Source organism: Acetobacter fabarum (assembly GCF_029069195.1).
In the GTDB taxonomy this organism is placed as follows: Bacteria; Pseudomonadota; Alphaproteobacteria; order Acetobacterales; family Acetobacteraceae; genus Acetobacter; species Acetobacter fabarum_A.
The window spans coordinates 1-57671 of record NZ_JARDYK010000006.1 but is presented as its reverse complement, the minus strand read 5'-3'; the positions used below and the strand labels follow the sequence as shown (position 1 = coordinate 57671).

Annotated in this window: 46 protein-coding genes and 6 pseudogenes (1 of these 52 running past the window's edge); 20 read left to right on the top strand and 32 right to left on the bottom strand. The window is 52.2% G+C overall.

Annotation, left to right across the window (positions count from 1 at the left end):
- Positions 1-846, top strand: the 3' portion of a protein-coding gene (atpD, locus tag PY793_RS09060; RefSeq protein WP_275177770.1) for a F0F1 ATP synthase subunit beta. 627 nt of this gene lie to the left of the window's left edge; 846 of the gene's 1473 nt are visible here — the last part of the coding sequence; its start codon lies off the left edge, out of view; the stop codon is at positions 844-846.
- 28 nt (positions 847-874) lie between these two features.
- Positions 875-1282: an ATP synthase F1 subunit epsilon gene (atpC, locus tag PY793_RS09055; RefSeq protein WP_275177769.1), complete on the top strand. Its 408-nt coding sequence runs from the start codon at positions 875-877 to the stop codon at positions 1280-1282.
- 61 nt (positions 1283-1343) lie between these two features.
- Here the strand turns inward: atpC and queF are convergent, their stop codons facing one another.
- Positions 1344-1814 (bottom strand): preQ(1) synthase, encoded by a 471-nt coding sequence (gene queF / locus PY793_RS09050; RefSeq protein ID WP_166114034.1) that lies wholly within the window; start codon positions 1812-1814, stop codon positions 1344-1346.
- Positions 1815-1936: 122 nt separating this feature from the next.
- Between queF and rnd the strand changes: the two genes are divergently transcribed.
- On the top strand, positions 1937-3148 hold the full coding sequence (gene rnd / locus PY793_RS09045; RefSeq protein WP_275177768.1) for a ribonuclease D: 1212 nt from the start codon (positions 1937-1939) through the stop codon (positions 3146-3148).
- 36 nt (positions 3149-3184) lie between these two features.
- On the opposite strand, the gene PY793_RS09040 is transcribed toward rnd, so the two are convergent.
- Positions 3185-4183, bottom strand: a complete 999-nt coding sequence (locus tag PY793_RS09040) for an adenosine kinase (protein ID WP_275177767.1) — start codon at positions 4181-4183, stop codon at positions 3185-3187.
- A gap of 216 nt (positions 4184-4399) precedes the next feature.
- On the opposite strand from PY793_RS09040, the gene PY793_RS09035 reads away from it, so the two are divergent.
- On the top strand, positions 4400-5089 hold the full coding sequence (locus PY793_RS09035) for a bactofilin family protein (RefSeq protein WP_408744695.1): 690 nt from the start codon (positions 4400-4402) through the stop codon (positions 5087-5089).
- A 65-nt stretch (positions 5090-5154) separates the two neighbouring features.
- Here PY793_RS09035 and PY793_RS09030 read toward each other — a convergent pair whose 3' ends face one another.
- The 5 genes from PY793_RS09030 to PY793_RS09010 all read right to left on the bottom strand — a co-directional run bounded on the left by PY793_RS09030 (position 5155) and on the right by PY793_RS09010 (position 11148).
- Entirely contained in the window at positions 5155-5775 is a 621-nt protein-coding gene (locus PY793_RS09030; protein WP_275177765.1) for a GcrA family cell cycle regulator, read from the bottom strand.
- Between the two features lie 187 nt (positions 5776-5962).
- Positions 5963-6826: a carboxylating nicotinate-nucleotide diphosphorylase gene (gene nadC / locus PY793_RS09025; protein WP_275177764.1), complete on the bottom strand. Its 864-nt coding sequence runs from the start codon at positions 6824-6826 to the stop codon at positions 5963-5965.
- Positions 6827-6847: 21 nt separating this feature from the next.
- Complete coding sequence (gene nadA / locus PY793_RS09020) at positions 6848-7828, bottom strand: quinolinate synthase NadA (protein ID WP_275177763.1); 981 nt, start codon at positions 7826-7828, stop codon at positions 6848-6850.
- Between the two features lie 86 nt (positions 7829-7914).
- Entirely contained in the window at positions 7915-8832 is a 918-nt protein-coding gene (locus PY793_RS09015) for an NUDIX hydrolase (RefSeq protein ID WP_275177827.1), read from the bottom strand.
- Between the two features lie 111 nt (positions 8833-8943).
- A complete protein-coding gene (locus PY793_RS09010) occupies positions 8944-11148 on the bottom strand; it encodes an EAL domain-containing protein (protein WP_275177762.1) in 2205 nt (734 codons plus the stop codon).
- A 729-nt stretch (positions 11149-11877) separates the two neighbouring features.
- Here PY793_RS09010 and PY793_RS09005 point away from each other — a divergent pair.
- The 4 genes from PY793_RS09005 (at position 11878) to PY793_RS08990 (ending at position 17062) form a co-directional block, all read left to right on the top strand.
- Entirely contained in the window at positions 11878-12204 is a 327-nt protein-coding gene (locus tag PY793_RS09005; RefSeq protein WP_275177761.1) for a YnfA family protein, read from the top strand.
- 34 nt (positions 12205-12238) lie between these two features.
- A complete protein-coding gene (gene tmpT, locus PY793_RS09000) occupies positions 12239-12910 on the top strand; it encodes a thiopurine S-methyltransferase (RefSeq protein WP_275177760.1) in 672 nt (223 codons plus the stop codon).
- A 163-nt stretch (positions 12911-13073) separates the two neighbouring features.
- On the top strand, positions 13074-15944 hold the full coding sequence (locus PY793_RS08995) for a sensor domain-containing diguanylate cyclase (RefSeq protein WP_275177759.1): 2871 nt from the start codon (positions 13074-13076) through the stop codon (positions 15942-15944).
- Between the two features lie 176 nt (positions 15945-16120).
- Positions 16121-17062 (top strand): DMT family transporter, encoded by a 942-nt coding sequence (locus tag PY793_RS08990; protein WP_275177758.1) that lies wholly within the window; start codon positions 16121-16123, stop codon positions 17060-17062.
- Positions 17063-17093: 31 nt separating this feature from the next.
- Here PY793_RS08990 and PY793_RS08985 read toward each other — a convergent pair whose 3' ends face one another.
- Positions 17094-17831, bottom strand: coding sequence for a hypothetical protein (locus tag PY793_RS08985; RefSeq protein ID WP_275177757.1), 738 nt, complete (start codon positions 17829-17831; stop codon positions 17094-17096).
- Between the two features lie 377 nt (positions 17832-18208).
- Here PY793_RS08985 and PY793_RS08980 point away from each other — a divergent pair, with 377 nt between their 5' ends.
- Positions 18209-18415: a cold-shock protein gene (locus PY793_RS08980; RefSeq protein WP_166114071.1), complete on the top strand. Its 207-nt coding sequence runs from the start codon at positions 18209-18211 to the stop codon at positions 18413-18415.
- 72 nt (positions 18416-18487) lie between these two features.
- Here the strand turns inward: PY793_RS08980 and PY793_RS08975 are convergent, their stop codons facing one another.
- A complete protein-coding gene (locus PY793_RS08975) occupies positions 18488-19687 on the bottom strand; it encodes an MFS transporter (RefSeq protein WP_275177756.1) in 1200 nt (399 codons plus the stop codon).
- A gap of 203 nt (positions 19688-19890) precedes the next feature.
- Here PY793_RS08975 and PY793_RS08970 point away from each other — a divergent pair, with 203 nt between their 5' ends.
- The 3 genes from PY793_RS08970 (at position 19891) to PY793_RS08960 (ending at position 23752) form a co-directional block, all read left to right on the top strand.
- Positions 19891-20484 (top strand): TetR/AcrR family transcriptional regulator, encoded by a 594-nt coding sequence (locus tag PY793_RS08970; protein WP_275177755.1) that lies wholly within the window; start codon positions 19891-19893, stop codon positions 20482-20484.
- 398 nt (positions 20485-20882) lie between these two features.
- Positions 20883-22274: an NAD-dependent succinate-semialdehyde dehydrogenase gene (locus tag PY793_RS08965; protein WP_275177754.1), complete on the top strand. Its 1392-nt coding sequence runs from the start codon at positions 20883-20885 to the stop codon at positions 22272-22274.
- A gap of 185 nt (positions 22275-22459) precedes the next feature.
- Positions 22460-23752, top strand: coding sequence for an NAD(P)/FAD-dependent oxidoreductase (locus PY793_RS08960; protein WP_275177753.1), 1293 nt, complete (start codon positions 22460-22462; stop codon positions 23750-23752).
- A 340-nt stretch (positions 23753-24092) separates the two neighbouring features.
- Here the strand turns inward: PY793_RS08960 and PY793_RS08955 are convergent, their stop codons facing one another.
- On the bottom strand, positions 24093-24710 hold the full coding sequence (locus PY793_RS08955) for a Crp/Fnr family transcriptional regulator (RefSeq protein WP_275177752.1): 618 nt from the start codon (positions 24708-24710) through the stop codon (positions 24093-24095).
- A 280-nt stretch (positions 24711-24990) separates the two neighbouring features.
- Positions 24991-25578, bottom strand: a complete 588-nt coding sequence (locus PY793_RS08950) for a DedA family protein (RefSeq protein ID WP_342803918.1) — start codon at positions 25576-25578, stop codon at positions 24991-24993.
- Between the two features lie 652 nt (positions 25579-26230).
- Between PY793_RS08950 and PY793_RS08945 the strand changes: the two genes are divergently transcribed.
- Positions 26231-26797, top strand: coding sequence for a hypothetical protein (locus PY793_RS08945; protein WP_275177751.1), 567 nt, complete (start codon positions 26231-26233; stop codon positions 26795-26797).
- 332 nt (positions 26798-27129) lie between these two features.
- Positions 27130-30303, top strand: coding sequence for an EAL domain-containing protein (locus PY793_RS08940; RefSeq protein ID WP_275177750.1), 3174 nt, complete (start codon positions 27130-27132; stop codon positions 30301-30303).
- A 111-nt stretch (positions 30304-30414) separates the two neighbouring features.
- On the opposite strand, the gene PY793_RS08935 is transcribed toward PY793_RS08940, so the two are convergent.
- The 3 genes from PY793_RS08935 to modA are packed head-to-tail and all read right to left on the bottom strand — an operon-like array spanning position 30415 to position 32569.
- A complete protein-coding gene (locus PY793_RS08935) occupies positions 30415-31071 on the bottom strand; it encodes an ATP-binding cassette domain-containing protein (protein WP_275177749.1) in 657 nt (218 codons plus the stop codon).
- Positions 31071-31772, bottom strand: a complete 702-nt coding sequence (gene modB / locus PY793_RS08930; protein ID WP_275177748.1) for a molybdate ABC transporter permease subunit — start codon at positions 31770-31772, stop codon at positions 31071-31073. The genes PY793_RS08935 and modB overlap by 1 nt, the downstream gene beginning before the upstream one ends.
- Complete coding sequence (gene modA, locus PY793_RS08925; protein ID WP_275177747.1) at positions 31769-32569, bottom strand: molybdate ABC transporter substrate-binding protein; 801 nt, start codon at positions 32567-32569, stop codon at positions 31769-31771. Before modA ends, modB begins: the two co-directional genes overlap by 4 nt.
- Positions 32570-32768: 199 nt before the next feature.
- Between modA and PY793_RS08920 the strand changes: the two genes are divergently transcribed.
- Positions 32769-32978: a TOBE domain-containing protein gene (locus PY793_RS08920; RefSeq protein WP_275177746.1), complete on the top strand. Its 210-nt coding sequence runs from the start codon at positions 32769-32771 to the stop codon at positions 32976-32978.
- 219 nt (positions 32979-33197) lie between these two features.
- Here PY793_RS08920 and PY793_RS08915 read toward each other — a convergent pair whose 3' ends face one another.
- On the bottom strand, positions 33198-33719 hold the full coding sequence (locus PY793_RS08915; RefSeq protein WP_275177745.1) for a hypothetical protein: 522 nt from the start codon (positions 33717-33719) through the stop codon (positions 33198-33200).
- Between the two features lie 78 nt (positions 33720-33797).
- On the opposite strand from PY793_RS08915, the pseudogene PY793_RS08910 reads away from it, so the two are divergent.
- A pseudogene (locus PY793_RS08910) lies at positions 33798-35234 on the top strand (carbohydrate porin).
- Between the two features lie 322 nt (positions 35235-35556).
- Here the strand turns inward: PY793_RS08910 and PY793_RS08905 are convergent.
- Positions 35557-36927 carry an NAD-dependent succinate-semialdehyde dehydrogenase gene (locus tag PY793_RS08905; RefSeq protein WP_275177744.1) on the bottom strand — a complete coding sequence of 457 codons (1371 nt, stop codon included), beginning with the start codon at positions 36925-36927 and terminating at the stop codon, positions 35557-35559.
- Between the two features lie 816 nt (positions 36928-37743).
- Between PY793_RS08905 and PY793_RS08900 the strand changes: the two genes are divergently transcribed.
- From PY793_RS08900 to PY793_RS08885, 4 genes are all read left to right on the top strand, one after another.
- Positions 37744-38961, top strand: coding sequence for a glycosyltransferase (locus tag PY793_RS08900; RefSeq protein ID WP_275177743.1), 1218 nt, complete (start codon positions 37744-37746; stop codon positions 38959-38961).
- A 59-nt stretch (positions 38962-39020) separates the two neighbouring features.
- Entirely contained in the window at positions 39021-40472 is a 1452-nt protein-coding gene (locus PY793_RS08895) for a mannose-1-phosphate guanylyltransferase/mannose-6-phosphate isomerase (protein ID WP_275177742.1), read from the top strand.
- 74 nt (positions 40473-40546) lie between these two features.
- Positions 40547-41623 carry an acyltransferase family protein gene (locus tag PY793_RS08890; RefSeq protein WP_275177741.1) on the top strand — a complete coding sequence of 359 codons (1077 nt, stop codon included), beginning with the start codon at positions 40547-40549 and terminating at the stop codon, positions 41621-41623.
- The gene (locus PY793_RS08885) at positions 41596-42438 is read left to right on the top strand and encodes an SGNH/GDSL hydrolase family protein (RefSeq protein WP_275177740.1); all 843 of its coding nucleotides are present in this window, start codon (positions 41596-41598) and stop codon (positions 42436-42438) included. Before PY793_RS08890 ends, PY793_RS08885 begins: the two co-directional genes overlap by 28 nt.
- A gap of 337 nt (positions 42439-42775) precedes the next feature.
- On the opposite strand, the gene PY793_RS08880 is transcribed toward PY793_RS08885, so the two are convergent.
- The 16 genes and pseudogenes from PY793_RS08880 to PY793_RS08815 all read right to left on the bottom strand — a co-directional run.
- The gene (locus PY793_RS08880) at positions 42776-43552 is read right to left on the bottom strand and encodes a glycosyltransferase family 2 protein (RefSeq protein ID WP_275177739.1); all 777 of its coding nucleotides are present in this window, start codon (positions 43550-43552) and stop codon (positions 42776-42778) included.
- Positions 43540-44493: a GDP-L-fucose synthase family protein gene (locus tag PY793_RS08875; protein WP_275177738.1), complete on the bottom strand. Its 954-nt coding sequence runs from the start codon at positions 44491-44493 to the stop codon at positions 43540-43542. Before PY793_RS08875 ends, PY793_RS08880 begins: the two co-directional genes overlap by 13 nt.
- 4 nt (positions 44494-44497) lie before the next feature.
- Positions 44498-45580: a GDP-mannose 4,6-dehydratase gene (gmd, locus tag PY793_RS08870; protein ID WP_275177737.1), complete on the bottom strand. Its 1083-nt coding sequence runs from the start codon at positions 45578-45580 to the stop codon at positions 44498-44500.
- A gap of 27 nt (positions 45581-45607) precedes the next feature.
- Positions 45608-46552, bottom strand: a complete 945-nt coding sequence (locus tag PY793_RS08865; protein ID WP_275177736.1) for a glycosyltransferase family 2 protein — start codon at positions 46550-46552, stop codon at positions 45608-45610.
- Positions 46549-47928 (bottom strand): ABC transporter ATP-binding protein, encoded by a 1380-nt coding sequence (locus PY793_RS08860; protein ID WP_275177735.1) that lies wholly within the window; start codon positions 47926-47928, stop codon positions 46549-46551. The genes PY793_RS08865 and PY793_RS08860 overlap by 4 nt, the downstream gene beginning before the upstream one ends.
- Positions 47918-48745, bottom strand: coding sequence for an ABC transporter permease (locus tag PY793_RS08855; RefSeq protein WP_275177734.1), 828 nt, complete (start codon positions 48743-48745; stop codon positions 47918-47920). The genes PY793_RS08860 and PY793_RS08855 overlap by 11 nt, the downstream gene beginning before the upstream one ends.
- Before the next feature lie 7 nt (positions 48746-48752).
- Positions 48753-49898, bottom strand: coding sequence for a glycosyltransferase family 4 protein (locus tag PY793_RS08850; protein WP_275177733.1), 1146 nt, complete (start codon positions 49896-49898; stop codon positions 48753-48755).
- A complete protein-coding gene (locus PY793_RS08845) occupies positions 49877-50770 on the bottom strand; it encodes an NAD-dependent epimerase/dehydratase family protein (protein ID WP_275177732.1) in 894 nt (297 codons plus the stop codon). Before PY793_RS08845 ends, PY793_RS08850 begins: the two co-directional genes overlap by 22 nt.
- Positions 50767-51429: pseudogene (locus PY793_RS14155) on the bottom strand (class I SAM-dependent methyltransferase); the annotation flags it as partial. The pseudogene PY793_RS14155 and the gene PY793_RS08845, both read right to left, overlap by 4 nt.
- 132 nt (positions 51430-51561) lie before the next feature.
- Positions 51562-51696, bottom strand: a pseudogene (locus tag PY793_RS14150) (type B chloramphenicol O-acetyltransferase); the annotation flags it as partial.
- A 1149-nt stretch (positions 51697-52845) separates the two neighbouring features.
- Positions 52846-53229 (bottom strand): annotated as a pseudogene (locus tag PY793_RS14145) (glycosyltransferase family 2 protein); the annotation flags it as partial.
- The gene (locus PY793_RS08835) at positions 53226-54086 is read right to left on the bottom strand and encodes a glycosyltransferase (protein WP_408744694.1); all 861 of its coding nucleotides are present in this window, start codon (positions 54084-54086) and stop codon (positions 53226-53228) included. The pseudogene PY793_RS14145 and the gene PY793_RS08835, both read right to left, overlap by 4 nt.
- A gap of 264 nt (positions 54087-54350) precedes the next feature.
- A pseudogene (locus PY793_RS08830) lies at positions 54351-54620 on the bottom strand (IS481 family transposase); the annotation flags it as partial.
- Positions 54621-54639: 19 nt separating this feature from the next.
- Positions 54640-54781, bottom strand: a pseudogene (locus tag PY793_RS08825) (IS5/IS1182 family transposase); the annotation flags it as partial.
- Positions 54782-56566, bottom strand: coding sequence for a ShlB/FhaC/HecB family hemolysin secretion/activation protein (locus PY793_RS08820; RefSeq protein ID WP_275177729.1), 1785 nt, complete (start codon positions 56564-56566; stop codon positions 54782-54784).
- A partial coding sequence (locus PY793_RS08815) for an MBG domain-containing protein (RefSeq protein WP_275177728.1) occupies positions 56566-57671 on the bottom strand: 1106 nt, incomplete at its 5' end. The genes PY793_RS08820 and PY793_RS08815, both read right to left, overlap by 1 nt.

Sequence of the window (57671 nt, the reverse complement as noted above, 5' to 3'; positions counted from 1 at the left end):
CAGGACGCAGGCGTAATCAAGCTGGGCGAAAACGGTTCTACCGAAGGTTCCAAAGTGGCGCTGGTGTTCGGTCAGATGAACGAACCGCCGGGTGCCCGTGCCCGCGTGGCGCTGACTGGTCTGACCATGGCGGAATATTTCCGTGATGAAGAAAATCAGGACGTGCTGTTTTTCGTGGACAACATCTTCCGCTTTACGCAGGCGGGTTCGGAAGTGTCTGCACTGCTGGGCCGTATTCCTTCCGCCGTGGGCTACCAGCCGACACTGGCAACGGAAATGGGTGCCCTGCAGGAACGTATTACGTCCACCAAAAAGGGCTCCATTACGTCTGTTCAGGCCGTGTATGTCCCTGCTGACGACCTGACCGACCCTGCTCCGGCGGCAACTTTTGCCCATCTGGACGCCACGACCGTTCTGAACCGTTCCATCGCGGAAATGGGTATCTATCCGGCTGTGGATCCGCTGGATTCCACATCCCGCGCGCTGGACCCGCAGATTGTGGGTGAAGAACATTACGCAGTGGCAGGGGAAGTACAGCGTATTCTCCAGACCTATAAATCCTTGCAGGATATCATTGCTATTCTGGGTATGGATGAACTGTCTGAAGACGATAAGCTGATTGTGGCACGTGCTCGCCGTATTCAGCGCTTCCTGTCCCAGCCGTTCCATGTGGCGGAAGTGTTTACCGGCGCTCCCGGCAAGCTGGTATCCGTGACCGATACGGTTCGTTCCTTCAAGGCGATCTGTGCTGGTGAATATGACGATCTGCCAGAAGCGGCCTTCTATATGGTCGGGACGATCGAAGAAGCTGTTGCCAAGGCAGAAAAACTGAGGGAGTCGGCCTGACAGCCGGCTTCTGGAGGGAGCACCAGTCATGCCAATCCAGATTGAGATAATCAGCCCTGAAAAGGTTCTGGTGTCGCGTGAGGTAGATATGGCCGTAATTCCAGGCATGGAGGGTGATATTGCCGCCATGCCGGAACGTTCGCCCATGATGCTTCTTCTGCGTGGTGGCGTTGTTGCCCTTTACGAAGGGGACAAGGTGACCGATCGTTATTTTGTGGGGGGAGGTTTTGCCGACATCACCCCCGCACGATGCACGGTTCTGGCCGACAAGGCTGTCCCGGTAAGCGATATTTCCATTGATATGGCAACGGCGCAGCTTGAAGCCCTGTCTGAAGCATGGGACAAGGCTGATAAGACGGATATGTCACGCCTTGTTGTGTTGCAGGACCAGATACAGGCTGTACGGGCAGAAATTGAGGCAGGTAGCACCAGCTAGGGTTTTTGTTCAGCCAGATTTAAAAAAGCCACCTTTCCGGTGGCTTTTTTTGTGCCCGGATTCAGCCGCGCCCTCTGTAGGAAGGCACATCCTGGGCAGGAATCCATACGCCTGCGGGGGCGTCTCCCGTCTGCCAGAAAACATCAATGGGAATACCGCCACGCGGATACCAGTAGGCACCAATGCGCAACCAGATCGGGTTGAGCAGGTCAACCAGAGTGCTTGCGATCTGCACAGAGCACGCTTCGTGAAAAGCACCATGATTGCGAAAACTGGTAAGGAACAGCTTGAGGGATTTGCTCTCCACAATCCACTGATCCGGCACATAATCAAGCACGATGTGTGCAAAATCCGGCTGTCCGGTAATGGGGCATAGGGATGTAAATTCCGGCGCGGTAAACCGAACCATATAACGCTTGTCCGGGTTGGGGGCCGGTACACGCTCCAGCACGGCTTCTTCCGGGCTGTTGGGGGGGGCAATCTGGCGGCCAAGCTGGGTAAGCGCGTGGCGACCATCATCTGCTGTGTTCATTGTTTTCTCCATGCAGTTAGGGTTTGCTTCGGTGTCCGGCTTGTCGGCGTGTTCGTCAAGTTTCGTATGGGGTATATGGGTTCTGGCTGTCTCTTTCCGGTTGGCTGGTGTATGGAAGGAACATGGCCAAATTACCCACTCCCGTCTTTCCCCAGCCCCAGCTTGTGTCCTCCACTCAGGACTTGGCGGAAGCTCTTAAACCGTTTCATGCCGAGCGCTTTGTAACGGTTGATACAGAGTTCATGCGTGAACGTACGTACTGGCCGGAATTGTGTCTGGTGCAGGTGGGCAGCGGGCAGGCTGTTGTGCTGATTGATGCGCTGGCCGAAGGCATTGACCTGACCCCTCTGGCAGAGCTGATGGCTGATGCCTCGGTGCTAAAAGTGTTCCATGCCGCGCGTCAGGATCTGGAAATTTTCCTGCATGAGTTCGATGCCCTGCCAACGCCTGTGTTCGATACGCAGGTCGCCGCCATGGTGGCCGGTTTTGGCGATCAGGTCGGGTATGACAGTCTGGTGGGCTCCCTGACCGGTCATATGATTGACAAAAGCCATCGGTTTACCGACTGGTCCGCCCGCCCGCTCTCTGAAGCCCAGTTGGATTATGCTGCGGGTGATGTGACATGGTTGCGACTGGTTTATGAAAAGCTGGTACGTAAGCTTGAGCAGGATAAGCGGTTAAGCTGGGTTGCTGCCGAAATGGCGGAGTTGGAAGACCCGGCAACATTTCGCCCTGATCCGGAAAAGCAGTGGGAACGGCTTAAGGCGCGCACAGGCAACCGGCGTATGCTGGGTGTACTGCGTGCGGTTGCAGCCCTGCGGGAGCGCGAGGCCCAGCGTGTGAATGTGCCCCGTCAGCGTTTGCTGAAGGATGAAAGCCTGCTGGAAATAGCGGCAACAACGCCGGGCACGGTGGATGCGCTTGCCCGCGTGCGCGGTGTATCCCGTGGGCTGGCCGAAGGTCGCACGGGCATGGTGCTGCTGGAAGCGATCCGGCAGGCGCAGGCTTTGCCGGAGTCGGAACTGCCACGCCCTGCTCGGGGCAAGGGTAAGGATAACGCAAGGGCACCTGCATCTTTGGTGGCTCTGCTCAAGGTTCTGTTGACTGCCTGTTGCGAGGAGCACGATGTGGCGCCGCGTCTGGTCGCATCCATGGATGAGCTGGAAGCCTTGGCACTGGACCCGGCACAAGCCCCTGCATTGCTATCGGGCTGGCGGGGCAGAGTGTTTGGGGATGTCGCGCAGGCCCTGTGTGAAGGACGTGTGGCGCTTCAGGTCAAGGGTGGGCGGGTGATCAGCGTGCCCGGTGAAAACGCTGGCTCCCTGACGGAGTGACGCGCTTCCACCGGATGGAGTGCCTGCTTTAGAACTTTAGAAGCCCATTTCTTCCCATAGGTTGGAAAGCGGGCGCGCACCGTAGTGCGAGATGATTTCAGACGCGGCAACCGATGCAAGGCGGCCACATTCGGGCAGACTGCGGCCGGATGTCAGCCCCGCCAGAAAGCCTGCGGCGTAGGCGTCACCTGCACCCGTTGTATCCACAACCTGCGTTGGAACCGGGGCTACGGGTGTCAGTTGGCCATCATGCACAATAATACTGCCAAGGCCTGAGCGTGTCAGAGCGGCAAAGGTTGTGTCCTGCGCGGTGCGGCGGGCGGCTGTGTCAAAGTTTTCTGTTTCGTACAATGCACAGATTTCGTCTTCGTTGGCGAACAGGATATCGACATGGTTCTTGACCAGATCAAGGAATGCTGCACGGTGGCGGCCAACGCAGAATGGGTCGGAGAGGGAAAGAGCAACCTGACGGCCGTTCTTATGGGCCAGCGCTGCGGCCCGGCGGAAAGCCTCCTGCGCATGCGGAGGATCAAACAGATAACCTTCCAGATAGATAATGCTGGATGCGGCAATCATGTCCGGCAGCACGTCCTCAGGGGTAAAGCAGGTACAGGCTCCCAGGTAGGTTGCCATGGTGCGCTGCCCATCGGGTGTGACCATGACCACGCATCGTGCTGTGGGCAGGTTGTCAAATACCTGGGTATTCAGCGGAGCGGACGGGAACTGCACCCCGTTATTGAGCAGATCCTGCGTGAATTTTAACCCCGCATCATCGCGCGAGACCTTGCCAAGGTAGGCAACACGCGCGCCAAACTGTGCTGCAACAACGCAGGTATTGGCCGCAGAGCCACCACCCATGACCTGTTCGGGGGTCAGAGCGGCTTCCAGCGCGTTGGCCCGGTCCACGTTGATCAGCGTCATGCTGCCAGGCGTGAGTCCCTGACCCTGCAGGAAGGCCGCATCCGTGCGGGCGAGAATATCGGTGATGGCGTTCCCAATACCGAGAATGTCGTATTGTGTGTCCTGACCGGTCATGGCGATAAAAATTTTTCCTGAAAAAATGATCTGTGTGGTTGTTTGGCTAGCGCGCTGCCACAAAAAGGGCAACAGTAAGGCTTAAGCAACATGCGCTGCTTACCGGACGGCTTCCTGCATGAAAGTGCTGTGAAGGAAGGCGGATCGGTATTGGAGCAGCTTGTTAACGTGGACCGCTGCCTGAACACAGGCGGCCAGAAAGGCGGGGGGATTTTCTTGTTCAAAAGACGTAAGCCTGAAGATAGTCAGCCAAACACACAGGCACCCTCTACCGTGCAGCAGGGTTCTGCGCGTCCGGCAGAGGCATCTGGCACTGTTCTTCCGTCCAATGCCGCTGCTCAGGGTAGTTCTGTGGCTGGGGCTCCCGTATCGCATTCTGATCATTCAAAGGAAACTTCACCTATGGGTCGTGCACCTTTTCCGTCTGGTTCTTCTCTTCCCGCGGGTGCTGGCATTCCGCCCATGCCTGGAGTTGCCGCTGCTCGTGGCCTGCCCACGCAGATTCAGCCTAAAAAGGATGGGCCGGAGCAGCGTACTCTGGTTGTCGGGCGTGGCATTAGTGTGCAGGGCACGGTGCAGGATGCAGAGCGTCTGGTGGTTGAAGGTACGGTTGAATCCAGCATGATCACGGCCAAGGAACTGGTTGTTATGCCAGGTGGCCTGTTCCGCGGTGGTGTGGAAGTGGAAAATGCGGAAATCGCCGGTACGGTGGATGGGTCTTTGACCGCGCGCGGTAGCCTGACCGTCCGTGGCAGCGGCCGCCTGCTGGGGAAGGCTGCCTGTCATCGCCTGAAAGTGGAAGATGGTGGCCAGATTACAGGGCAGCTTGAAATGCTGGCCGAAGGCAGCGCCACAGCCAAAACGGCTGACAGCGCGGCTGAACCGGTCAAGGCGATTGAAGGCTGATTATCTGCCAGTTAGCCTGATGGTGGCGTTTGGGCCACCATCAGGCACCATGGTTTGGTAGTTGGTCAGGCGACACTATCGCGGCGGTCACGCAGACGCACGTAGGCGATTTGCGCGTGTTCCTCGCAATACGGTTTGCCCGGAATGGGCGTTGCTCCACAAAAATGAAAACCCGGTGTGCCAGGGTCGCCAATAGGCCAGCAGCAGGATGGGCCGCGGCGCTTTTGTGGTTCTGGGTCCGAAATGCTGCGTAGCAGTGTTTTGGGTTTGACGCTGGTGCGCGCAACAGGTGCGGCTTTTTCTTTTCTGGCGGCTTTATCATCCACCCCCCCCGGCTCGGCTGCCGTTGCAGGTGCTGGGGATTGTTCCACAACGGGGGCTGGCGCGGTTGTGGCAATGGGCTGCGCGGCATGCACGACCGGCGATGGAGAAGGAGCGGCAGCACGGCTTGCAGGGGTTTCTGTTGCCAGCGGCGTAGGCGTAAGCTGCTCGGCTTTGTCGGCCGCCACCTTGGGTTTACTTCCGTTCCGCCGGATGGGGGATGGACGGGGTGGCAGGCCCAGCCTGTGCGCCTTGCCGACCACTGCGTTTTTGGTAATGGAAAGACGCCTGCCGATTTCCGCGGTTGAAAGACCTTCCGCCCAGAGGTCCTTAAGCTGGGCGATTATTTCTTCGGACCACTCCATTAACAGGCACCTTTGAGCATTGCATGGCGGGCTGGCAAAATACCAGTGCTTCTACGTTCGGCATATTAGGAGGATGGCACTCGTATCTCAAGCGGAAAGCCCGTTGTCTGGGTGCTCTGTGGGTATTCATGTCCGCAAAATGTGGTTTTCCGGGTTTTGTGGTCGCCGGAAGGGCAGGAGCCGGTGCTCAGTCATGCACAATGTCCAGACCAATATCGAGGGCCTGCACACTATGGGTCAGCCAGCCGAGTGAGAGTACATCTACCCCGGTTCGGGCAATGGAGCGGGCGGTCTTGAGCGTAATACCGCCAGAGGCTTCGGCCAGTGCGCGTCCGTTAATCATGCGTACGGCCTGTTCGAGCTGGGGTACGGACATGTTATCCAGCAGATAGACGTCAGCCCCGGAGCCGGACAGGGCTTCTTCAAGCTGTGCGAGAGTATCGACTTCCAGTTCCACCTTCATCAGGTGTCCTGCGTACGCACGGGCGGAGAGCAGGGTTTTTTGTATGTTGCCACCGCAAAGGGCAATATGGTTGTCCTTGATCAGAATGGCGTCATCCAGCCGGAGCCTGTGGCTGCTGCCCCCCCCGGCGCGAACCGCGTATTTTTGCAGGCTCCTTAACCCTGGCAGGGTTTTGCGGGTGCAGGCTACCCGGGCTTTGGTGCCTGCCACGGCCTGCACAATGTGGTGCGTATGCGTGGCGATGCCGCTCAGATGCGACAGCAGATTCAGTGCCGTGCGCTCCCCTGCCAGCAGGGCAGTGGCGTTGCCTTCCACGGTGGCCAGAACATCACCTTGTGCAATCTGGTTGCCGTCTTGTTTGATCTGGTTGAAGCGTATGCTTGGGTCCAGTATGGCAAAAGCCTGACGGGCCCCTTCCAGCCCGCACAGAACACCATCCTGTCGGCTACGGAAGACGGCATGCAACTGCTGCCCCGGCTGGGCCAGGGCCTGTGTGGTAGCATCTCCCCCAATTCCCAGATCTTCCATGAGTGCGGTGCGCACGATGGGTTCCCACAAAAGAGAGGGAAGATGCAGGTTTGTGGTCATCCCAGACTCCGGTATGAGAGCTTAAATTGCCAGCATCCGCTCAACCGCCATGCGGGCGGGACGTTGCAGATGTTCAGGGATGGTGACTGCCGTCTGCATGCTTTCCAATGCCTGACGGATGTTGGACAGGGTAATCCGCTTCATGTGCGGGCACAGGTTGCACGGGCGCACAAACTGCGTTTGCGGGTAGAGTGCCGCCAGATTGTCGCTCATGGAACATTCTGTAACCAGCAGAACTTTTTGTGGTTTTGTCTGGTCGATAAAGCTGATCATCTGCGCGGTGGAACCTGCGTGGTCGGCCTCTGCCACCACCTCTGGTGGGCATTCGGGGTGGGCAATGACGCTCACACCAGGGTGCAGACGCCGGTACTGGCGGATTTCTTGGGGGGTAAAGCGTTCATGCACCTCGCAATGGGCTGGCCATGTCAGCATTTCTATGCCGGTTTCGGCTTCTATGTTGCGGGCCAGAAACTCGTCGGGGATCATAATCACGCGGGGGACACCCAGACTTTCCACAATGCGGCGGGCATTGCCCGATGTGCAGCAGACATCGCTCTCCGCTTTTACATCGGCTGTGCTGTTGACGTAGGTCACAACGGGTACACCGGGATAGTGCTTTTTGAGTGCTCTGACGTTGTCCGCGGTAATGCCTTCGGCCAGTGAACATCCTGCCGCAGAATCGGGGATAAGAACTGTTTTTTCCGGGTTCAGCAGTTTTGCGGTTTCGGCCATAAAATGCACGCCCGCCATAACCATGGTGGAGGCATCCACCGTTTGCGCGGCACGGGCCAGAGCCAGACTGTCGCCTCGGATATCCGCCACGCAATGGAAAATTTCTGGCGTCTGATAATTATGAGCCAGAATGACGGCATTTTTTTCCTGCTTCAGGCGCAGAATGGCTTCAATGTCTGTCGCATAATGGGTTTCCCATTGGTCCCGCAGCATAATGTGGGCAACAGGACGGTATAATTCATCCCTGTTGGGCATGAGAGAGGCAGACATGGTTGTGTTCCGTTTCCCGTGCTATATATGCTCTTATTGAGTATATATAGCATTCAAGAATTGCAAGGGTCGAACCCAACACTTTTTCAGGAGATGGCAGGTAAAGGAAGTTTGGTCCCCGCCAGATAGCAGTGTTCGGCTGTTTCGGGCGAGAATTGATAAAGCTGGGCTGGTCGGCCTTGAGGCGGAAAATCGTATTCCGCAGTGCGGCTGACCAGTTTTTGTTGTTGCACAAGTCGCCGGAAATTCTGCTTGTGCATGGCGCGCCCTGCCAGAGCCTCCATGGCCTGCTGAAGTTGCAGCAGAGTAAACTGTCGGGGCAGAAGGTCGAACACTGCTGGCGTGTAGCGGATTTTTGCCCGCATGCGAGAGAGGGCCGTGGCCAGAATACGCCGGTAGTCGCGGTGCATGCTCAGACCTGGCAGATGGGGGCCATTCTGCCATGAGGATTCGGGCACAAGTCCAGCCTCCCACAGTAACTCATACCGTGGGAGACTGAGTTCATCGTTCCATGCATGGTTATCAAGGCCAAAGACCGTGGCACATCTTTGCCAGCGCTGTGCGTTATCCGCCGCCCACTGCTTGAGGCGCGTGGCGATGACATGCAGTAGTGGACAGGATGCTGCATCCCGTCGGTCTTCCCATGGGAAGTAGTCGTAAATGGAGCGTTCGGCCAGACTATGTGCGGAGTTCTGGCGGATGAATGCCATATAGGAAATCTGCACCATCTGGTGGCCGTGCCCATGTGGCGGGTCGGCAAAGGTATAAAGCTGTTCCGTATGGCCAAGTTTGAGACCGGTCTGATGTTCAACCCAGTTGCGCATCCCTTTTTGCAAGGAACGATGCTCCACCATAAGCGGACCGGACGGGAAGGAGTTCCCATGCTCCAGCGTCAGAATGTGTGGCGTATTGTGGCTTATGCTGACCAGAACCGCCACCAGCTCGGCCTCACATAAGACCGGCTGTGCGTTTTGGGGTATGGGGGTGGTCAAATGGCTGATCATGGCGGGCAAAGTGTCTGAACGTTCGGTATCTGGCAAGTATCATAACATCAGGATGCATGGGGGGCGCGCCAGAATGGCCGGTTCTGCCCCTCTGCCAGAGAACAGGCAGGCTCAGGTTACAGAGGAGACTGCCCGCCTGGCGGGAAATGTGTCCAGCCAGAGAGATATGTCCTTTGCGGGCAGAGGTTTGCTGTAAAAATAGCCTTGCAGAATATCACAGCCCAGTTGCTGCAGTTTGGTCTCCTGCGCTTCGTGCTCAACACCTTCGGTGACAACCTTGATGCCAAGACGCTTGCCAATGTTGATTGCTGCTTCTGCAACAACAAGAGAACTGATGTTGTTTTCAAAATTCTCAATAAAACTCCGGTCTATCTTGATTTCTGTCAGGGGGAGTTGCGCAAGCCGCGACAGGGACGAAAATCCGGTGCCAAAATCATCCATGGACAGGCCAACGCCAATGTCGCGGATGGCCGTCAGGTTGGCGGCTGTCTCGGGGTCCTGTCGCATGGCCACACTTTCGGTAATTTCTATGGTCAGGCGTTGTGGAGCCAGATTGTACTTGTGCAACACGGACAGAATCTGGTTTGGCAGGTCCATGCTGCAAAAATGAACGGCAGACATATTCACGCTGACAATGGGAACATAAACGTCGTTCTCTTCCCATTCTATGACCTGTTGGCAGGATTTTTCCAGTGACCATAGACCTATGGCTTCGATCTGCCCGGTTTCCTCGGCGATGGGAATAAAGGTGGAGGGCGGAATAAAGCCAAGTGTGGGGTGCTGCCAGCGACTGAGTGCCTCAACCCCGCACAGGGTGCCTGTCAATGCGCAGATCTGGGGCTGATAAACCAGATGAAGCTGTGTTTTTTGCAGCGCTTCGCGCAGGGCGGAGCCAATAATAAGACGCTCGCGCACATTGCTGTTGCCAACTTTGCCAAAAAACCGGAACCCTCCCCGCGCCTGTTTTTTGGTCTGGCGCATGGCAATTTCTGACGCGCCCAGTATTTCCTCTATTTCCGTGCCATCATCGGGGTGGAGGCTGATGCCGATACTCAGAGAGGCAACCAGATCGCGGCCTTTTACCTCTATGGGTTCGCGGGATATGCAATTCAGGTCATGGGCCAGTTTGCAGGCCTTGTTGCGATCTGCATCGGGTATGACAACTACAAAATCATCTCCACCCAATCGCGCGACCAGATTTTGCCCCCGGCAAAAAGCGGCAATGCGGCGGGCAATGGTCTGGAGCAGGATGTCACCACTATTGTAACCCATGACGTTATTGACATCTTGCAAAAGATCAACGTCAAGCATCAGAATGGCAAAAGGAGCCTGCTCGGGCTGGGCTAACATCTGCCTCAGGCGGGTGGTCAGGGCTGTTCTGTTCAAAAGCCCGGTCAGAGAATCAATATTGTTGAAATTATTGATTTTATGAAGAGTTTTTTCATGCTCAATAATGGATGCGCAGGATGGAATACATCCGGTGACGATTTTTTGCGGCCAGTCGGTAATTTTTTCCTTGTTGCGTGAAAAAAGTGCAAAAATACCGATCAGTTCACCCATGCTGTTGCATACGGCCGATGCCCAGCAGTCATGCAGTTCGCTGTGCTGGTTCTGTCCCTGTTTTTGGGTCCAGATCAGGGCGCAGGCATGGTGCGGGTTTGCGCGCAGATCCCGGATATCAGAGGCGGTCAGAATCAGATTGTCCAGCTTGTTGATCTTGCTGCTGGGCAGACTTTTTCCCGAAAGGATGGAAAGCCCACCCTGTGCGGTAATGTGCAGGAGCGCGGCGATGCTGTTGGGAACAAGCTGTTCCACCTTGCTGCATAGCATATCCGCAACGTCATGGATGGTTGTGCAGTCTGTCAGGGCCGCAAAAACCTGCCCGTGTAGTTCCAGTAGTTTTCGGCGGTGGACCTCTTCGGTCACACCTTTGATAAAAGCCATATAATAACGTCTGTTATCTGCTCCGATCAGAGCTGTGGACAGCGAGAGTTCCGCGGCAACATAATCTCCGTTGCTCCGTACAAACGTAACCTCGCGCGAGGTGTTGACAACGCGGTGAATCCCCGTCTGACGATGATGTTCAATATAGTCGTCATGGTGCTTGCGATGTTCCATTGGAACAAGCTGGTCAACATCGTTCCCCAAAACATCAGAGGCCGAGCATCCCCACAAATACTCTGCTGCGGTATTGAAAAAAACAATTCTGTTCCGGTCATCAATGATGACGACACCATCAGTCGCCTGCTCGAGTATGGTTGCGTAAAATGTATCGGCGTAGTCTGAGAGTGTGAACGGGTTTGCAGGTTCTGGCATGGACTCAATCTTTAAGCAGAAGGCTAAACCAGAGTGGTGTCGACCCCATGACACTCATGCCAGATAAAAGAGCCGGAATGGGGAAGGCATGATTAATTATGGGGTGTCTTTTAAAATTTGGATATAGGGGCAATGGTAGAGTCAAATAAATTTTCTTGGAGGCCGGGGGCGATGTAAAATCATTTTTCAATAACTGATATGTCATAAAAAGAAAAACGAGATAAAAAAGATGTGTAATTTGTGGTTTGAAATTATTTTCAAAAATAATGTCAGAAGCATATAAACTCATTCTAAATATATTCCTCTGCAATGATATGCGTAATATTTTTATGTCTATTTCAAGGTATCAAAAAATATTTTAATATTTGTAGGCTCACGTTGGGGGAAAACCTTGTCGTCAAGCTTATCGTGATTCTCATATCATCATTGTCACATTGGCGTTACAGTGGTGGGGTGTCCATACATTTTTTAATATTTGGTAAAAAAAATCTAATTTTACAGTCTGTTAAAGGGTAATTTCCCATGCCTGTTTGGGGGATCATATTGGTTTTTGCCACAAGATTCCGGGGGTGAAGGTGCAGGAGTAAGAGATGTTCCGAATAGCCTTTAATGGCTGAATTTTAATGTCAGGTTTTTGCTCCAGGACGTGATATGCAGAACAACCCGTTATCCGGTTTTATTTTGTGTGGGCGTGAGTGGTCGTCAGATGAGTGTTTGCGACAAGAAGGCATGAAAACAGGTTTAATTTTTTTGGCTGCCGCAATGGCCGAAATCGGTGGGTGTTTTGCATTCTGGGGGTGGCTGCGTCTGGGAAAAACGCCTGTCTGGCTTGTGCCAGGGTGTTGTTGCCTGCTTTTGTTTGCGTATCTTTTAACCTTGATCGACACATCCGTGGCAGGGCGTGCTTATGCTGCGTATGGGGGTATCTATATTCTGGTTGCGGTGTTGTGGATGTGGCTTGCAGAAGGTGCGCAACCAGATCGGTGGGATTGTCTTGGTGCGGGTCTGTGTTTGTTAGGTGCGGCCGCCATTTTGCTGGCACCACACTCACAGTGAGTGACGATTTGTTCTGGCGGAGGCAGGGTTGTTCATGAATACAGAGTTCTGGCTTGCAAAGTGGCGTCACAACGAGATCGGGTTTCATACTCCGTGCCCACATCGTGCTCTTATGCAGTATTTTTCCATTCTTGGTCTGGCTCCGGGGGGACGGGTTTTTGTGCCGTTGTGTGGGAAAACGCTTGATATTCATTGGCTCATGGAGAAAGGATACAAAGTCGTTGGTGTGGAACTGAGCCACTTGGCTGTTGAACAGCTTTTTTCTGAATTGGGTATTGAGCCCGTTGTATTTTCCCTCTCGCCAGAAATTATGGTGTTTGAAGGGCCATGCATAAAAATTTTTGTAGCAGATATTTTTCTGCTGACACACTCCCTGCTCGGTCCGGTTGACGCGGTTTATGACCGGGCTGCCCTGGTGGCTTTGCCTGAAGATGTGCGCATACAATATACGCAGCATATTATAGAAATCTCCCGTTCATCACAGCAATTTTTGATTTGTGTTGAATATGATCAGTCACGTTTGTCCGGTCCGCCTTACGCTGTCATGGCGTATGATGTCGAGCGGTATTATGGGCAGGTTTATAATATTGCGAGCATTGATCGCCAGATTGTAACCGGAGGTATAAAAGGGAAAGTACCCGGATTTGAGCATATCTGGATTTTGCGTAGACTCAATGCAACACATGCCTGCGACCAGAAATCTTAATGTATATTTGGTTTGACTTTTTGCGAGTTTGTCTGGTCATTGGTTGTTATAAAGAATCTTGAAAATACTTGTATTTATTACTTCAAAAATATAGAATTTCTGATAAGCCATCGTATATATTGGCTGTGAGCCTGTTGTCGTATCCAGCATTATGGTCGTGCGCGTGAGTCCATTTTCATTCTTCTTTGCTGCTGTTTATCAGGCGTTCAAAGCCATAAAAAAACCGGCAGGTGTGGTGGTGGGTTACGGCCTTCCGGTTCTGGTTGTGGCCCTCTGTGGTACAGCCGTTGAATTTGACGAGTATCAGCACGCCATTGCAATAATTAATGACGCCGCGCGCCGGGATAGCCAGACTTATGCCAACCTGATTATGGAGCGGCTGGATACCCGGTTTACTGAACTGGACATGGCTCTGGCAACGCTGCGCGGCTCAAATAACAAGCTTGATCCTCCTCTTTCTCCCCAGGTTGAGCTATCGCTTCGACATTACCTGCTTTCACGTCCGACTTATTCGACATTCAGCGTGTTTGGGGCCGATGGTGAGAGCATACAATGGTCTACCTCGGGCCAGAAAAAAACTCTGGATGAATCTTTTCGGGATTTTTTGCCTGTTCCCAAAATGCCCCATCATTTTCTGGGACCTGTGCATTATTTGGAAAATCTGGGGACAGTCGTGCTGCCTATGCGGGTGCGCGAGAAGGATAGTGGGAATACAGGATATTTTTTAGGATCTCCTTACCGGTTGAGCAGATTTCTGGATACGCAGGAGCTGCCACCAGATTACCGGAACTGGGATTTTACGGTTATCGACACCCGGAGCGGGCAATCCCTGACACATGTGTTGCATATGCAGGCACAGGTCCCCCCCCTGTTGTCTGTCAAGCCAGAAATGGTCGTGCTGGCCCCTGTGCCTGGTTATCCGTTTGTGGTGCAAACACAGGTGTCTTCCTCGCGCGTGTGGCACGCCTATAGCCAGCAGGCCCCTGCGCGCTGGAGTGCGGAAGCTCTGCTGCTTGTCTTGCTGGTTCTTGTTGGTGAGTTTCTCATTCGTCGGCGTGATCGTGAGCGGATGACGCATTTACGCAGGCTGAGCGATTTTAACATGTTTATGGCGCAGGCCAGTCAATGTGCCAGTCAGGCAAATGATGAAGCAGGTCTTTTGCAGGAAATCTGTGATATGGCCATACGTTATACCCATTTTAAAATCGCCCTGATCACCCGGCCGGATGAAGCGCAGTGGTTTCAGATGCTCGCAATAAGTGGTGTTCGGGCATATCTGAATAATATTGCGATCTCCGCGCGCGGAGACCTGCCTGAAGGGCGAGGCACTATTGGGCAGGTCTGGCGTACAGGTTTGCCGCTTTTTAATGTATCTTTTTCAGATAATGCTATTCTTGCACCCTGGAAGGAACGTGCGCTCAAGTTGGGATTACGTTCCAATACTGCGTTACCGATTTACAGGGATGGCAAGGTCTGGGCTGTTTTTAGCGTTTATCATGAAAAATCAGATATTTTTGATGACCAGCTCCAGATTTTGCTCAAGGAAGTCTGTATTAATATTTCCATGGGATTGGATAGAATTTATAGCCAGCAGTTAAAAACGGCCTTGCTGGATAATTCCCTTGTTGGGATTTTACTTGTAAAAGACAGGGTTGTTCAGATGACCAACTCATATGCCACCCATATGCTTGGTTTGGAGCCGGATGCTCTTGTTGGTCAATCAACCCAAATTATCTATGCAGACAAAAGCGAGTTCGACCGTATAACCGAATGTTATGAGCAACTCGCACAAAATCGCACGGTACGGATAACCGGAGTGCGCCTTGCCCGTTCCGATGGTCAGATGCTGATCGCCGATTTTTCAGGCGTAAAACTGTCTGATTTACAGAATGATATTTCTGTCTGGACGTTAGAAGACGTGACCAGCAGGGATGTGGCAAGACGTTTGTACCACGCGCTGGTAAATGCCGCAGACGCCGTGCTGCTTGCCACGAATGAAAAAGAGATATGTAGTCGTGCCTGTCTGGATCTGGTGCGCGATACGCTGTTCCATGCGGTCTGGATTGGTCGTGTGAGCGAGGCAGGGCAACTGGAGGTTTTATCCCATGCAGGGGAGGGTACCGAAGGTATAGAGAAGATCAATAACTGTCTGGATGGATATTGTTCTTTGCCTCAGCCGCTTGTGATCATGCGCGCCTGGCAGGAAAAAGACCTTGCTTACAGTAACGATGAACTGGCCGAACAGGCTAATAGCCCATGTTTTGAGTTTATACATGCCAATAACTGGCGTGCGGTTTTGTCTACCCCTATCTGGCGTGATGGTCAGATATGGGCGATCATAACCTTTGTCTCCCCTCAGGTGCAGGTGTTTGATGCGTCAAGCATTGCCTTATGTAAACGGGTTGCCAGCCTTTTAGGGCATGCTTTGGATAAGCTCGATGTTAAGCAGCGTATTGAATGTTTGCAGGAACAGGAGGCAGCCCGTGCCCGACATGATGTGCTGACCGGCCTGCCCAACCGTCTGGCGCTTACGGAGTACCTGCCGCAAGCTCTTGCCCGTGCACAGCGCCAGGCCACCAGCGTTGCCGTTGGTATGATTGATCTGGATGGTTTTAAACTGGTGAATGACACATATGGGCACGAAGCTGGAGACAGGCTTTTGCAACAACTGGGTCAAAGCCTGCAATCCCGACTACGCCAGACGGATTACGTTGCCCGGTTGGGAGGCGACGAGTTTGTTGTGGTGTTTGAAGGACTGACAAGCACACAGGCGGTTGAGCAGGTGGAAGTTGTGTTGGCCGCGCTGCATGCTGCGATTGAAACACCTTTTCCGGTTACGGTGGGGGATACAGCAACAGTCGGTATGACTCTGGGAGTGGCTTTTTACCCGCAGGATGGTATGGACGCCGAATATTTGCTCCAACGGGCCGACAAGGCCATGTATCATGCAAAACAGAATAAAAAAATGCGTGAAAAATGGTGGTTTTTAGTGAAGGATCTTGAGGATGATGCACCAGATGCTCATCTGTCCTGAGAGGGACAGCCTTCTATCTGTCTGAATTTGCTTGTTGCGTAATCTGAGATTGATTGAAAAAACTGATACCAGAAATACAGCGCAAAAATTACCGTTTTACTTTGTGTCGGCGGGCTCTTATTGCTATCAAATATTGTTCTGAGTACAGGATTTTTCTCACAGATATAGCGGCTTCAATGGACACCAAGACTCTTTTTTCCGGTATGGTTCTGGCTTTTGGCGCTTATGCGTCTTTTTCGGTGAGTGACGCATTTTCCAAATTACTGGCTGGCCAGCTTGACCCATTTGAGGTGGCTTTTTCTGGCGGACTTTTTGGTTTCCTTATTCTGCCCTTTATCCGCAAGCCCGGTGAGTCCTATCTGGATATCGTCAGACCGCAGAAATGGGGCATGTGGTTGCTGCGTGCGGGGTGTGTGTTCGCAGCGACAGCTGCAAGTGTGGAAGCTTTTATGCTGCTTCCCATGCCTGAAGCTTTTTCGCTTATGTTTCTTATGCCGCTGTTCGTGACAGTTCTATCGGTGCTGCTGCTCAGGGAAAAAGTAACATTCTGGGCGTGGCTGGCGGTGGTGTTGGGGTTTGTCGGGGTTCTTATTGTCCTGCGTCCTGGGTTCAGGGCGTTGCACTGGGGGCATCTGTGCGCGCTGGTAGCGGCTTTTGCCAATGCGGGTAGTGTTATTGCCTATCGTCTGGCGGATCAGGAGCGTACGCGCCTGTCCCTGTTCGGTTCAAGCCTGATTGGTCCTCTGGTTGGCAACGGGTTGCTGATGGGGTTGCATGCCCAATGGCCTGCAACCATGACTGCGTGGATTTATCTGTTCGGCTATGGGTTTCTTGCGGCCTTGGGGCAGTTGATGATGATGATGGCGACAGCCCGAGCGCCAGCCAATCGTGTTGCGTTGCCGCAGTATAGCCAGATGGTATGGGGTGTGGCCCTGAGCTACCTTGTATTCCGCCAGCCGCTGGATGTCTGGACATTTGTGGGTATTATTGTGTTGATGTCTTCTGGTATTCTGAACTGGGTGCGTCAGAAAATCCGTTATGAACGGATGGCCTTGAAGGAGCGCTTTGCCCGCCGTGAAACCCGTAAGGCAGACAAGGACGGTCAACTCGCGCGTTGACCGTATTGACCGGTTTTTGGGGGCTGATGCTTCAGGTCTCGATGATTTTCGAACCAAAAATGGCAGATTGCAGGATAATCGTCAGGGCGGTGCGAACGTTCATGATCTTGAACATGGTATTGAACAGCATGGCAGTGGCCACTGCCATGGCGGAGCCCCAGAATTGTCTGGGGAGCGGGCCATAGGGGCCAGGTTGATCGGGGTAATCCTGCTGGAAAATGGGCTCTATGTAAGCCCACATGGCCTCGCGCAGGTTGTCCGTGGCAATCAGGGGGCGAAAACGGGCATCAACATCTGGTATACCTTCGTCTGCTGTGCCAAGTCGGCTGGCAACGCTTGCAAACTGGACGCTCAGATCCGGCAGATCCTGTGCGGAGCAGCCATGGTGTCGTGCGGCGCTGCTTAGACAGGGCCAGAGTCCGGGACTGTGCACACTGGCGTCACCTTCCATCAAAAGCTGGTTAAGCTGCTCGCCAAACAGGAAGGTCCGCCCATTGGCAAGTGTGTGGGCCACCATATCCTGCTCAGACCGTAATCCTGACTGTATGAGCGCAAGCAGGCTGGTCTGGGTGGCAAATCCACAGACACTTCCCAAGGCGGCAAACAGGGTGGGAGCATGTACATGCCGGTTATCATCTTGCAATGGACGCGGGAAGTTGCGCACGATTTCGGTTGTCACAAGATTAAGAAGAGCAGCCTGAGGAAAGTCTTTCCAGACAACACCATCAGAACCCGTTATCTGGTTTTGTTGCGAGGGGAAGAGGGGCATGCAAACAGGCCTTGGCATTGTGTGTGGAACAGAGCGTTCCATAACGTAACCCGCAGCCTTCATCCAGTGTGAGGGCGGAGTACATTGATATTTAGAAAATTATAAAATGGAGCATATGGAAAAATAAATCGGAATAATTTGTAAATGAATGTCACGATAAAAATTCAATAATGTGAGCAATTTTATTTACGGCAGAAAATAAAAATTTGACCATTTTAAAAATTATAACTTGCCTTCGGGTGAAGGGTATGAGAAAAGAGAAAAGTGGATGCTCTTATAAGGTCGGTTGGTGCGCGTTGTACCAGCACTGTCCTGTTAGAAGTTACGATTGCGCACGTGTTCTGTGCGCGACCACGACGTTAAAAAGGAGCCTAGTTATGACAACAGGCACCGTAAAATGGTTTAATTCGACCAAGGGTTTCGGTTTTATCCAGCCTGAGGATGGTGCGCAGGACGTGTTCGTTCACATTACTGCTCTCGAACGTGCAGGCATGGCTTCGCTTAGCGAAGGGCAGCAGATTTCTTACGAAATCGAAGCTGGCCGTAACGGCAAAAAGTCTGCTGTCAATCTCAAGGCAGTTTAAGACCAGATTAGCAGAAATGCTGTCTGAAGCCGCCTCTCGGGGCGGCTTTTTTTTGTGCGTGAGCCAAAGTTTTCAGGTGTGGTCTGGTGTACGTGCCAACAGGGAACAGATCACGACCCCGATCAGGCAGCAACTGGCACTGGTCAGGAACATGGCAGGATAGCCTTCAAGTTCGATAATAGGGCCAAGTGTAAAGCCCGAACACGCAATGGCCAGGTCCAGAAAGACGGAATAAGCGCTTAATGCAGCGCCGCGGTTATGAGGGCCAGCCTTGTTAACTGCTAAAACCCCCAATGCGGGGAACAGGAGAGAAAAACCTGCTCCTGTTAAAGCCGCCCCCAGTAATGCGCTGGTATGGGATGGAAAAACCCCAATGACAGCAAGCCCTGTGGCTTCGACCAGTAGGGAAGCAATGGCGACACATACACCCCCGCGTCGTTTAATCTGTGCCGCCAAGAAAAACCGGATGCATACAAACACCATGCCAAAAACAGCAAGTGCGTTAGCTGCTCCATTCCAGTGCTGTGCGGCATAATACAAAGCCAGAAAAGACGAGATGGCAGCAAACCCAATGGAACCTGCGGCAAGGGCCGCACCATGCCACAGCACCAGACGTAATGCGTTGCTGAAGGCAATGGGTATTTCTGTCGAGGGATGAGGTTGGGCACCACGGTAAAAGCCAATAAGGGCAAGCCCGAACAGCGGTAATGCAGCGGAAAGAGCGCCGACCGAGACAAGTCCCCCATACGGTGTGGGCAGAAGAGCCAGTGCGGCACCAGCCGGAGCTCCCAGAGCAATGCCCCCGTAAGAGCAGATGCCGTTCCATGATATGGCCAGTGCTGTATTTTCAGCCCCGACGCGGTGGATGTTCCATATGATGACTCCCGTTGCTGTCCAACTTTCTGCCCAACCCAGAAAAAGGCGGCTGATCAGCACAATACCAAGGGAGGCAGACGGAGTATTATACAGTAGTCCGGCCCACCCCAACAGCAGGCCGGAACAGACACAACTCAGTAATCCGCCAATAACGACAGGTTTGGGACCTATTCTGTCCACCAGGCGCCCGGCGGAGGAGCGGGCGGCAAAGGTCGCCAGATATTGCAAGGCAAAGGTTAGCCCGGCCAGAGTTGTGCTGTAGCCCAATGTTGTATGTACAAAAATTGTCAGGACCGCATTGGGCATGCCTATAACAATATAGACAAGCAGGTTGAACAGAACGACCGAAAGAACTTTCCTGATCGGGGATGCGGTGGATGTCTGTGCACTGGTCATGCCGGAATTGGAACAGATTTTGAGTATTTTGCACAGCAAGTAAGCGCGGGGGCAGCAATGTGAAGGGACGTGCCGTATGTGAAAGTGGAGAAGTTCCTTACCGTATGAATGGTGTAAAGAATTCGGCAGAATAAAGCGGAATTTTATAGACCAATCGGTCTGGTTGTATTGACTGAGCACTGTGGATACTCTATTTAATACGCATGAGTGTTGTAGAAAAGCATAATGCAGCCAAAAGGCGTATTGTAGAGGCCGCGCGCTCTATTATTGGAGAGCGCGGGTTTTCTGCTGTTGGTATTTCACAGATACTGGAAGTTGCAAGTATTCCCAAAGGATCATTTTACCATTATTTTGATTCGAAGGAAGCTTTTGGCGAAGAGCTGTTGCGGATTTACATGGATGATTATCTGCAAAAAATGGACACTCTGTTCTCACCCGATGTAGGCAACGCGGCGGACCAGTTGTTTGCGTATTTCCGCTTCTGGCAGGAAACGCATGTGGACGGAAAAACAGGCGATAAATGCCTTATTGTTAAACTGGCGGCTGAAGTATCTGACCTGTCCGAGCGCATGCGCAGAATTCTGGATACTGGTACAGCCAAAGCCATAGACCGCATTGCCCGCACCATTGCGGAAGGGCAGAGGGAAGGCTCGGTGCAGAGCGGTATGGAAGCTCAGGCATTGGCGGGTGCTTTATACCAGCTCTGGCTTGGCGCGACCCTGATGGTCAAGATTACGCACCGCTCCCAGCCATTTGAAAAAACATGGCAGGCATCCCAGCGGTTACTTCTGCCCTGATCAGGTAAGGGAGGAGCGTAAACCGACCAGATTTGGTCTATTTTAAAATGCTTTTGTTACAGGCATGTGCGTAGCGTGCAGAGCGGATATGAAGCGACCGGTCTACTTTATTCGTTGACCATATCTATATTCATAAATATATAGACAATATGAGGAGCACGAACCAGCAAGCTTCGGTTTTGGTGGGTTGCTGTTTGTGTGGAGTTGTAGTCGTGCACTGTTGTTACGAGTTGTGGGCGCAAGAAGCGGGTCGTGTCAGGCTGCTTTTCATGCGCCAACAATTAAATAGACTGGTCTATTTATAACCGTTTCTGACGTCATGCGCGCGCAGGCATCGGGGTGCGGGGTAGAAGGTGCACACTTCTGCTTTGGCGACTTTTAATTTTTGTGAGGAAAAAATGGCTTACGCGTCAACAAACCCCTATACGGGCGAAGTTCTAGCCACGTTCCCCGATGCAACGGATGCGGAGGTGCAGACAGCACTGGCACAGGCCCACGCCGCTTATGAAAGCTGGCGTGAAACGTCCTTTGCCGAACGTGCACGGGTCATGACCGCTGCCGCCGCTATTTTGCGCCGGGATGTGGATAAGTATGCCCTGCTTGGCACGCTGGAAATGGGCAAGCTGCTTGAAGAATCCAAAAAGGAAGTCATTCTTTCCGCCGAAATTTTTGAATATTATGCAAAATTTGCCGAAAAACTGCTCCAGCCTGAATCCCTGCCTGTTGCCGATCCTTCGGAAGGCAAGGCGGTTTTGGTGCATGAGCCGCTGGGTATTGTGTTGGCGATCGAGCCTTGGAATTTCCCCTTCTATCAGGTTGTTCGCATTATTGCGCCCCAGCTTTCCGCCGGGAACGCCGTGCTGCTCAAACATGCTTCCAACCTGCCGCAGTGTGCTGCGGCCTGCCAGAACCTGATGGAAGAAGCCGGTTTGCCCAAAGGGTTGTTCCGCAACCTGTATGCTGCGCGCCCTCATACAGCGATGATCCTGAATGACCCCCGTGTTTGTGGTGTGGCCCTGACCGGGTCCGAAGGTGCGGGTGTTATTATCGCGGGAACGGCAGGTAAAGCTCTTAAAAAGGCAACCATGGAACTTGGCGGGGCAGATGCCTTTATTGTTCTGGACGATGCCGATGTGGAAAAAGCAGCCAAATGGGCTGTGCTGGGTCGCCATTGGAATGCGGGGCAGGTATGCGTGTCTGCTAAACGCCTGATTGTGGCGGATGCAGTGTATGACCGCTTTCTGGAACTGTACAAAAAAGGTGTTGCCGAGCTCAGGGCGGGCGATCCCATGGACCCTGCCACCACACTGGCCCCACTCTCTTCCCAAGGAGCCAAGGATGACCTGCACGATCAGGTGACGCGGGCTATGAGTCATGGTGCAAAGGTAGAAGTTATTGGTGCTCCCGTGCCGGGTAAAGGTGCCTTCTTCCAGCCGCTGCTCATGACCGGTCTGGATGAGAGCAATGAAGCCCGACATTGGGAATTTTTTGGCCCTGTCACACAGCTTTACCGTGCGAAAGATGAAGATGATGCTGTGCGGATTGCCAACGATTCCCTTTATGGTCTTGGTGGCTCGGTCTTTACGCGGGATGAGGTGCGTGGCGCGCGTGTTGCGGCCAGGATCCGTACAGGCATGGTGTTTATCAATCATCCGCTGGCGCCAAAGGCAGATCTCCCGTTTGGGGGTATTGCACGCTCTGGTTATGGCCGCGAACTGATCGGGCTGGGGATTAAGGAGTTTGTTAATCACAAGCTGATCAATACTGTTGATATTGACGCACCGTTCTGATGCACATGACCCGGTGGAAGTTATATTCCACCGGGTTTTACAAAATATACTGCAAAAATCGGATAATTTTTTATCCAATAGCCAAAAAATTCCCAGACTAAAATAACCTTACTGTGTTTCCCATACGGGAAACCTCTTGGTCTGCTCTTCCATTCTGCGTGTTTTTTAAGAGATTGGTAAAACCGATGGCATCCAGGTCTGAAATTCTTATTGTTGGCGGTGGTGTGGCCGGGCTGGCTCTTGCAACGCGGCTGGGTAAAACGCTGGGCAGGCAGGGTAAGGCCCGTATTACGCTGGTGGATAAAAGCTTCTGCCATGTGTGGAAGCCGATGTTACATTGTTTTGCGGCGGGGACGGTCATGAATGAGAATGACCGGATCAGTTTTATGTCGCAGGCCAGTAGCAACCATTTTGAATTCTGGCCCGGTGAGGTCGTCTCTCTGGACCGGGAGAAACGGCAGGTCACTCTGAGCCCCTTTCATGCGTCAGATGGTACGCCCGTGCTTGAAAGCCGAATACTGACATACGATGCCATAGTGCTGGCGGTCGGCAGTTGCGCGAACGATTTTGGCACGCCAGGGGTCAAGGAAAACTGTCTGTTTATTGATAATCTGGTCGAAGCCAACTCTTTTAACGAGAAGTTCCGTATGGAATTGCTCAAGGCGTTCGCCAGCACATCCAGGTTGGATATTGCCATTGTTGGCGGGGGTGCTACTGGTACCCAGCTCGCGGCGGAACTGCATAAATCGCTCGAAATTGTGGACCCGGTCAGTCTGCATGCTTTTGGCAAGGAACCCCCCAAGCTCAGTATTACGTTACTGCAGTCTGGTGTGCGTATTCTACCGGCTTTTCCTGAATCCGTTTCGGTGGCGGCGCAGCAGGAGCTGGAGCGTATTGGGGTTACAGTGCGTACGTCAGCCAGAGTGGCGGGGGCGGATCGGAATGGTTTTATCCTCAAGGATGGCACGCATATACCTGCAATGCTGCGGGTCTGGGCGGCTGGGGTTAAAGCGCCGGAAGTCACCCGTGCGTATGGGGGGCTTTCGCTCAATCGTGCGGGGCAGATACAGGTTAAACCGAACCTGTGCTCGGTGGATGATGAACGGATTTTTGCAATGGGGGACTGTTCTTTTATTACGGACGATCCTTTACCTGCAACTGCACAGGTTGCCCGCCAGCAGGCTATTCATCTTGCCAGACACCTGCCCGCATGGATTGAGTATGGCAAAGAGGTTCCTTGCTGTATTTTCCATAACAAGGGGGCCATTGTTGCCTTGGGCAATTATAATGGCTGGGCGGCTCTGCCGGGTGGGCGTGTGTTAGGGGGCGGATTTATGCGCGGGCTTTCTGCCCGTATTGGCCATATTATGCTTTACAGAAAGCATCAGGTTGAACTGTACGGAGTACTACGTGGGATAGCCTCCATTTTTGCGGACAGGATTGAAACTTTTATTCGACCTCCCGTGCGGCTGGACTAATCCCCAGTCAGATACAGCGAGGGGAGTATCAGATATCTATATTTTCGGAAAAATCATATTTTATAAAATATTTTCCGGTTTTTACGAAAATCTGGTGTTGGGGGAGCCATAGCTGTAATAATTGCCCTCGGCTCTTTCACCTGAGCCCGAAGTTGCAGACCATGCTGCACGGCTGTGTGATTTCGGCACGATTATCCGCCAGAGTGGTGTGGAGGAAACACACCATATCGCCTGGAATGCAAGATCGCTTAGAATACCAGAATGTTCTGTAAAACCATGGACGGAAAGAACTGGCATATTATGCTGGACTGTAGCGGAACGGGTAGATTGTCCGTGCGGGTTATGGATCACGCAGCATGTGGATATTGAGCTGTATCTGTCGGTGGTTGATTTTTTTTATGTAATCTCTGGTTTCCAGATATTTGAAAATTCTGCTGGTTGTCTCAAATGTCATGCCCAGATAATCGGCAATGTCCTTGCGACTCATGACCAGTGTTAACACCTGTGTCCTTTGATCAAAATATTCTGGCCGTTTGCTGTAAGCGAGTAAAAAACCGATCAGTTTGCTGGTTGCGGTTGGGTGAGACATAAGAACAATATGGTTTTTGGCTGCCATAAGGGCGGCAGTTTTCTGTTTGAGCAGTAAATCTGTTATATCCGGATAATTCCGGGCGAGGGTTTGTACAGCACTCCGGCGCAGGCGCTTGAGATGCACGTCCACCAGTGTCATGGCCGACCAAGCGTAAACCTCGTCTTCCATAATGCCGAAAAACCTGCCAGGCCACAAAAAATCGAGTACCAGACTACGGCCATTTTCAAGCTGGCAATCCAGCCTGATTGCTCCGGATTGCAGGAAATAGATAAAATCGGCATTTTCACCTTGGCGGAACACAACACTTTTTGCAGGTTTTTTCAGATCGCAGCCAATGCGCTTCAGAGCCGTACAGGCTGCTGTCATACGTGCATGTGGGGAGTTTGGAGTGTGGTTGCCAGAATACTCCGGATTATGCAGTGGATGAGTGTACGGCACAGGATTGATTACCATTCAAGCGGTAGTAAGGTGCTTGGCCAGCGGGCTGGTTCATGATGTATTTCTCCCATGCCGGTCAATCCTTGCTGTCGTGATGATGAAGTTGCAGTCAGTTTCTAAATAAACGAAACGGAACCGTTTCGCAACATCGTCAGGCATGGACCATCACAACGGCAGGGATGTCTTTTTGTGCGGGGATAGTCATGTTTCATGACGGGGATTCGACGCACTTTGCTTCTACAAGTGCCAGTTGTGTCAGACGTTTTTCGTTCTTGCGTAAAAAAAGACCCGAGCCAAGCAGGCCGACCACGGTCAGCAGCCCTATGGCTATGCCGGTTGGGCCAGAAACTTCCGATATTTTACGTCCCAGCAGATAGGTGCCCATTGTATACCCTCCCGCCCAGCATGTGCCGCCCAGTGCATTAAAAAGCATGAACCGTTTCCAGTGCATGTTACATGCTCCAGCCAGCAGAGCTACAAAAACGCGCAGGACAGAAACAAACCGCCCCAGAAAGACAATGGTGCTGCCGTGATGACGAAACAGATACTGGCCAAGCACAAGCCGTTCGGAGGTCAGACCAATCTTGCTTCCATACTTCTGCAGGAGTGGAAGCCCAAAATGTCGCCCGATCAGATAGCCAAAATTATCTCCGATGATGGCCCCTGCAATGGCTGCCAGAGCAACACCCTGAATGGCCAGATGGTGGGTTTTGAGGCAGTACAGCGATGCGGTGATAATGCAGGTTTCGGCCGGAACAGGCAGACCCATGCTCTCCATCAGGACAAGCAGGGTCACGATACCGTAACCGTAATGCTGAAGCAGAGTATCCAGATGATGTAACAGGGGGAGCGTCCTTTTTGGTGTTTCTGTTTTCTGATGCAGTCAGAGTGTTGCGGATGGAAAGGTTTTCTGTTGCATGGCTGCGTTTCCTGATGGATGCAGGGTATTGCCAGAGCGCGTTCGTCCGTTTTGTCAGGTCTGCTTTTCAACCATATAGTGATGCTGCTTGGTGGATGGTATGCTGGATGTCCTGTCTGACGAAATCCATGCGTCCATGCGCACGGTTCTTCTGCAGGGTTCCTGGTATGTGCGGCAGGCTGTATCTGACCGGTTGACCGGAGCCAGGTGCAATAAAGCCCATAAAGCCTGCCCTGTGCTACGCTCCAATTATAGGAACTGGCGGGACGGAATGCTCTATGCGAAAATAGTATAAGAGGGTAATTGGAGGCGTATGATGCCATGCCTTGTCCGGCTCTGGTGTTAGGGTAAAGCTATCAGGGTCGGTTGTGTAGTCGTAAGGTTGCTTGCATGTTGCCGCCTCTCTGGGCGATATTGGGCGTTGGTGATTTTGGTTGGGGGTTATGAGCACGGGCAGCTTGTCAAAGCTGGCAGAATCGTAACAAGCTAGAATTATTTATTGTGTGGTCAGGTCTTTAGGAGATTTCCCATGTGGGAAAACCCAAAACATATTATTGTTCCCGTGTTCTTCAATTACCGTGGAACAGCCCTCTTTCATGAGGATCCTGTCAAGGTAAAGGCGAACCCCAACGGCCTGCAGAAATTTATGGGTCTGTTTAGCCAGAAGTACCTGCCCACAGACGAAATCCGTTATCAGAAGCATTTTTATTATGGTTTTGAGTTCAACCCGCGTGAGGTCAAGGCAACCCAGTGCCTTATGGGGGGTATTTTTGACTTTTTCCATGCACGTGGGCTGACCTTCAATTATCCTGATATTTCCAACCGTAAGGGAACGGAAATCTGGATTGGGGAGTATAAATGCCATCTGTTCGATATTATGGCAGATATCAGAAATCCACATTTATGCGATTTTGGGTATTTTGATCCCAAAACAGGCACCGTGATGCTGGATGACAATAAAAACAGGTCTGATGGTCAGCACAAACCTGCAGATGTATCCCGTCGTTTTGTGCGTGACAGTTTTTTGAACGGGAAAATTTTTGCCAGTTGCATCAAGGTTATGGAAATGCCGAAAGAAAAAGAACCAGTTGTCTGATGTTCTGGTTGTCTGCAAGGCCTGAGCTGCAAGAGGTCTGATCGGGTTTGAGGGGTGGGATGCTGGAGCGTGCTGCTCTGGCATGGACGTGAGCGTAGAATGATTTTTTGTATTTGAAAACGCACGGGGATCGGCCTGTTTGCACAGGAGAATGCGGTATTTGGTGCGAAAATGTATTTAATAATTAAATATATCATATATGAATAATAATGTTATTATTTTATGAATCCGTTTTATTCTGAGTTTTGTTGCGAATTACAAATATATCTTTTGCATTGTGTTTTTTATCTTTTACGTAATTTGTCAGTTTTTTGGAGGTTATGGTCTGCTTTATGGAGAATGCAACAAATCTGGATTTAGTGCAGAGACTTTATCGTGCGCTTCTCAACACGGCCGATGCCGTGTTGCAGGCTTCCACCGAAAGCGAGATGTGCGATAAAACATGTACTGATCTGGTATCTGATGCGCTTTTTCAGGCAGTCTGGATTGGTCGGAAGGATGAGTCCGACACGTTACATGTTCTCTCCTGCATGGGGGCAGGCACGCAGGGGATCACCAACCTGAAGTTCGGCTTCCATGAGCATTCACTCCAGTTCCCTGTCGCTGTGGAAGCTTGGGATAGTCAGGCGCTGGTTTACAGTAATGATGAACTGGAAGAGCAGAAAAACACGCCGTGGTACGATTTCCTGTATCGCAATCAGTGGCGCTCTGTGCTGGCAGTTCCGATCTGGCGGGGTGGGAAATGCTGGGCGGTTATTTCGTTTGTGTCAGCCAGAACGGATATGTTCGACGCGCAGTGCATTGGTTTGTGCCAAAAAGTGTCGGAACTGCTGGGTCATGCACTGGACAAGCTGGATGGCCAGAAAAGACTGGAAAAACTCCAGAATGAGGATGCAAGGCGCGCGCGGCATGATCCGTTAACAGGTCTGCCCAACCGGCTGGCACTGGAGGAATACATGCCGCAGGTCATGGCCCGTGCGGCCCGGCAGGGCAGTTCGGTTGCAGTGGGCGTGCTGGATCTGGACAATTTCAAGCAGGTGAATGACGGTTATGGGCATGAGGGCGGGGATCGCCTTTTGCAGGCTTTTGGACGACGTTTGCAAGAGCATGTCCGGCATACGGATTACGTCGCCCGTCTGGGTGGCGATGAGTTTGTGATTGTGCTGGACAATCTGGCCCCGCTGTTACAGGTGAGCCAGACAACAAAAATTCTGGATAATCTGCATAAGGCTGTAGAAACACCTTTCGCTATTGGGCAGAATGCGTTTGTTGTGGTTGGCATGACTCTGGGTCTGGCCGTGTACCCGGTCGATGGTGAAGACCCCGACACGCTTTTACGTCGCGCTGATGCGGCCATGTGTTTGTTCAAACAGAACAGGATCAACCGCCAGAACTGGTGGTGCATGGCTGGCGATGCCCGGCAGTTCCCCGCCCAGGAGGGCGTGGAACAGGCGACCTTTGACCCATATGGCCCAGAATCTGCGGAACTGCTGACACGCGCCAAAACATTTCTGGTTCGGATACAGCAGAATTTTATCGAATGTTTTTACGACAGTCTGGCAAAAATGAGCGAGGCGCAGGCCATTCTGTCTGTTCTGACGCCAGAGCAGCTTGAGCATCTGAAGCGGCAGCAGGCAGCACATCTGGATTTTTTGCTGGGGGCAGAAACGCAACGACAGGATATTCTGCAACAGGCAGAAAAGCTGGGTACCACTCATACGCTCTGTGGCATTCCTCCAGCCCTGTTGGGGGAAGTCTATAGTATTTACAGGCGTTTGCTGATTGATGGTCTGGATAACGCTCTGCTACGCGCATATGACAGGTACCATATTCTTCTGACAACCGAAATGCGCTTGCAAGATGATAAAGGCGCGCAGCTTGAAGCCGGGCAGAAGGTTGAGGAAAAATATTTTTCCCTTCTTTCCAGCCGTTTGCCTGCTGCCGGGTGTGTCTGGCCGGATGTGAGCGCACAGGGTGTAGAGGCTTTGGGTAGCCTGCCAGGTATTCAGGCCGTTCTGCTGTTCCGGATGAACCCGGCTGGTGAACTGGTTGTGGAGCATAGCGGGGGCAGAGCTGGTGCCAGACTGACCCAAAAACTGAAGGAGCGTATCAGCCAGCCGGTTGTGAACGTACAATCGGTATTTGGTAACACTGTTACCGGTCTGGCGTGGCGGACACGACAGAGGCAGAGCTGCGCCTCTTATTTCACAAACCCCAATGCTGCTCCATGGCGCGATATGATGCAGGCTCAGGGCATATGTTCGTCCATCAGCATCCCTGTTTCCGTGGAAGAGGAGCAGGTTGCGGTTGTGCTGACCCTGTTTGGGGTATGCCCCAACCAGTTTGAAACCCAGCGGATGCAGCAGTTTGCCCGCAGTCTGCAACATCGGTGGGAACAGATGTGGATGCGGTGCTGCTTTCCCCGAGGCTCTGCGGTGACGGAAGAACAGTCCTGCCACCTGAGGGACAGGTTGTTCAGTGATGGACTACGCATGTACGTGCAGCCGATTGTGAACCTGCGTACGGGAAAGTTACTGGAGGTTGAGGCACTTGTTCGTATCCAGGATATAAATGGCGCCATTATTGAACCTGGGAGTTTTTTGTCCCTGCTCGGGCAGAATGAACTCGACAGGTTGTTCCATATGGGGCTTGAGGAGTGCCTGAGCCTGTTGCAGCAGTGGCAGAATGACGGACAAATCATCAACCTTGCCGTGAATATGCCGCCTACTTACCTGTTGAATGAAGATGGTCCCTTGTGGGTGGAGAGCGCTTTGCAGCGCTATAACATCCGTCCTGAGCAATTAACGCTAGAACTGCTGGAAACGCAGATGGTCGACCCAGCCATACAGGATGTCGCGATCCAGAAATTCAAGGCGGTGGGGGTCAAGATTGCTATCGACGATCTGGGGTCAGGGTACAGTAACCTGCTCCGTCTTTCCTCCCTGCCATTTGATATTATCAAGGTTGATCAGGGAATTTTACGAAATATCCGTACAGCGCCTCTCCAGACATTCAGTATGGTTAAGTCCATTCTGGATATGGGCATTGATTTTCATGAACTGGTTATCGTGGAAGGTCTGGAAGATGAGGATGTGATCGAGGCCATCTACCATCTGGGCTGCCGTTATGGTCAGGGGTATGGTATTTCTCCCCCCATGTCCCCCGAACATTTTACAAAATGGTATGCCGATTACCGCGTAAAAACCCATTCTTGCAACTATGCCAGAGAACTGATGAGTGATCTGGGCGTGCTGGCTTACCACTGGATATCCACGCGGGGCGGGCAGAATGCAAGCCGACGTTCGTTGCGACATAGCCTTATAACGCATTGGCTGACCGCGCAGGGGTTGGAAGCGTCGGAAGCAGCACAATGGTACGAACAATGCCATTGCGGAGAAGACCCGACAGATGCCTCTCACAAATTTATAGACTGGTTGGTTAAAAGAATATCCGAGACTAATAAAGACCGTTTGTCTTTGTTGGAGCCTCCACAAACGAGCGGATAGACCAAGCACATATGCCGTATGGCTGTAATCCTATGCGGTCTTGTATGGCTGGATGGAAGGGTTTTCCTCTTCTGTCTGCAAGATATTCTATGTGCCGATCAGGTGGTTTTTTCACGATGGAGTGTTCTGGATTGATCGCCAGTCAAGGATATGGGTGGCAATCATATGCAGTTCTTCCGCATCATGCGAAACATAAAGCGTGCATATTTTACGTTTTTCTAAAAAATCTTTTAAATAAAAGAGAATATCAGTTTTCATATTCAGATCCAGAGCAGACAGAGGTTCGTCCATGAGCAGCAGTCTGGGTTGTGTCAGCAAGGCGCGGCCTATGGCTATGCGCTGGCGTTCCCCTCCAGAGAGGGCATGTGTATTGCGCTCAAGCAGGGGCCGGAGGTGAAGGGCGGCGACAATATCCGTAAAAAATGGTTCTCTGTCGGGGATAAGGCGCATACCGAAGAGCAGGTTTTTTTTCACGCTCAGGTGGGAAAATAACCCGCCATCTTGAGGTACGTAGCCGATCGGGCGTTTCCAAGGGGGCAGAAAAACAGTGTTGTCCTGCCAGATGTCATTGGCCAGACGGCAGTAGCCTTGTGGGAAATGATGCAGGCCCGCAATTGCGCGCAGCAGGCTGGTTTTTCCACACCCTGATGGGCCTTTAATCCCTGTTATGCCGGGTGTGGCAATATCGAAGCGGACGTTTATGGCAAGCTGATTGATTGGACCTTTAAAATGGACCGACAGCCCTGATTGTAAAACAGGGAGGGCCATCAGCAGGGACGTGCGGTCAGGCGTTTTTGTGTCAGACGCAGGATCAGGATGGTCATAAAGGCAAATGCCACCATGCCTCCCGCTATGGCATGGGCAGAGGCCCAGTCTCCGGTTTCCACATTATCGAAGAGCATGATGGATAAAAGGCGCGTCTGACCGGGTATATCTCCTCCAATCATCAATATCAGACCGAATTCGCCAATTGTATGGGCAAAGGCAATCACTGCTCCGGCTATAATGCCCGGAGCTGCCAGAGGGAGTGCAACACTCAGGAACGCCCGGAGCGGCGGAGTGCGCAGTGTATAGGCGATCTCAAGCGGCTTACGGCCTGTGGTTTCAAAAGCGGCCTGCGTGGATTGTACAATATAGGGCAGGGCGGCAATAACTGAGCCAACAGTTAAACCGGCAAAACTGAATGCAAAGGTTGGTCTGCCGGTTATGTGGACTGCCAGCGCGCCAAGCCCTGATGGCCCAAGGGCAAGGAGCAGATAAAAGCCCAGAACCGTTGGCGGCAACACCAGGGGAAGTGTGATGATGCTTGAACACACATCGCGCCACCAGTTGCGGCAGTTAGCCAGCCACCACGCCAGAGGAACGCCAATGCCGAGCGCAAGGATTGTTGTAACACAGGCAAGTGTGACACTCAGACGCAGTGCTGTAAAAATACTGTTGGGGTCAAACAGGGGGTTTGCTCCCATCATGGTATGTCATATCCATAGGTGGCAATAATGGCCTGTGCGGGTTTGCTTCGCAGGTAAGCCAGAAAAGCGCGCGCGGCATGGTTCTGCTCTCCCTGCTTGAGTAAAAGCGCATTCTGGCGAATGGGGGGATAAAGGGTGGATGGTACAACCCATACTGTACCCGAAGACTGGTTGTACAGTTGAGAAAGCGCGACAAACCCCAGTTCTGCATTGCCGCTCTGGACGAACTGGTAAGCCTGGGCAATGTCCATACCCATGACAATACGGGGTTGGAGAGACTGCTCCAGGTGCAACTGTACGAGTGTGGCCATGGCCGCTGCGCCATAAGGGGCAATATCGGGCTTGCAAAGGGCCAGATGGCCGTAACGGGCGGCGCGTAACGTGTTTTCGCTCGCCGGGTAGGCGGAGGTATTGCTCCAGAGCACCAGCTTTCCAATAGCGTAGGTGAACTGACTTTTATCAGCGCCAAAACCATCCTTGACCAGTTTTGCAGGTTTGGCTTCATCGGCTGATAAAAAAACATCGTAGTCCGCGCCCTGTTCAATCTGGAGCATGAACTGGCCGCTTGAGCCAAAACTGGGAATGATAACGTCTCCCGTTTTGTGCATGAAGTCCGCGATCAGCACTTTGGACGGGCCAATAAAATTTGCGGCAATGGCAATGCGGGCCTGTTCCGCCCGTGCCATGATGGGCTGGAAAAGCCACAGTATGGCACAGCAGCAGACCAGTCGAAGACGGGGAGGGGAGAATGTCAGGTTCGTACCATTTGTGCCGTTATAATAGTGCGGTGAGTTCATGACATTATTCCAGCAACAGCCTGTATCCATGATCACAGTAAAAAATGCCAAAAATATTCTGTTTGTGAACAAGAAATTTTTGTATGTCATTGTGCTCGGGAAATGGCATGATACGAAAAGGGAGTGGAAAGTCCCTTGAATACTATATCTATATCCGAATGGAAATAGATGTCCGGTAAAAATATTTGGAGAAAAGAGAATGAAAATCAGCGCACGCAACCAGATCAAAGGCATAGTCAGTAAAATTGAAAAAGGTGCGACCACGTCTCATGTTAGTATCGAAATTGCCGGGGGTGCCATTGTTATGGCAGCCATAACCAACGAAGCCGTGGCAGAACTTGGCCTGAAGGACGGTGAGTCTGTTTATGCCGTTATCAAGGCATCTGATGTCATGGTGGGTGTTGCCTGAATTAAACTCCACTGACAAAATTGTACCCTGTAAAGGGAAGGCTTATCCAATACTGTAAAATCTGACACGGTTTTTGCGTGGGTTTCATGAAATGTTTTTAGGCAAAACATTTCATGAAACAACGGGAGAAGCGCTTCTGCCCATGAGAAGATGTTTTCTCTACCAGACCCAAATGGCCGGACGCGTGCTGATGGTGCATGGTCAGGAAATACGGCAAAGTCAGGGCCTGTCCATAGCCAGCAGGATATGCGGATTGGTGTCTATCTGATCAAAGCCCAGGATGTCGCGGGCGGCCTTATGGACAGTGCGGATATGCTTGTGCAGCGCACAGGCAATTGGCAGAGGACATGGAGTGGGTGCGCGGAAAATGATATTTCGATTATAAAAATAATGAATTATTGAGTGATATCTTGTTGTTATTACAAATAAGCGACAAGAATGTGAATTGAAAATTTTTAAAATCCGATTTAGCTTGAAGAAAACAGCCAATAAGAAAAAGAAAAAATGTCTGATAAAATGATGCTCCGTGCTCCTCCGGACCTGAAAAAGCAGAGTAAAGCTATCATGCGCTTGTCTGTTGTAAACAAACTGTAAGCGCGTCCTTATTTCTTTAAATTTAGGAATGGTGTGCCTCGATTCCAATACAGATTGGAATGGATGCCTGCTGCTTTGGATAAAATCATGTCCACATTTCGGGATGAGAGCCGCAAAGCCTTTGTCTTGCGGTACAATATTTTCCATTTTATTTCAAAGTGTTATGTTGTATTTGGGTTTGTGCTACTGGGAGTGGCCATCCCTTGTGGTGTCAGAGCGCAAGACATTCAAAAATCACCTTTGTCTGCGGGTTCCGCGGCAAGTGGGGGAAGCCTTGCCTCTCCGCCGATCAAACATAAACGTCCTATTGCGGAAGAGCGTCTGGAAGCTTTGTTTAAGACGGAAAGTATTTCCTCATTACTGAACCACAATGAAGATGCCTTGCGGAGAGGAGATATTAGCGCTGGATATTATGTTTCCGAGCAGGCGTTTGGTAATCTTGTGCCTTCTCTTAAGCCTCTGCGGGATCGTCTGGCTAAGCATGGTTTTAGTTTTGAGATGACCTATAAGGGGGAAGGCATGGGGAATATGAGCGGTGGCCTTTCGAAAGGAATGGACTACACACACGAAGTGCGTATTGCCATGCTGTTTGATCTGGGCAGGTTAACAACATGGAAACCGCTGGAAGGCTGGTTCCTGCACGGCATTGTTATGAACCGGGAAGGGCGGCAGGTCGGGTGGGACCATGTTGGCGAGCGCAATGTTCTGCTGACCGAAGTCTGGAGTATTCATGGCCCTGCTGCGGCACGTCTGGCCGATCTGTATGTGGAAAAATCGTTTCTGCAAAACAGGATCAATATCAATATTGGGCGTATTGCACTCACGCATACCTATTCTACATCAGTGTTACTTTGTACGTTCATGACCATGTGTTCCGCGCCTATGGCCATTCGTGAACCCGCCGGCTGGAGCGTGTATCCTAAAACATCATGGGGTGGGACATTCCGCATACGTCCAACGCGAGATCTGATTTTACGAACAGGTGTGTATCGTATCGGGCCAAAAGCGGTTGATAATACAGGCTGGGCTTGGGGGAGTGAGCCATACACAGGTCTTTAGACCCCAGTGGAACTGACCTGGGAGCCCTTTTTTGGCGAGCGTAAACTGCCCGGCCATTACAAAATTGGATATGGGCATGATACGTCCCCTTATGCTGATATGATTGGGGTTATTCCACCTGCGTTTGCCGGGGCAGTACAAAAGCATAAGGAAAAACCCAGGGATACATTTTATATAGAGACGGATCAGATGGTTTATCGCAGTCATGGTCAGCACCAGATGGCGGGTGGCTATGTACTGGCCGGGTTTGTTCATAATACTCCGAGTAATTCTACATTTTCTAATGAATTCTACTTTGGAGCCTCTTTGCTGGGCCTTATTCCTGGGCGCCCGTTTGACCGGTTCGGGGTTATGTATTCCTACTATCAACTCAGTTCCCGTACAACTTATGGGCAGCGATTACGCCAGTGGGCTGGCATGTCCATGGGAGCTTATGTGAATGCGCCTCAAACCCATTCTGCTGTTCTGGAGGCGTATTATGGTATTCCCATCGTGCCGGGTTTGGTGGTGACCCCTGAGTTTGAATACATGATGCGACCGGGTGAGACTTCTGTCATTCCCAACGCCGTGTTGGCGGGGCTTAAAGTGATCAGTGCTTTGTAACTGGCGCCTGTGGGTTAATCAGACGACTTGCTCTGATGGAAGGCTAGAAGAACCGTTGACAGAAGCCATAGAGGAATTTTCCGGTGTCTGATCTCTGGGTACGCCGTTGAGATGCGGCTTCCTGTGAGGAGTCTTTGAGACAAAACATAAAAAACAGGCTGTTATGTCTTTCAAAATCAGCTAGGGGGTCCATATACGCGGTAATATATTCATTGGAGGAGTGGGTGTCTGCAATGACGTGTGGTGGGATATGGAGTGGTCGTCTCGCTGATACCCGTTATGTTGGGTATCAGCGCGCAAAAAGAAATCCTGGACAAATAGATCAGGGCTTGTGGATCAGCTTACGATTGAGAAACTCCTCAATGCCGAATTCTGAAAGTTCACGACCAAAACCGGAATTTTTAATACCACCAAATGGCAGATCTGGCGCCGTACCTGTTATGTCATTAATAAAGACCATACCCGTATCAATCTTTAAAGCCATCTGGTAACCGCGTTGCTCATCACGTGTATGAATGGAGCCGCCGAGTCCGTAAGGTGAATCGTTGGCAAGTGCAATGGCCTCTTCATCATTATTTACAGAATGAATGACTGCAACTGGCCCGAAAATTTCCTCATAATAAATCGGATTATCTTTTTTCACATCGGTCAGGATTGCAGCTCTCATGAAAAATCCGTCCCGATCAATCTGCTTGCCACCGCAAACAAGTTTTGCGCCATTGGCTACGGCTTTTTCAACCTGTGATATCGCATGTTTCATGGCTATTTCGCTGCTCATGGGGCCATGTGTCACACCTTGCTCCAACGGGTCACCATATTCGAAGGCTTCGGTGGCGGCCTTCAGTCTGGACGTAAAGTCCTTCACCAACGCATGATGCACAATCATGCGTTTGGCAGCGGTGCAGACCTGTCCATTATTCCCCATTCTTGCTGCTGCTGCACGAGGTACCACCACATCCAAATCAGCATCATCCAGCACAATGAAAGCGTCTGATCCTCCTAGCTCCATTGTGCTTTTCTTGAGGTTATGACCAGCCTGCGCCGCCACGGCACTGCCTGCGCGTTCGCTGCCGGTAAGAGCTACGCCACGCACTTCCGGACGGCCAATTAAAGCTTCCGACTGATCATTGGTAATAAATAGATTCGTATACGCTCCTTCAGGTATTCCAGCAGCCTGAAACAGGGCTTCAAAAGCAAGCGCACACTGCGGTACTCCAGGTGCGTGCTTAACCATCACAACATTGCCAGCCATAAGATTAGGAGCCGCAACGCGTGCCAGTTGATAGTATGGGAAGTTCCATGGCTCAACGCAGTAAATTACACCCAGAGGTTCGCTCAGAACCTGAGCTTTGCCTTGCGTAACGGGCAACTCCCGTGGCTGCAGGAATGTTTCTGCCATATTGGCGTAATAGGTAAGGATATCTGCCGAGAGCTCGATTTCCCAAATGGCTTCAGATAGAACTTTGCCCATTTCTGTGGAAATAAGGCGGGCATGGTGGTCCTTGTTGGCACGCAGAATATCCGCAGCTTTATTAAGCAGGACACTTCGTTCTGCTATGGAGCGATGACGCCAGTCATGCTGCCAAAAACGATGAGCGTGTTCGAGCTTTTTTACCATGTCATCCGTGGCATGCAGGTCAAAAACTTTTTCTGTTTGACCTGTAGCAGGATTAACCGTGCGATATGGGCTCATGACTTACGTCCTTCGGTAGGTTCCAAGATATGGCAAGGCTATCTGTATACATATAAATATAGATATGTTGGCCGAATTTAGACCATTCTTTTAGAGTGGGCGATATTAACCGTGCCGCTGTCACGAATATGTGTTCCATTCAGACTGCTCTATAAGAATAGATGCAATTGTCGCAACCATGTGCAAATCGAACGCGGTCGACGGGTTCTAAGAGGAATTGTTTATGTAACCCGTAACGGATTTCACGCATTGTTCTCAGGCATCCAGTGGGTAGGGGAGGGGATGACAAAACTGCCGATCTTCTGGTGGGACTGGCACGGGCTCACAGGATATGGGGATTTGGTCTGTGCTTCCTGTATCTGCGTAATGTGCAGCATCGCCCGCGGGTAGCCATGACTTCAGATCAGGAGGTAGACAATACGGCTGGGATCGGCCGAATAGGGGGAAGCTGCCCATCCTGACAATACACGGCAAATCGTCAAAACTGGTACCCCAGTCCGACAGTCTGTTAAAACGTAAATTCGGTTGATCCGAAAATAGTAAAGTTGCCGATGCTATTGTCAGTGGTCATATCAGTTGGAGATAAAGCGTTAGGGCGGATCAATGTAGCATTCGATCTCTGATTGGGTTAGAGAAATTTTGACAATATTGACAGGATAACGTTGACACAATCGGGACGACGATGATCTTCGCGACAGAGCAGATTATATTTGATAGAACTACCAAAAATTATCTATGGTTACAGGGAATTTGCAACTCTAGGTTAATGACGGGCTGTGGGAATTGACACCTAATGCTCCTCCATGGAAATCGTGCATGATACGCATTTTGGCCAAGCATTCAGCCTCACCTCCTGTCAGGAAGCGTTTACGTGTTTTACATGCGTATAAAGTTTATCTTCCTGATGTGGAGGGGGGCGTCCCTTCAGCGATCCATGCACTGACCGTCAGAATGATGGAGCGCTGCCAATCCGCTATCCTGACCACGCGGCGGTGGCGTACGCCCAGAACCCTTAAAGTTGACAATGTACCTGTTACGCGCACGCTCGCCCTGATGACACTACGTTCTCTACCATTGGCTCCGTTTTACCCACTCTGTCTGTTTCTTCGCTCCCGCATGGTGGATGTAGTCGCACTACATACCCCTTTTCCATTAGCGGACATTTTGACGGCTCTGTATTTTCGACGGCGCTGCGCCCTAATTGTTCACTGGCATTCGGATGTTGTTCGCCAGAAGCGGTTATTGCATCTGGTGGCTCCGCTGATGCGCCGGACCTTACGACGCGCAGACCGTATTATTGTTTCCAATGCATCCATGATTACGCAGTCGCCTTTTTTACGCTCGTTTGCGGATAAGTGCGAGGTCGTACCCTTCGGTACAGATTTAACTTACTGGCCCAAGCTCAATGCAGAGGAAGAACAAAAGGTTGCTTCCTTGCGCAGGACGTATCCACATCTGGTAGTTACCGCGGGGCGTCTGGTATCTTACAAAGGATTCGACATTCTTATCAAAGCATTCTCCTCTGTGAACGGCCAGTGTGTAATTGTGGGGGAAGGCCCCTTGGATAAACAGTTGCAACAGCAGATTGCCACACTGGGCCTGCAGGATCGGGTGCATTTGGTGGGACGACTGGAGCGGGACGCGTTGAAGTGCATGCTCCATGCCGCCCAAGTTTTTGTCCTGCCCTCAGTCAGCTCGGCGGAAACTTTCGGTATTGCCCAGATAGAAGCTATGGCTTGTGGCCTGCCGGTGGTGAATACCGATGTGCCTACGGGCGTGCCATGGGTTGCCCGCCACGAACAGGAAAGTCTGACCGTGGCGGCGGGGCAGGCTGCCCCGCTGGCCCAAGCGCTTGCTTTGCTGCTTGAGAATGCGGCCCTGCGCCAGCGCTTGGGCAAAGCGGGTGCTGCCCGCGCCTTTGATCTGTTCGATGAGCAACAGTTTATTGAGAAAACATTCCGTATTTATGAAGCAGAGGCATTACGGGCGCAAAAAACAGGTGCGGCTCAGGAGGCATTTTTGGGGAGTGATTGACACTAAAGCGCAAAAACGTCATTAATTCACAAGCTATACTGCCACGCAGAAGGGATAACATGTCTACTGCTACTCAAGTTTTTCTGCAGTCACAGAAATCCGTCATTCCAGTTATTCTTTCTGGTGGGACAGGTAGTCGACTGTGGCCGGTTTCCCGTAGTAGTTATCCCAAGCAGTTCTGGCCACTCCTGACGCAGCATACCTTGCTACAGGAAACAGCATTGCGTGCCCAAAGGGCGCAATGTGGTTCTCCGATTGTCATCTGTAATGCGGAGCATCGTTTTATTATTGCAGAACAATTGCGTGAAATCGGCATTTCTGATGCCCGCATTGTTCTGGAGCCGGTCGGCCGGAACTCAGCACCTGCCATTGCGGCGGCGGCTTTTCTGGTTGCGGAAACCACACCCGATGCCGTGTTGTGGGTCATGGCGGCAGATGCGGCCATAACGGACGACAAGCCGTTGCAGGATGCTCTGGCCAAGGCAGAGGTTGCGGCACAGGCAGGGCGGATCGTCACGTTTGGTATAAAGCCGCGCCGGGCCGAAACCGGTTATGGATATATTGAATGCGGTCAGCCGCTTGGCGATATCCCCGGCGTTTTCGATGTTTCCAGATTTATTGAAAAACCGCAGGAGCAGGATGTCCGGGCACTCGTGGCGGATAGCCGGTATTTGTGGAACTCGGGTATGTTCGTTGCCCAGGCCAAGACGTTCCTGACGGAAACAGAACAATACGCGCCCGAGGTCTATCAGTGCGTGAAGCAGGCCGTTCAGGCCCGCAAGCAGGATATTGATTTTGAGCGGTTGGATGTGGATACATTTTCCAGTTCGCCGGATATCTCGGTTGATTACGCGTTAATAGAGCACACTGATCGTATTGCCGTTGTTCCAGGGGATTTCGGCTGGTCTGATATTGGAAGCTGGGACGCTCTGTGGGAAATCAGTGCCAAGGACGATGATAACAACGTGGCTGTTGGCGATGTCTTTCTGGACAAGAGCCGGAATTGCTATGTCCGCTCTGATGGCGTGCTGACTACCGTGGTTGGTGTCGAGGATCTTGTTGTGGTTGTTACGCGCGATGCGGTGATGGTTGTTCACCGGGACAGGACGCAGGATGTCAAAAAGATCGTCAACCGCCTGAATGAAGCGGGACGCCCCGAGGCGGTCTCGCATAACCGTAGCTACCGGCCCTGGGGATTTTACGAAGGACTTATTCAGGGCGATCGTTTTCAGGTTAAGCGCATTGTCGTGAAGCCGGGACACAAATTGTCCTTGCAGAAACATTTCCACCGTGCGGAACACTGGATTGTGGTGGGTGGCACGGCCCTCGTCACGCGCGATGAGGAACAGATGATGGTGCGGGAAAACGAGAGCGTTTACCTGCCGCTTGGCTCTGTCCACCGGCTGGAAAACCCGGGCCGCATTCCCCTGACACTCATCGAGGTTCAGTCCGGTCCTTATCTGGGAGAAGATGACATCGTGCGGATGGAAGATGTGTACAGCCGGGTATAGAAGAATTTGCGAACATCAACACAGTAAATCAATATTTGTTTTGAAACAGTATTCAGAATTTCGGGAAAATTAAATTGCACCGTTTTGTATGGCTAGACTTTATGCGCTGGATACTGGCATTAATGGTCGCATCAGGGCATTTGCATGGATATGGAACACCGCACAAAGCCTATCTTGCAGTAGATTTTTTCTTTATTCTTTCTGGATTCGTTCTGACAGGTTCAAAATGTCGTTCTGCTGGAAATCGAGACTTTGTGTCCAAGTTCATAACAGATAGAATTGCCAGACTGTATCCTCTTCATATTGCGACATTATTGCTATTAGTGTTTATAAATCTTCTGTTTTGGGTTACAACTAGAGGGCAATTGCTGGAAAATGGTTGGTCATATAAAGATGGTCGTATATATACTTTTATTTTAAATATTCTTCTACTTCAGAATGTTGGACTTACGGAAAATACATCATGGAATGCGCCTAGTTGGTCAATATCGGTGGAGTTTATAACGAATATAGCCTTGTGTTACTACCTTATTGCAAAAAATAAATACAACATAAAAGTATTTTTATATTTTATCCCTATTATCTCATACTCAATTTTGTTTAACCAATATAAAACTCTTGGCGTTTTTTCTGAAACTACAAGTTATATAAATAGCGGTATGCTTCGTGGTCTTGGTGGTATCAGCCTAGGCATTCTAGCTTGGTACACCTTTGAAGCGATCAACAAGCAGATAAAAAAGCTTCCTTTGATCTTGCCGATCTGTTGCATTGCTGTGTTTCTCTACATGATAAGCTTTGGTGATAAAGTCGAAAATGTTGACTTTGCCGCTATCCCGGTTATGTTTGTTTCAGTAATTCTTCTTGCGGTAGCGGAGAATTGTCGGCCACATTCTAATAATATATTCACCCGCGTAGCAGTTATTCTTGGGTCCAGTTCTTATGCCGTTTACCTTATACACTGGCCAATTATAACATTTGCGAGATATCAGTTGATTTATGCTTGGGGTGTGAATATTAATTTAACGAGTCCGTTAACAACAGTAATTATTCTTGGCTCTGTATGCATAGCGGCCATTCCGGTATATTTCTATTTCGAATTGCCGATGAAACAAAGGGCAAAAACATGCTTCGCAAACTGGTTGCCGCGCTAACATTTGCGGTATTCTGTACTAATGCACACGCTAAACCTTCCATTCAACCACTTGAGGATGTGGTCATGCATCCTCAACGCTACATAGACAGCGTGAATATTAGCGGAAAGGAACAGATAGACTGTAATTATATTAAAAATAGAAATCATTTTGTAATATTTGCCAGTGGTCAGTCTCTTATTGCAAATACAAATGGTAATTTTCCTTGGGAAAGAACGATACCACGTAATGTTTATGAACAATGGGGCGCTTTGTGCTATAAAGCTAATGCACCATTATACGGTGCATCTGACACGATGCAGTCTTTCGTTCTTTTGTTGGCAGAATATATAGCACGTGCAACCACGAAAGACGTTGTTATTAACATGGCCGCAATCGGTGGGACTCCAGTTGGAGAATTTATACACGGTACTGCTAACTCACTACTTATCACGCAACTCCACAACATGAAGCAGGCAGGTTTTTTACCTGACCTTGTGATCTGGGAACATGGTCAGGCAGATATTGGACGACAGTCAGGCCAATATGCAGCAGATGTAAAGACAGTAATCGGAATTTTCAGGCAAAACGGAGTTACTGCTCCTATATTTGTTCCTACAGACACAACAGTGAACTGGAGTGCTGATGAAGCGTTGCGTCAAGAGCAGCAATCTATTCAAGGGTTTGAAAATGTCTTTCCTGGCCCTGATATCGATCTTGTGAGATATAGATACGATGGAACGCATTTGGATCAGAAAGGGCTGGAAATTCAGGCGGCTATGTGGTTTCAGGCACTTGACCAGCATTTCCATTGGCATTCTCGGCCCGCAAAATAAACCCTCATAAAATAATGCCAATATTGTAATATCGACTACCTTGTTGAAGAATAGTCTCCAGTTGAATAAGCATCATTATATGATGCTTATTCTGTAATTACGATGGAAGGGCGACAGGTAGATCCGACGGGGAGGCTTGAAGACTCTCTGATTGATGTTGGTGTACGATGATTTTGAACCCAACGCGCGGATATGGATCGTTCTCTGTGGGGATTGTTCCTGTGTCTGGGGCAGAGCGACACTCCTCAGAAAGAAACCAAAATCATCATCCAATACGCTCTCAATCAAGTCACAGGGACTCCCTGCACTCAATTACGTTTCGATCTTCCCACTTAACTTAATGATTTTTAGATCGTTCCATTTTGCGCTTAAGTGCTTTCCACCATACTGCATAAGGCTGATAAATCCACCATTTCAAAGGGACTGAATGATGGTAACGTCTCACTACATTGATTGCTTCATGATAGTGCCTTGAGCGAAAACTGCTGGTCTTAGTATCACTGTGTTCGCGATTGATGGCTACAAATGCGTTAACGAAAGTAAAAGGGCCAATCTGCTTATAAAGTTTCCACCAGAGATCGTAATCCATTGCCATTTTTAATTTATCGTCAAGACCTGAGACAGCCTCCCAGGCGCTGCGCCGGATCAGGGCTCCTGGTTGGGAAATAATACATCGGCGGGCAAGAGCGCGTTCGCTGAAGGGTTGTACCCACACTGGCCGACGTTTTTGCGAAACTTGGTCAAGGTTCCATACATTACCATAAGCAACTGGTACATCTGGCTGGGCATCAAGAGCGGCTATTAAGGTTCGCAATCCGCCGGGTAACAGCAAATCATCACTGTTGAGCCAATAGACGTAACTGGCCGTGCCGAGAGAGATCCCTTCGTTGATTGCGGCTGACTGGCCCGCATCGGGTGCCGATCTGGCCCAAGCAAGGCGTGGGCGCCAACGGTCTATGATGGCAGCCGAGTTGTCCGTGGAGCCTCCGTCGAGTACGAAGACCTCCAGAGGAACATCCTGCTCAAAAATAGATTGCAGTGCCGCTTCAAGATAACAGCCCTGATTAAAGGACGGCACAACAATAGTAACTAATGGGCAGTTCACTCTGGCCACGGGGGAGTATGAGCAAAACTTGCTGTCACATTGGCAATGCCGGCTTCAAGAGAGATGCTAGCTTTCCAACCAAGCTTCTCCAGTCGTGACACATCGAGAAGCTTGCGAGGGGTTCCATCGGGTTTGGTACTGTCAAAGCGCAATGTGCCGGAAAAGGACAAAAGACGGCAGATCAGTTCAGCCAGTTCGCGAATTGTAACATCTGACCCGCTTCCCACATTGTACAGCTGATCCTCGACGTTTTGCTCCAGCATAAATACGCAGGCGTCCGCCAGATCGTCGACATGCATGAATTCGCGTCGTGGATTGCCACTTCCCCATACGACCACTTCATCTGCACCGGACTGCATGGCCTCGAATGTCTTGCGGAGGAGGGCGGGCAGTACATGGCTGGTTGTCAGATCGTAGTTGTCGTTGGGGCCGTAGAGATTGGTGGGCATGAGAGAAACAAAGCGCGTGCCATACTGGCTGTTATAAGCATCGCACATCTTGATTCCTGCGATCTTGGCAATCGCATAGGGCTCATTGGTGTGTTCGAGCGGGCCAGTCAGCAGATATTCTTCACGGATAGGCTGTGGGCAATCGCGGGGGTAAATGCAGCTTGACCCCAGGAAGAACGCACGTTCAACGCCAGCCCGATAACAACTGTCGATCACGTTCGCTTCGATCATCAGATTATTGTAGATGAATTCTCCACGGTAGGTATTGTTGGCGTGAATACCACCAACTTTTGCGGCCGCCATAAAAACATACTGCGGTTTTTCCTGCTGCATGAATGCCAGTACATCCTGCTGGTTCATCAGGTCAAGTTCGGCATGGGTCCGGGTGAGCAGGTTGGTATAACCTCCCTGCTTTAACCGCCGCAGGATGGCCGAGCCGACCATGCCACGGTGTCCGGCAACGAAAATTTTCGCAGATTTGGAAACAGCAATATCTGTCATGGGTTTATTCATGATAGTCATGGGTCGTGTAACCCGCTTTACGTACCAGCTGGTCGCGCGTGGCAGAAGACAGGTCGTCAGCGACCATTTCGGCCACCAGTTCCTCGAAAGAGGTTTTGGGTGTCCAGCCAAGCCGCTCACGTGCCTTGGTCGGATTGCCCAGAAGTGTTTCTACCTCGGCAGGCCGGAAGTAGCGGGGGTCAACCGCGACGATGCAATTACCGTTCTGGTCATAACCACGCTCATCGACCCCATGACCTTCCCAGCGGATGAAGAGGTCAAGATGACGGGCGGCAATTTCCACGAACTGGCGCACGCTAAACTGTACGCCCGTGGCGATAACGAAGTCTTCGGGCTTGTCCTGCTGCAGCATGAGCCACTGCATCTCCACGTAGTCCTTGGCGTGTCCCCAGTCTCTCAGGGCATCAAGGTTGCCCAGACAGAGAACGCTCTGCAGACCCAGTTTGATACGGGCCAAGGCGCGTGTGATTTTGCGTGTGACGAATGTTTCTCCACGGCGGGGGGATTCATGGTTGAACAGAATGCCGTTGCATGCGTACATGCCGTAGGATTCCCGGTAGTTCACGGTAATCCAGTAAGCGTAGAGTTTGGCCACGCCATAGGGGCTGCGTGGGTAGAATGGGGTACGCTCGCTTTGTGGGCTTTCCTGCACGAGGCCATAGAGTTCGGACGTGGAGGCCTGATAGAAGCGTATCTTGTCCTGCAGGCGCAGGTTACGAATGGCCTCAAGAATACGCAGGGTACCCAGAGCATCCGAATTGGCGGTATATTCCGGCTCTTCAAAAGACACTGCCACATGGCTCTGCGCCGCGAGATTATAGATTTCGTCCGGCGCGACCGACTCGATTACGCGAACCAGAGAGCTGGAATCCGTCAGATCGCCATGGTGTAGAATAAACCGGCGCCCTTTTACCTCCGGGCCTTCATAGAGATGATCGATTCGATCTGTATTGAACAGGGAGGTACGGCGCTTCAGGCCGTGCACTTCATACCCTTTCGAGAGCAGCAACTCCGCAAGATAGGAACCATCCTGTCCTGTTACGCCGGTAATGAGTGCTTTTTTCATGTGTATCCTGTCAATATGCAAAACAGCTCAGAGCGGATCTGACATCTCTTGCCAGACATGTCGAACCAGTAGCCAAACGTGTCTAAATTGCGCAATAAATAGGCAAGAAAGCGATGAATGTCGATGCCGAAGGTACTGCATTTCTTGCCTTCCATGCGCGATATTGGCAATGGTTTTTTGAGCGGCGTGAACGCGAAAGGCACCAAGGAAGCGGGGTACATGCCTGATTTGCATTCCTTTTTGCTGGAGCCGGAGCAGGAAGTCCCAGTCCATCGCGAAATGCAGGTCGGAATTAAAGGATTCGTCCACTTTCTTCCATGCGCGCCGCCGCCAGAACAGTGTCTCCTGCGGCACATAATAGACAGTCCTCATCGCCCAGCCATCGTGGTACGGGAGCCGCCAGTGCCCGATGACGGAATCCGTCTCGTCTATAATCAGGCGATCACCATAGATAGCGTCCACTTCGGGGTGGTTGTCAAAATAGTGCGCGACCATTTCAAGCGTGCCAGGCAGTAGAAGATCATCGGAGTTCAGATAGGCCATGATCTCACCCTCTGTTCCCATAAAACCCCGATTAATCGCGTCCGCCTGTCCGGCATCCGCCTCGATACGCACAGTGACGCCTTGCCCACTCAACCCATCCAGCACTGCCTGGGTTCCGTCGTTCGACTGGCCGTCTTGCACAATATACTCAAGCCGAGGGTAATTCTGGTTCAGGACACTGGCGATCGTCCGGCCAATAAATTGCGCCTGATTGTACGATGGTGTGACAATGATAAAGCTTGGCCAGTCATGTCCGGATACACTGGGGGTCGGTAAACCAGAGTCTGGCAGGTCAGGGAGTACGGTATGACCCACTCTGACCTGTTGGTAGCGTGCAAGTGGTTGGGGCGCAAACTGAGACAGCCGACCGAGCCGAATACCCAGCCGCTTGCGCACACGTTGGCCGAAGCTCGCCAAAACTTCTGTCACAGAGTGGAGGTATCACTGTCGGTGCTGCGTTCAAGCTGTGAACTCGAAGGCAGATCCGCCAGACCGTAAAATGGCTGGGTGGAAAAGCTACGCCCTGCCTTTGGCACGACAGACAGACGGCACGCCGCAGTGGCCACGCAATGCCGCATGGCGCTGCTTTCAAGCTCGCTCATGCTGAGACGTTCGCGCTGTGCATACGTGTCCGGTGTCCAGCTTGAGAGCCCGAGGTCAATCACATATTCTCCTGCGCCGATATCAAGTCTGACTTTATGCCAGACCCGTATCCGATCTCCCGCGCGCAAGCTTGCAGGCACGGGAGAATTGGACTGGCCGGTATGGCGTCCATGTAGCACGATATTCCGGTCAGTTCGCAGCACCATGCCCGCACAAGGTGTTCCGATATCCTTTTCAACACGGTATTCGGCCAGAATAAATACGGTGTCATATTGATGAAACACGTGTGTGCCGGTTCCGGTTTCATTAAAAATACCACTGCCCAGAAGTGTAACGTGACCGTCCAGCAGTTGTTTTTCTACGGCTATTGTGTCTGGCAAGTGGGCTGGCCAGGTAAATGCCAGTTCTGAACGCGCGGTTGCATCTCCCATGATCGCGGATTGGGAAGCCGCGTCTTGCGGCTTGTGCGTAACATCCTGTCCGAGCGCGTAGTAGTGATTGACCGCCGTCGTCGGGTCACCTTCGTAGAGAATATGGCCGTGATCGAACAGAAAAGCCCTGTCGCAGTAATGCATGATGTCTTCGGCGCTATGGGTTACAAGAATGACAGTACACCCCTGTTCGCGCAGCCGGTTAAGCCGTTCATAGCATTTGATGCGGAAGAAGACGTCCCCGACAGCCAAAGCCTCGTCAATAATCAGGATATCAGGATTGACGGCAGCCTGAACAGCAAAGGCAAGACGCACGAACATGCCGCTCGAATAGGTAATTACAGGGCGGTTGAAGAATTCTCCGATATCCGCAAAACTCTCGATTTCGGGGAGTGCCGCGTCGATTTCGGCTGCCGTCATGCCCAGTATCTGTGCATTGAGGCGGGCATTTTCCCTGCCCGTAAAATCGGGGTTGAATCCAGCTCCCAATTCAAGCATTGCGGCAACGCGGCCGACAACAGACACCGAACCACATGTTGGGGACAGGATGCCCGCCATGATTTGCAACAAGGTTGATTTTCCGCTGCCATTCCGGCCAATAATGCCAACAAACTCACCCTTTCGGATGTTCATGCTGACATTGGAAAGAGCGGTAAAGGTCTGGGAATTCCGGCAGGAAAAAAGGAGCGTTTTCAACCGGTGAGCGCTGCTTTTATAAATGCCATAGGATTTGGAAACACCGTCCAGCTGGACAACGATTTCAGAGGACATCTGCAAACCCCGGGCGCAATTTCTGGAAAATGCTGTAGCCAACGAAAAAAATCAGCAGTGCAATGGCGGAGTAAGGGAGCAGTGCGGACAGATCGAAGGGGCGGCCAAACATCATGTCCCGGGTCATTTCCACAGGTATTGTCAGCGGGTTGATGGTCAACAATCCCTGAAATTGCTGGGGCACCATGTCTCTGGGAAAGCAGATGGGAGAGGTGAACAACAAGATGGTCGTAATATAGGGCATGATCTGGTTCAGGTCACGGAAGAACACGCCCACGGCCGCGACCAGCCAGCCGATGCCAAACGTCATGACCGTAAGTGCAAGTAATGGCAGGACAATCAGCGGAGTGGTCGGGGCCACATAGCCGACCAGCAGGAGTGAGGCGAGAATGCTGATCACGAGTGCTGCGGCCATGAAGACCAGAGAACTCAGGATGATGACCACGGGCAGAATTGCCAGAGGGAACACCACTTTTTTAACGTATGATACGTTTCCGGTAATTGCTGCGGGTGCGCGGATGAGTGTTTCGGCCAGCAAGGTATGGATTGTAAGGCCCACAAACAGCATCAGTCCGGTAGGTATGGCAAGCGCGCCAGCATGAGGCTCTCCCCAGCGGACACGCAGAACTGCCTGAAACACAAAGGAATAAATAAGCAACTGGGCCAGAGGCTGGAGCACCAGCCACAACATGTCCAAGGTGGACTGGCGGAACCGCATGCTTATATCGCGCTGCACCAGTCCGGCAATGAGGTGGCGATAGCGATTGAGGGCGCGGAGCGGCTGTACTACAAGATGATTGAGAGGTTGGCCTGTCATACCGAAGCTATTCTTTTCCACTACGCACACTATTCACGACATCAAGAAATGATCTGGCAAAATGCTGGCGGTTCAGATCATAGTCGATATTCACCGTTGTGGGCCGGTCAACAAGAAGGCACTCCAGAGCGGAAGCCAGTTCCTCACTGGAGTGCGGATCAAACAGTCGGTAGTTCTGGCTTAACTGCTCGCGATGTACCGGCAGGTCAGACGCCACAATAAACTGGGAAACCGCTTTGGCATCTTCCACCACGGTTGACCATCCCTCAAACAGGGAGGGCTGGACAATAGCCCGTGCGGAGCGCAGCAGAGTGACCTGATCCTGCTTGGGAATAAACCCCAGAAACCTGATCCGATCAGACAGACCAAGATCCCGGCTGAGCGCCTTGAGCGTTTCGGTATGCTCGGGCGCTCGCCGGTCCAGTTCCTTGCCCGAAAACGCCACATTGGCCTTGATGTTGCGCTGTTTCAGGAGCGCCACCGCTTCAATGACGGTTTTGTGGTTCTTGTGCAGCCAAAACTGGTTAGGGCAGTAGAAAAAAGGTTCTTCAAGCGCGTATTTGGCGATCACCTGTTTGTAATCAGTCGCTTCCGCTACTTTGGCGACCGCAAACTGCACCACATGGGTCTTGTTGGTCGCGGCGGGGTAGTATTTCTCAAAATCGCTTTTGGCCGCATGGCTGCTGAAGACGATATGATCGAAATGGTCAATGTAGAACTGATGCTGGGTCTGACGGTAGGTCAGTTCCTCTTGTGTGAAAAATTCGGGCAGGGCGCGTTCCTGAAAATCGGGAATCCAGCAGACCGACCTCTTCCGATCCTCACTGTCCACCGGAAACGGGAACACGATGTCGTAATTCAGCTGCGGTTTGAGCAGGGAGGGCACCATGCGGGTAAGAAAGCGGAGCTTGCGGAAAAGACCTCCGTCAACGGGCTTCATCAATAATGAGGAAATCCATTTAACGCGCGGGTACTTTGCCCCCTCGGCCACAAAATCGAACGAGCTTTTCTGGTGACTGAGTATCCAGACATCAGGGCGCACGTCGGAGGGCAGGCTGTTGAATGACGCGACAAGGTTCAGAATGTAATAATTCCCGCCAGTCCAGCTTTCATCATAGTTAAACGGAATAACTATGCTTGCTCTTTTAGCCATTGAGCCGTCTCCTTCAGTCCAGCGGAAATATCGTATTCCGGTTCAAAGCCACAGGAGCGTAGCTGGGCAATGTCTGCGCGCCACTGCTCAGGATCGCCCTTACGCTCATTTCCCGAAAAATGTACCTCGGCAGTCGGGCTGAGGTTGGCAAGCAATAGGCTGGCAGAGTCACGAATGGTTACGGCCCGGCCACTCCCGACATTAACGCCACGCCCATCGAACGTACCTGCTTCGAGCAGGCACTGGATTGCCCTGCAAAGATCAGCAATAAAAATGAAGTCGCGGGACTCAGCACCGGTGCCAAACAGCTCCACGTGCCCATTTGCTTTCCATTTCTGGAAAATATCCCAAAATATCTGCTTGCGAAGGCGCGGCCCGTAAGCTGAAAATATGCGGAGCGACAGTGTTGGAACGCTGAAAAGGCGCGTATATTCCGCACAGGCCAGCTCCGCGAGGCGCTTGTGATGCCCATAGGGAGAAAGCGGAGCCACAATAGCGCTTTCAGCAACGGGCTGTACGGCTGGATTGCCATAGACCGCCGCACTGGACAGGTGCATGAACCGGGTGTCCACGCCGCTTGCGCGGATGGCGTCCAGCAGTTGCACCACGCGCGCTACGTTGAGATCAAAATCCCGCAGTGGTGAGAGAAATGAGGCGGAGACATTGGCCGCGCCGCTACAGTTGATACAGACATCAGGGCGGAGTTCCGACAGGATGCCTACAAAATCGGGTGCGTCTGGGTTCAGGACACGATGACGCGCCGTGCCTTGCCCAGACAGCGAGCAGGTAAAAACCTCATGCCCTGCAGCAAGAAACGTGCTGAGATGACTCCCGATAAAGCCTCCAGCACCCACGACAAGAATACGTGTCACGGGAGGTTTCCCGGCTTGGTGGCGACAAAAGTATAGGGCCGCCCTGCAACCTCTTCTTCGTTCAGGCTGGCTACGACATGAACCTTGTGCGGCTCGTAGTTGATGGGACTGTCCTTGAACGTGAGGATGCGCTCCAGTTTAAAGCCAGCCTGTTCGAGGAACGCGACATATTCCTCGGCGCGATAGGCGTGCTCCCCTTTGTAGAATTTATGAAAAGGATGGTTCTCCAAAAAGAACTCGTAATCGTCTTCATTGTAAACGACATGTTCCCGGAGGAGCAATATCACCCCGCCCGGAGCCAGTGCGTCATAGATGGCTTTGAGCGTGGCAACCGGATCAGAAAAATGATGCGTGACCTGGCGGCAGATCGCGGCCTTGAACGTGCTGCCGTCGGAGCGAAAATCCTCGCCGCAAATATTGTAAACCTGGATCCGCTCACGAACGCTCGGATCAATGTCCTCGCCCGTTGTGATCATTTTTTCAATACCGGCAACACCGCCTACACGCCCTGTCTCCGGTTCTACCGCAGCGACCGTAAACCCTTCGAGAGCGAAGGCCACCGCACAGACGCCATTGCCAGCGCCCACGTCGATCATTGTGGTCGGTGTGGGTACAAATTCACCCAGCAGGAGAGCGGTATATCTGAACTCCTCGCTTTCGCGGTAATGCTGCAATGACTGCTCAAAATTGTTGTGCAGGTAGGCTTCTTTGAGGGTGTATTGCATGTCCGGGCAGCCATGTGCGGCCTGCAGGATATCTTCCCAGCTCCAGCGTGCTCTTGGCACAAAACTAATGAAGCGGGCCGGATTGCCACCCACAATGGTGTATGGCGCCACGTCTCGCGTCACAACGGCTTTTGCTGCGACAATGGCCCCTTCTCCAATGGTGACACCTTTCATGATCGAGGCCCCAAAACCAATCCAGGCCTTATCCTCGATCACGATGGGAGCTGATTCTACCAGCAGCCAGTCCTTGTAAGAGCCGGTGCGGCCAGAAACCGTGCCAAGCAGCCAGTTGAACGCATCGTCGCTGCGCAAATCGGGATCAAGCGTATGAGAGTTTGAGTCGATAAGAGTCACATCCCAAGAGATCATCACGTTATTGCCAACGCTGATGCCATCCTCTTGCGTGACAATAAAGGTTGTTCCATGGCCGATGGAGCATTTGTCGCCAATGGTCACGCGGCCCAGACCACGTTCGAACACATAGTTCCCCCCCACCAGCGAGTAATCACCAACCAGCACGTAAGGGCGGGGCTGCACGTTCAGGCGGACATCAATATTCAGTGGTTCGAGGCGTGTACCAACTCCGCTTTGGAGGCGATTTGCAGAGCAAGCACCCGAAGTGAATGTTTGAGTAATTGCGTTGGTCTTGGCCACATGTCGAACGTGCTTGACCATATCATGTATTTTTTGCACCGTGATCCGGCGCAGTTTTGCCGAGGCACGCGCCCGTCCGTCCACCGTCAGCAGGCGGCGCACCCGACTGGAAGACACAGCACGGGTCACAGGTGCAAGTGTCTGGTGTGCGGGAACAAGCCCCTGATTTGCGTGTATCGCAAAGTCGAGCAGTTCCGCGTTGTGGGTGGATCGCAACGCGATCATTTCATCTTCGCGGAAATCCCCCTTGAGACCATTGATGAACTGCTGCTTGACGTCATCAGGTACATGCGCCCGATAAAAACTGATAGGCGCAATATAGGTGGAAGTTATCGGTGCGAATGGCAGAAGTTTGTCGTAGGCGCGGAATATATCCAGACACATTTTACGAATGGTAAGGAAATCGAGCGCTTTTTTATCGTTGCTATGCGTTGTTGATCCCGGGCGCTGGACATAGGCATAGCTGGCTGGCGCATCCACAAACATTTTTTTGGTCGCCAGAGCGAGCTTAATGGCAAAAGGATGATCTTCGTAAAAGACGCCTTCGGCAAAGCGTATTGTATTGGCGCGGAGAATGTCGGATTTGGCGAGCAGGCGCCAAGGTGGCGTGTTCCAGCACGAGACGGCGGCAAAGATATTGACGTCAGATGTTGGCTCTACCGTCCTGCTCAGCAGGGACATGGGTGTGCTGGCGTTCGGTTCAAGCCGCCCGTCCTCATGGGCGTAGAGATAGTTCAGGAGGACAACATCAGGGCTGGTTTTTTCGATAATCCGTGACACGCGGTAAACCGCACCCGGCATCAGCCAGTCATCACTGTCTACAAACCAGAAATATTCACCTGTCGCAGCGGCCATGCCAACATTCCGCGCGGCTCCCTGCCCCGAATTTTCTATACGGATGAGCCTGATGCGGGCATTGTCCTGACCATAACGGAGGACAATGTCGCCCGTCTTGTCGGTTGAGCCATCGTCAATGACAACAACTTCATAGTCATCAAAATCCTGAGTGACTATGGAATCAAGGCAGCGTTCGAGAAAGGCGGCCGAATTGTAGGCCGGCACGATGAATGAGAATTTCATAACCGAATCTTTCGGCCCAATGCAGTATAGCTAGACCATAGGAAGCGACGAAGAGCCTGGATCGGACCGGGCGTAGCGGGTGCGGGAAAAGCCTCGGGCAGGGCCGCGGCAATGGAACTGAGAAGGGCGGTGTTACCGGCATGTCGGGCCACGATATCGGCAATGGACGTTGCAGGAGCCCATTTTCGGGCTGCGTAGAGCAGTCGTTTGGCTTCGTCCGTGGTCAGGCCCGGAAAATTCGACGCGATGATGGCGTAAGTCTCGTCCATGATGCGTTCGGATTGAACGGACGACTCTCCCCCCGTACCAAACTCGACAAAGGGAGTGTCCACAAGGGTGCAGTCCACCCCTTTGCGTATGGCGCGGTGTACCCAGTCGGCATCGGCGCAGATTTTATAGTGCGTGTCATAGTCGCCCACCAGCGCGTAGGTCTGCCGTGTGGCGAACATGGCGTTATGGCCAAACGGGATACCGCTGATCAGGGCATTGATGCCATAGGGTTCATCTGCCCGGGGCGTGCCACCAATACGGGTACGGCCCGCCACAATTCCCGTGCCGGACTGCTGGTGCGCGCTGAGCGCGGCTTGCAGTGCATTTTCGGTATAGGTGTCGTCGGACCCCAGAATACCGATCAGCCGCCCCTGTGCCAGAGCAACACCCTTGTTGATCGCATCGTAAATACCGTTGTCCTGTTCGGACACCAGTACCAGATCGGGCAGTTCCGCCGCACGAACGATGTCACAGGTATGATCTTTTGACGCACCATCAATAACAATCACCTGCACGCGAGCATTACATTGGTGGCGGACGGATGATAGCGCTGATTTAACCGTGGCTTCGGAGTTGAACGTTGGCATTACTACGGAAAAATCGTACTTTTCCAAAGTAACTACCTTCCTCTAATATAGCTTTACTGAATACTGTGTGAAAAATTTCAACACATTGCAGCCTGCTTGTCAGTCCGAAAGTGTTTATAGGCTTCTGACTTCAGGCATGTCTAGATGCAATTTTTAAGAGCGAGAATCAAGGTCGTGCAGATTTTTTTTCGGATTCATAGAATTTAGGCAGGCAACGGGTTCGTATCAGCAGGAGGCGTAGCTGAGTGATAGGCCGCCACGGAGGCGTTTGACGGTTGCTTCCATGATCGTCCGGCTCATCCGCTCGACCTGCCCATTGGTCCTGGGATGATTGGGTTTTGTCAGGCGGTGTGCGATCCCGAGATCATGCCGAAGCGCATCTGGCGCGCCCCGGCCGTCTTTTCCGACCAGTTCTGTGACAACAAATTTGCTCGTCCGATCAAGAGCTACAAAGAGGTAAAACCTGCCTTCAGCGGTCTGGAGCTAGGCGATATCGAGATGAAAGAACCCGATCGGATAGCGTTTGAAACGCCGGAAACCCCAGACCTAAATACTGGTCTGCCAGCAACCATTGGGTCTCTGGCAGACTGTCGGGAAGGGCTGCTGCTCCTGTGTAGTTACTGACCTGACCTGCAGAAGAAACCCGGAGGCCCCCCATTACGGTTGGTGACGGTATGGCGCTTTGTATTCATCCCTCAATAGCCAACAGTCAGTGAGAGTGTTCCAAAGCCACCTTTATTGCCGAAACCGTTCTGCTCACGGATGGCGGAGATCCCATGCAGGCGCCAGCCAGCATTGAAGACGAGGCTGACATAGCGGTCCACAGCACTATGCAGGTCCAGCCCGATGCTGGACAGGTCTGCCTCATTCACGGACTGGGCAATGGACGTTACCTGAGAGACATGACCGTAATCATAGAATAATCCGACCTGCTCGGTATCATGCATGGGCAGGCTGGGGGCGATGATCTTTGAGAGGCTGAAGGCCGGTGAGCGGATTTCGTTGGTAACACTCACGCCCTCGCTGCCCAACGCGGTATCGGTATAATAGCCGCGCGCGGTATAAAGGCCGCCAAGACCAAGCTGGTTGTTGTACATCAGATTACTGCTGGCAAGCTGGCCGGTGGCCTGCAAAATCCACGACAGGCCTGCGGGTAGCCACGTTGTGCGGCTGAGGCTCATCGTATCATAGACATACTGGTCGTTCGAACCGGGGACGAGCGTCTGGAAGCTGCTTTTGCGGTTGGCCCCGCTCAGGCCTCCGGGGCTGAGTACGAGCTGGTTCTGGAAGGTGGTCTGCCCATACGGGTCGTTCAGCAGGGCGTTGTAGAGAATGGGGAACTGGTCGACCTCGGCCAGACTGTCGAATACGCGCAGTCCGCCGAATTCGAGGGTGTTGTTGGTCGTTTTGAAGTCAAAGCCGATCTGTACATCTTCGGTCAGGCGTGTATGGGGGCCGAAGGTGATGGCGGGCAGGTCGTGGATATAGCGTATGCTGGCCTGTCCACTATGCCCGTTCTCGCCCAGATAGGCGTTGCTGGAGCGCATATTGGGCTTTTCCCATGCATAGGAGCCAAAGACCTGAATGCGATCATGCCATGGCAGGGGGGCGGTCCAGCTTACGGCGTGGCCGCTGTAGCGGTCACTGACACTGTGGGTGAACTGGTAGGACAGGATTTGCCCCAGCCCGGCTACATTGCCCCATGTGCCACCCACGGCCCATTCGGAAGCGCCAAGCGCAGGTACACCCGCATTGTCATAAGAGCCATAGACATGCAGGGGCAGGCGGTCCTTTGTTTGCAAGGTAACGTCTGTTATTCCTTGCATTTTGCCGGGGGCGAACAGGGCATCGACCGTACGGAACGGATTGCTGTTCAGCCAGCCCAGCCCGGCCTGCACGTTTGACAGGCTGAGGATCTGGCCGGGGACGAGCCCGCTTTCCTGCCGGATCAGCTTATCGGAAAACCAGTGGTTGCCAGAGGTTTTGACTGCACCCAGCCGGTATTCCGTGACGACAATCTGCACTACACCACTGCTGATATTCTGTGGTGGAATGGAAACATACACAAACGGGTGCCCTGCAGTCTTGTAAAGGGCGCTGATTTTTATCGCGATGGCATCCAGGTCTGTCATGCGCAGGGGTTTGCCCAGATAGGTCGTCATCTCGCGCCCGAAGGATGCCTGATCAAGCAGGGGCAGGCCTGCATGGTGAAGGCCGCTTGTGCCTGCGGGTAGGCCCGCTGCCTTCAGGGCGGTTGTATCGGGGATGAATACCAGCCCCTTGAGGGCTGGCAGCACAATGGCGTTGGATTGCGGCAGGGGTGGGGCCTCGTTGCCCGGCAGGCTCAGATCGTTGGGGGCCGGGTTTGCTGCGGGCTGGCGCGGGGCAAGGCGGCTATAGGCCTGCGCATGGGCCATGCGAGGCGAAAGAGCGGACACGACGGCGGCGAACGCGCAGCCAGTAAAAAGAACGCGACGCATCAGAACGTGTCTTTCAAACGGTTGCTGTAAACGGTGGAAGGAAATTCAATCCGGTAGTCATGGGACTGGCCAAGGGGCAGGGTACTGTCCGGGATATTCTGAAGCGCCAGACTGCTGTTGCGCATACCGGCGGCGTCTTCAGTGTCGCTTGCATCTGCGGCAGGAAGCGGGGAGAACGGCGGAGAAATGGGAATGTTTCCGTTATGGATGCTGATTAAGGGCCAAAAAATAGGGTGTGCGCCGGAGGGCATCTGGGGGTGGAGGACGGTGTAGAGACCGCCATGATAGGTGATGGTATAATTGCCCAGCCCCGTGCCGGTGGCATCGCTCGCGGTAATGTCGTAGGTGCCCACGCTGCTTGCGCTGGTGGCGGGTGTTGCGAGGCTCACACTGGAGACGACATCACTATTCAGCAGCCCGTTGGTGGTAAAGGCGGTGTTGTCCAGAGCCGGAACCTGCCTATAAGGCCCGGACTGATTGAGCGCGGTAATGGTGAGTGCGACGGGCGTGATGGTGTATGCACCTGCAGAGTAGGAGATGGTGTAGTTACCCAGCCCTGATCCGGTGGCGTTGGAGGCTGTGATGGCATAGTCGCCGACGCTGCTTGTGCTGGTGGCGTTGGTAGCGAGGCTTATCCCGGAGATGGTATCGCTGTTCAGCAGTCCGGTGGCCGTAAAGGCGGAGGTGCCCAGTGTGGGGCTCTGACCATAGGTACCGGTCTGGTGATTGGCGGTGATGCTCAGCGCTGCGGGCGTGATGGTGTATGCACCTGCAGAGTAGGAGATGGTGTAGTTACCCAGCCCTGATCCGGTGGCGTTGGAGGCTGTGATGGCATAGTCGCCGACGCTGCTTGTGCTGGTGGCGTTGGTAGCGAGGCTTATCCCGGAGATGGTATCGCTGTTCAGCAGTCCGGTGGCCGTAAAGGCGGAGGTGCCCAGTGTGGGGCTCTGACCATAGGTACCGGTCTGGTGATTGGCGGTGATGCTCAGCGCTGCGGGCGTGATGGTGTATGCACCTGCAGAGTAGGAGATGGTGTAGTTACCCAGCCCTGATCCGGTGGCGTTGGAGGCTGTGATGGCATAGTCGCCGACGCTGCTTGTGCTGG

Excerpts from the sequence above, each read along its gene's own strand:
- atpC (WP_275177769.1), top strand. The coding sequence starts at position 875 with ATGCCAATCCAGATTGAGATAATCAGCCCTGAAAAGGTTCTGGTGTCG.
- queF (WP_166114034.1), bottom strand. The coding sequence starts at position 1,814 with ATGAACACAGCAGATGATGGTCGCCACGCGCTTACCCAGCTTGGCCGC.
- rnd (WP_275177768.1), top strand. The coding sequence starts at position 1,937 with ATGGCCAAATTACCCACTCCCGTCTTTCCCCAGCCCCAGCTTGTGTCC.
- PY793_RS09040 (WP_275177767.1), bottom strand. The coding sequence starts at position 4,183 with ATGACCGGTCAGGACACACAATACGACATTCTCGGTATTGGGAACGCC.
- PY793_RS09030 (WP_275177765.1), bottom strand. The coding sequence starts at position 5,775 with ATGGAGTGGTCCGAAGAAATAATCGCCCAGCTTAAGGACCTCTGGGCG.
- nadC (WP_275177764.1), bottom strand. The coding sequence starts at position 6,826 with ATGACCACAAACCTGCATCTTCCCTCTCTTTTGTGGGAACCCATCGTG.
- nadA (WP_275177763.1), bottom strand. The coding sequence starts at position 7,828 with ATGTCTGCCTCTCTCATGCCCAACAGGGATGAATTATACCGTCCTGTT.
- PY793_RS09015 (WP_275177827.1), bottom strand. The coding sequence starts at position 8,832 with ATGATCAGCCATTTGACCACCCCCATACCCCAAAACGCACAGCCGGTC.
- PY793_RS09010 (WP_275177762.1), bottom strand. The coding sequence starts at position 11,148 with ATGCCAGAACCTGCAAACCCGTTCACACTCTCAGACTACGCCGATACA.
- PY793_RS09005 (WP_275177761.1), top strand. The coding sequence starts at position 11,878 with ATGAAAACAGGTTTAATTTTTTTGGCTGCCGCAATGGCCGAAATCGGT.
- tmpT (WP_275177760.1), top strand. The coding sequence starts at position 12,239 with ATGAATACAGAGTTCTGGCTTGCAAAGTGGCGTCACAACGAGATCGGG.
- PY793_RS08990 (WP_275177758.1), top strand. The coding sequence starts at position 16,121 with ATGGACACCAAGACTCTTTTTTCCGGTATGGTTCTGGCTTTTGGCGCT.
- PY793_RS08985 (WP_275177757.1), bottom strand. The coding sequence starts at position 17,831 with ATGCCCCTCTTCCCCTCGCAACAAAACCAGATAACGGGTTCTGATGGT.
- PY793_RS08980 (WP_166114071.1), top strand. The coding sequence starts at position 18,209 with ATGACAACAGGCACCGTAAAATGGTTTAATTCGACCAAGGGTTTCGGT.
- PY793_RS08975 (WP_275177756.1), bottom strand. The coding sequence starts at position 19,687 with ATGACCAGTGCACAGACATCCACCGCATCCCCGATCAGGAAAGTTCTT.
- PY793_RS08970 (WP_275177755.1), top strand. The coding sequence starts at position 19,891 with ATGAGTGTTGTAGAAAAGCATAATGCAGCCAAAAGGCGTATTGTAGAG.
- PY793_RS08965 (WP_275177754.1), top strand. The coding sequence starts at position 20,883 with ATGGCTTACGCGTCAACAAACCCCTATACGGGCGAAGTTCTAGCCACG.
- PY793_RS08960 (WP_275177753.1), top strand. The coding sequence starts at position 22,460 with ATGGCATCCAGGTCTGAAATTCTTATTGTTGGCGGTGGTGTGGCCGGG.
- PY793_RS08955 (WP_275177752.1), bottom strand. The coding sequence starts at position 24,710 with ATGACAGCAGCCTGTACGGCTCTGAAGCGCATTGGCTGCGATCTGAAA.
- PY793_RS08945 (WP_275177751.1), top strand. The coding sequence starts at position 26,231 with ATGTGGGAAAACCCAAAACATATTATTGTTCCCGTGTTCTTCAATTAC.
- PY793_RS08940 (WP_275177750.1), top strand. The coding sequence starts at position 27,130 with ATGGAGAATGCAACAAATCTGGATTTAGTGCAGAGACTTTATCGTGCG.
- PY793_RS08935 (WP_275177749.1), bottom strand. The coding sequence starts at position 31,071 with ATGGCCCTCCCTGTTTTACAATCAGGGCTGTCGGTCCATTTTAAAGGT.
- modB (WP_275177748.1), bottom strand. The coding sequence starts at position 31,772 with ATGATGGGAGCAAACCCCCTGTTTGACCCCAACAGTATTTTTACAGCA.
- modA (WP_275177747.1), bottom strand. The coding sequence starts at position 32,569 with ATGAACTCACCGCACTATTATAACGGCACAAATGGTACGAACCTGACA.
- PY793_RS08920 (WP_275177746.1), top strand. The coding sequence starts at position 32,769 with ATGAAAATCAGCGCACGCAACCAGATCAAAGGCATAGTCAGTAAAATT.
- PY793_RS08915 (WP_275177745.1), bottom strand. The coding sequence starts at position 33,719 with ATGGAAAATATTGTACCGCAAGACAAAGGCTTTGCGGCTCTCATCCCG.
- PY793_RS08905 (WP_275177744.1), bottom strand. The coding sequence starts at position 36,927 with ATGAGCCCATATCGCACGGTTAATCCTGCTACAGGTCAAACAGAAAAA.
- PY793_RS08900 (WP_275177743.1), top strand. The coding sequence starts at position 37,744 with ATGATACGCATTTTGGCCAAGCATTCAGCCTCACCTCCTGTCAGGAAG.
- PY793_RS08895 (WP_275177742.1), top strand. The coding sequence starts at position 39,021 with ATGTCTACTGCTACTCAAGTTTTTCTGCAGTCACAGAAATCCGTCATT.
- PY793_RS08885 (WP_275177740.1), top strand. The coding sequence starts at position 41,596 with ATGCTTCGCAAACTGGTTGCCGCGCTAACATTTGCGGTATTCTGTACT.
- PY793_RS08875 (WP_275177738.1), bottom strand. The coding sequence starts at position 44,493 with ATGACAGATATTGCTGTTTCCAAATCTGCGAAAATTTTCGTTGCCGGA.
- gmd (WP_275177737.1), bottom strand. The coding sequence starts at position 45,580 with ATGAAAAAAGCACTCATTACCGGCGTAACAGGACAGGATGGTTCCTAT.
- PY793_RS08860 (WP_275177735.1), bottom strand. The coding sequence starts at position 47,928 with ATGTCCTCTGAAATCGTTGTCCAGCTGGACGGTGTTTCCAAATCCTAT.
- PY793_RS08855 (WP_275177734.1), bottom strand. The coding sequence starts at position 48,745 with ATGACAGGCCAACCTCTCAATCATCTTGTAGTACAGCCGCTCCGCGCC.
- PY793_RS08850 (WP_275177733.1), bottom strand. The coding sequence starts at position 49,898 with ATGGCTAAAAGAGCAAGCATAGTTATTCCGTTTAACTATGATGAAAGC.
- PY793_RS08835 (WP_408744694.1), bottom strand. The coding sequence starts at position 54,086 with ATGCCAACGTTCAACTCCGAAGCCACGGTTAAATCAGCGCTATCATCC.
- PY793_RS08820 (WP_275177729.1), bottom strand. The coding sequence starts at position 56,566 with ATGCGTCGCGTTCTTTTTACTGGCTGCGCGTTCGCCGCCGTCGTGTCC.